Source organism: Geodermatophilus sp. SYSU D00703 (genome assembly GCF_054050155.1).
The window spans coordinates 1-56,692 of the sequence record NZ_JBJGYU010000019.1 but is presented as its reverse complement, the minus strand read 5'-3'; the positions used below and the strand labels follow the sequence as shown (position 1 = coordinate 56,692).

Annotated in this window: 54 protein-coding genes, 1 tRNA gene and 2 pseudogenes (1 of these 57 cut by a window edge); 27 read left to right on the top strand and 30 right to left on the bottom strand. The window is 73.8% G+C overall.

Annotation, left to right across the window (positions count from 1 at the left end):
- The 3 genes from ACI782_RS17400 to ACI782_RS17390 all read left to right on the top strand — a co-directional run.
- A protein-coding gene (locus ACI782_RS17400; protein WP_456911324.1) for an RNA polymerase sigma factor crosses the window boundary here: on the top strand, nucleotides 1–742 show its 3' portion. The gene continues 446 nt to the left of window position 1, outside the view; only the last 742 of its 1,188 coding nucleotides appear in the window; its start codon lies off the left edge, out of view; it ends in the stop codon at nucleotides 740–742.
- A 120-nt stretch (nucleotides 743–862) separates the two neighbouring features.
- Nucleotides 863–949, top strand: a tRNA-Ser gene (locus ACI782_RS17395).
- 39 nt (nucleotides 950–988) lie between these two features.
- Complete coding sequence (locus ACI782_RS17390; RefSeq protein WP_456911323.1) at nucleotides 989–1,228, top strand: hypothetical protein; 240 nt, start codon at nucleotides 989–991, stop codon at nucleotides 1,226–1,228.
- Between the two features lie 19 nt (nucleotides 1,229–1,247).
- Here the strand turns inward: ACI782_RS17390 and ACI782_RS17385 are convergent, their stop codons facing one another.
- The 4 genes from ACI782_RS17385 to ACI782_RS17370 all read right to left on the bottom strand — a co-directional run bounded on the left by ACI782_RS17385 (nucleotide 1,248) and on the right by ACI782_RS17370 (nucleotide 3,493).
- Nucleotides 1,248–1,445 (bottom strand): hypothetical protein, encoded by a 198-nt coding sequence (locus tag ACI782_RS17385; RefSeq protein WP_456911322.1) that lies wholly within the window; start codon nucleotides 1,443–1,445, stop codon nucleotides 1,248–1,250.
- Nucleotides 1,446–1,473: 28 nt separating this feature from the next.
- Nucleotides 1,474–2,790: an Nramp family divalent metal transporter gene (locus ACI782_RS17380; RefSeq protein ID WP_456911321.1), complete on the bottom strand. Its 1,317-nt coding sequence runs from the start codon at nucleotides 2,788–2,790 to the stop codon at nucleotides 1,474–1,476.
- A gap of 41 nt (nucleotides 2,791–2,831) precedes the next feature.
- On the bottom strand, nucleotides 2,832–3,083 hold the full coding sequence (locus ACI782_RS17375; protein WP_456911320.1) for an STAS domain-containing protein: 252 nt from the start codon (nucleotides 3,081–3,083) through the stop codon (nucleotides 2,832–2,834).
- Nucleotides 3,084–3,148: 65 nt separating this feature from the next.
- Complete coding sequence (locus ACI782_RS17370) at nucleotides 3,149–3,493, bottom strand: STAS domain-containing protein (RefSeq protein ID WP_456911319.1); 345 nt, start codon at nucleotides 3,491–3,493, stop codon at nucleotides 3,149–3,151.
- A gap of 137 nt (nucleotides 3,494–3,630) precedes the next feature.
- Here ACI782_RS17370 and ACI782_RS17365 point away from each other — a divergent pair, with 137 nt between their 5' ends.
- From ACI782_RS17365 to ACI782_RS17355, 3 genes are all read left to right on the top strand, one after another.
- Complete coding sequence (locus tag ACI782_RS17365) at nucleotides 3,631–4,344, top strand: response regulator (protein ID WP_456911318.1); 714 nt, start codon at nucleotides 3,631–3,633, stop codon at nucleotides 4,342–4,344.
- Nucleotides 4,345–4,423: 79 nt separating this feature from the next.
- Complete coding sequence (locus ACI782_RS17360) at nucleotides 4,424–5,797, top strand: sensor histidine kinase (protein WP_456911317.1); 1,374 nt, start codon at nucleotides 4,424–4,426, stop codon at nucleotides 5,795–5,797.
- Nucleotides 5,794–6,399, top strand: a complete 606-nt coding sequence (locus tag ACI782_RS17355) for a GerMN domain-containing protein (protein ID WP_456911316.1) — start codon at nucleotides 5,794–5,796, stop codon at nucleotides 6,397–6,399. The genes ACI782_RS17360 and ACI782_RS17355 overlap by 4 nt, the downstream gene beginning before the upstream one ends.
- 37 nt (nucleotides 6,400–6,436) lie before the next feature.
- On the opposite strand, the gene ACI782_RS17350 is transcribed toward ACI782_RS17355, so the two are convergent.
- Together ACI782_RS17350 and ACI782_RS17345 are read right to left on the bottom strand one after the other, a co-directional pair.
- A complete protein-coding gene (locus ACI782_RS17350) occupies nucleotides 6,437–7,558 on the bottom strand; it encodes an NAD(P)/FAD-dependent oxidoreductase (RefSeq protein WP_456911315.1) in 1,122 nt (373 codons plus the stop codon).
- A 61-nt stretch (nucleotides 7,559–7,619) separates the two neighbouring features.
- Nucleotides 7,620–8,189: an LOG family protein gene (locus ACI782_RS17345; protein ID WP_456911314.1), complete on the bottom strand. Its 570-nt coding sequence runs from the start codon at nucleotides 8,187–8,189 to the stop codon at nucleotides 7,620–7,622.
- A gap of 87 nt (nucleotides 8,190–8,276) precedes the next feature.
- Here ACI782_RS17345 and ACI782_RS17340 point away from each other — a divergent pair, with 87 nt between their 5' ends.
- Entirely contained in the window at nucleotides 8,277–8,741 is a 465-nt protein-coding gene (locus tag ACI782_RS17340) for an NUDIX domain-containing protein (protein WP_456911313.1), read from the top strand.
- Here the strand turns inward: ACI782_RS17340 and ACI782_RS17335 are convergent, their stop codons facing one another.
- The gene (locus ACI782_RS17335; RefSeq protein ID WP_456911312.1) at nucleotides 8,742–9,548 is read right to left on the bottom strand and encodes an endonuclease/exonuclease/phosphatase family protein; all 807 of its coding nucleotides are present in this window, start codon (nucleotides 9,546–9,548) and stop codon (nucleotides 8,742–8,744) included.
- A 1,143-nt stretch (nucleotides 9,549–10,691) separates the two neighbouring features.
- Here ACI782_RS17335 and ACI782_RS17330 point away from each other — a divergent pair.
- From ACI782_RS17330 to ACI782_RS17315, 4 genes are all read left to right on the top strand, one after another.
- Nucleotides 10,692–11,399 (top strand): hypothetical protein, encoded by a 708-nt coding sequence (locus ACI782_RS17330; RefSeq protein WP_456911311.1) that lies wholly within the window; start codon nucleotides 10,692–10,694, stop codon nucleotides 11,397–11,399.
- A 35-nt stretch (nucleotides 11,400–11,434) separates the two neighbouring features.
- Nucleotides 11,435–12,325, top strand: coding sequence for a 1,4-dihydroxy-2-naphthoyl-CoA synthase (locus ACI782_RS17325; RefSeq protein ID WP_456911310.1), 891 nt, complete (start codon nucleotides 11,435–11,437; stop codon nucleotides 12,323–12,325).
- 69 nt (nucleotides 12,326–12,394) lie between these two features.
- Complete coding sequence (locus tag ACI782_RS17320) at nucleotides 12,395–12,727, top strand: hypothetical protein (RefSeq protein ID WP_456911309.1); 333 nt, start codon at nucleotides 12,395–12,397, stop codon at nucleotides 12,725–12,727.
- A gap of 155 nt (nucleotides 12,728–12,882) precedes the next feature.
- Nucleotides 12,883–13,476, top strand: coding sequence for a TetR-like C-terminal domain-containing protein (locus ACI782_RS17315; RefSeq protein WP_456911308.1), 594 nt, complete (start codon nucleotides 12,883–12,885; stop codon nucleotides 13,474–13,476).
- Nucleotides 13,477–13,489: 13 nt separating this feature from the next.
- Here ACI782_RS17315 and ACI782_RS17310 read toward each other — a convergent pair whose 3' ends face one another.
- Nucleotides 13,490–13,879, bottom strand: a complete 390-nt coding sequence (locus tag ACI782_RS17310) for a hypothetical protein (protein WP_456911361.1) — start codon at nucleotides 13,877–13,879, stop codon at nucleotides 13,490–13,492.
- 68 nt (nucleotides 13,880–13,947) lie between these two features.
- Here ACI782_RS17310 and ACI782_RS17305 point away from each other — a divergent pair, with 68 nt between their 5' ends.
- A complete protein-coding gene (locus tag ACI782_RS17305; RefSeq protein ID WP_456911360.1) occupies nucleotides 13,948–14,082 on the top strand; it encodes a hypothetical protein in 135 nt (44 codons plus the stop codon).
- A 20-nt stretch (nucleotides 14,083–14,102) separates the two neighbouring features.
- On the opposite strand, the pseudogene ACI782_RS17300 reads toward ACI782_RS17305, so the two are convergent.
- A pseudogene (locus ACI782_RS17300) lies at nucleotides 14,103–14,378 on the bottom strand (hypothetical protein); the annotation flags it as partial.
- Between ACI782_RS17300 and ACI782_RS17295 the strand changes: the two are divergent.
- Nucleotides 14,377–15,339, top strand: a complete 963-nt coding sequence (locus ACI782_RS17295) for a Gfo/Idh/MocA family protein (protein WP_456911307.1) — start codon at nucleotides 14,377–14,379, stop codon at nucleotides 15,337–15,339. The pseudogene ACI782_RS17300 and the gene ACI782_RS17295 sit on opposite strands and share 2 nt — an antisense overlap.
- On the opposite strand, the gene ACI782_RS17290 is transcribed toward ACI782_RS17295, so the two are convergent.
- The 6 genes from ACI782_RS17290 to ACI782_RS17265 form a co-directional block, all read right to left on the bottom strand.
- Nucleotides 15,336–16,541: a glycosyltransferase gene (locus ACI782_RS17290; protein WP_456911306.1), complete on the bottom strand. Its 1,206-nt coding sequence runs from the start codon at nucleotides 16,539–16,541 to the stop codon at nucleotides 15,336–15,338. The two genes, ACI782_RS17295 and ACI782_RS17290, sit on opposite strands and share 4 nt — an antisense overlap.
- Nucleotides 16,538–17,500 carry a glucosyl-3-phosphoglycerate synthase gene (locus ACI782_RS17285; RefSeq protein WP_456911305.1) on the bottom strand — a complete coding sequence of 321 codons (963 nt, stop codon included), beginning with the start codon at nucleotides 17,498–17,500 and terminating at the stop codon, nucleotides 16,538–16,540. The genes ACI782_RS17290 and ACI782_RS17285 overlap by 4 nt, the downstream gene beginning before the upstream one ends.
- 253 nt (nucleotides 17,501–17,753) lie before the next feature.
- Complete coding sequence (locus tag ACI782_RS17280) at nucleotides 17,754–18,734, bottom strand: glucosyl-3-phosphoglycerate synthase (protein WP_456911304.1); 981 nt, start codon at nucleotides 18,732–18,734, stop codon at nucleotides 17,754–17,756.
- Nucleotides 18,735–18,819: 85 nt separating this feature from the next.
- Complete coding sequence (locus ACI782_RS17275) at nucleotides 18,820–20,970, bottom strand: phage holin family protein (protein ID WP_456911303.1); 2,151 nt, start codon at nucleotides 20,968–20,970, stop codon at nucleotides 18,820–18,822.
- Nucleotides 20,967–21,599, bottom strand: a complete 633-nt coding sequence (locus ACI782_RS17270; RefSeq protein WP_456911302.1) for a DedA family protein — start codon at nucleotides 21,597–21,599, stop codon at nucleotides 20,967–20,969. Before ACI782_RS17270 ends, ACI782_RS17275 begins: the two co-directional genes overlap by 4 nt.
- The gene (locus tag ACI782_RS17265) at nucleotides 21,596–22,417 is read right to left on the bottom strand and encodes an MBL fold metallo-hydrolase (RefSeq protein ID WP_456911301.1); all 822 of its coding nucleotides are present in this window, start codon (nucleotides 22,415–22,417) and stop codon (nucleotides 21,596–21,598) included. Before ACI782_RS17265 ends, ACI782_RS17270 begins: the two co-directional genes overlap by 4 nt.
- Nucleotides 22,418–22,999: 582 nt before the next feature.
- Here ACI782_RS17265 and fdh point away from each other — a divergent pair.
- The 7 genes and pseudogenes from fdh to ACI782_RS17230 all read left to right on the top strand — a co-directional run bounded on the left by fdh (nucleotide 23,000) and on the right by ACI782_RS17230 (nucleotide 34,590).
- A pseudogene (gene fdh / locus ACI782_RS17260) lies at nucleotides 23,000–26,290 on the top strand (formate dehydrogenase).
- A 157-nt stretch (nucleotides 26,291–26,447) separates the two neighbouring features.
- Nucleotides 26,448–27,512, top strand: a complete 1,065-nt coding sequence (locus ACI782_RS17255; protein WP_456911300.1) for a 4Fe-4S dicluster domain-containing protein — start codon at nucleotides 26,448–26,450, stop codon at nucleotides 27,510–27,512.
- 40 nt (nucleotides 27,513–27,552) lie between these two features.
- Nucleotides 27,553–28,593: an NrfD/PsrC family molybdoenzyme membrane anchor subunit gene (gene nrfD / locus ACI782_RS17250; protein WP_456911299.1), complete on the top strand. Its 1,041-nt coding sequence runs from the start codon at nucleotides 27,553–27,555 to the stop codon at nucleotides 28,591–28,593.
- Between the two features lie 769 nt (nucleotides 28,594–29,362).
- Nucleotides 29,363–30,880 (top strand): polysaccharide deacetylase family protein, encoded by a 1,518-nt coding sequence (locus ACI782_RS17245; protein WP_456911298.1) that lies wholly within the window; start codon nucleotides 29,363–29,365, stop codon nucleotides 30,878–30,880.
- Between the two features lie 52 nt (nucleotides 30,881–30,932).
- Nucleotides 30,933–32,117 (top strand): glycoside hydrolase family 5 protein, encoded by a 1,185-nt coding sequence (locus ACI782_RS17240; RefSeq protein ID WP_456911297.1) that lies wholly within the window; start codon nucleotides 30,933–30,935, stop codon nucleotides 32,115–32,117.
- A gap of 370 nt (nucleotides 32,118–32,487) precedes the next feature.
- Nucleotides 32,488–33,228: a hypothetical protein gene (locus tag ACI782_RS17235; RefSeq protein WP_456911296.1), complete on the top strand. Its 741-nt coding sequence runs from the start codon at nucleotides 32,488–32,490 to the stop codon at nucleotides 33,226–33,228.
- A 111-nt stretch (nucleotides 33,229–33,339) separates the two neighbouring features.
- On the top strand, nucleotides 33,340–34,590 hold the full coding sequence (locus ACI782_RS17230) for a glycosyltransferase (RefSeq protein WP_456911295.1): 1,251 nt from the start codon (nucleotides 33,340–33,342) through the stop codon (nucleotides 34,588–34,590).
- Between the two features lie 32 nt (nucleotides 34,591–34,622).
- Here the strand turns inward: ACI782_RS17230 and ACI782_RS17225 are convergent, their stop codons facing one another.
- The 10 genes from ACI782_RS17225 to ACI782_RS17180 form a co-directional block, all read right to left on the bottom strand.
- Entirely contained in the window at nucleotides 34,623–35,276 is a 654-nt protein-coding gene (locus ACI782_RS17225; protein ID WP_456911294.1) for a phosphatidylserine decarboxylase, read from the bottom strand.
- Nucleotides 35,277–35,425: 149 nt separating this feature from the next.
- Nucleotides 35,426–36,664: a carboxylate--amine ligase gene (locus ACI782_RS17220; RefSeq protein ID WP_456911293.1), complete on the bottom strand. Its 1,239-nt coding sequence runs from the start codon at nucleotides 36,662–36,664 to the stop codon at nucleotides 35,426–35,428.
- Complete coding sequence (locus ACI782_RS17215; protein ID WP_456911292.1) at nucleotides 36,657–38,222, bottom strand: hypothetical protein; 1,566 nt, start codon at nucleotides 38,220–38,222, stop codon at nucleotides 36,657–36,659. The genes ACI782_RS17220 and ACI782_RS17215 overlap by 8 nt, the downstream gene beginning before the upstream one ends.
- Before the next feature lie 105 nt (nucleotides 38,223–38,327).
- Nucleotides 38,328–39,773, bottom strand: coding sequence for a hypothetical protein (locus ACI782_RS17210; protein ID WP_456911291.1), 1,446 nt, complete (start codon nucleotides 39,771–39,773; stop codon nucleotides 38,328–38,330).
- A gap of 8 nt (nucleotides 39,774–39,781) precedes the next feature.
- Nucleotides 39,782–41,209: a hypothetical protein gene (locus tag ACI782_RS17205; RefSeq protein WP_456911290.1), complete on the bottom strand. Its 1,428-nt coding sequence runs from the start codon at nucleotides 41,207–41,209 to the stop codon at nucleotides 39,782–39,784.
- A 92-nt stretch (nucleotides 41,210–41,301) separates the two neighbouring features.
- The gene (gene murJ, locus ACI782_RS17200) at nucleotides 41,302–42,897 is read right to left on the bottom strand and encodes a murein biosynthesis integral membrane protein MurJ (RefSeq protein ID WP_456911289.1); all 1,596 of its coding nucleotides are present in this window, start codon (nucleotides 42,895–42,897) and stop codon (nucleotides 41,302–41,304) included.
- A gap of 80 nt (nucleotides 42,898–42,977) precedes the next feature.
- Nucleotides 42,978–43,634, bottom strand: a complete 657-nt coding sequence (locus ACI782_RS17195) for a sugar transferase (protein WP_456911288.1) — start codon at nucleotides 43,632–43,634, stop codon at nucleotides 42,978–42,980.
- A 77-nt stretch (nucleotides 43,635–43,711) separates the two neighbouring features.
- The gene (locus ACI782_RS17190) at nucleotides 43,712–44,287 is read right to left on the bottom strand and encodes an acyltransferase (protein ID WP_456911287.1); all 576 of its coding nucleotides are present in this window, start codon (nucleotides 44,285–44,287) and stop codon (nucleotides 43,712–43,714) included.
- A 67-nt stretch (nucleotides 44,288–44,354) separates the two neighbouring features.
- Nucleotides 44,355–45,497 carry a DegT/DnrJ/EryC1/StrS family aminotransferase gene (locus tag ACI782_RS17185; protein WP_456911286.1) on the bottom strand — a complete coding sequence of 381 codons (1,143 nt, stop codon included), beginning with the start codon at nucleotides 45,495–45,497 and terminating at the stop codon, nucleotides 44,355–44,357.
- Nucleotides 45,498–46,116: 619 nt separating this feature from the next.
- On the bottom strand, nucleotides 46,117–46,782 hold the full coding sequence (locus ACI782_RS17180) for a histidine phosphatase family protein (RefSeq protein WP_456911285.1): 666 nt from the start codon (nucleotides 46,780–46,782) through the stop codon (nucleotides 46,117–46,119).
- Between the two features lie 307 nt (nucleotides 46,783–47,089).
- Between ACI782_RS17180 and ACI782_RS17175 the strand changes: the two genes are divergently transcribed.
- From ACI782_RS17175 to ACI782_RS17165, 3 genes are all read left to right on the top strand, one after another.
- A complete protein-coding gene (locus tag ACI782_RS17175) occupies nucleotides 47,090–48,421 on the top strand; it encodes a cation:proton antiporter (RefSeq protein WP_456911284.1) in 1,332 nt (443 codons plus the stop codon).
- Between the two features lie 49 nt (nucleotides 48,422–48,470).
- Nucleotides 48,471–50,081, top strand: coding sequence for a sulfate adenylyltransferase (sat, locus tag ACI782_RS17170; protein WP_456911283.1), 1,611 nt, complete (start codon nucleotides 48,471–48,473; stop codon nucleotides 50,079–50,081).
- A gap of 149 nt (nucleotides 50,082–50,230) precedes the next feature.
- Complete coding sequence (locus ACI782_RS17165; RefSeq protein WP_456911282.1) at nucleotides 50,231–50,419, top strand: hypothetical protein; 189 nt, start codon at nucleotides 50,231–50,233, stop codon at nucleotides 50,417–50,419.
- Here the strand turns inward: ACI782_RS17165 and ACI782_RS17160 are convergent.
- On the bottom strand, nucleotides 50,349–50,975 hold the full coding sequence (locus ACI782_RS17160; RefSeq protein WP_456911281.1) for a hypothetical protein: 627 nt from the start codon (nucleotides 50,973–50,975) through the stop codon (nucleotides 50,349–50,351). The genes ACI782_RS17165 and ACI782_RS17160 overlap by 71 nt on opposite strands.
- A 136-nt stretch (nucleotides 50,976–51,111) precedes the next feature.
- On the opposite strand from ACI782_RS17160, the gene ACI782_RS17155 reads away from it, so the two are divergent.
- A complete protein-coding gene (locus ACI782_RS17155; protein ID WP_456911280.1) occupies nucleotides 51,112–51,603 on the top strand; it encodes a hypothetical protein in 492 nt (163 codons plus the stop codon).
- Between the two features lie 227 nt (nucleotides 51,604–51,830).
- Nucleotides 51,831–52,907 (top strand): NAD-dependent epimerase/dehydratase family protein, encoded by a 1,077-nt coding sequence (locus tag ACI782_RS17150; protein WP_456911279.1) that lies wholly within the window; start codon nucleotides 51,831–51,833, stop codon nucleotides 52,905–52,907.
- Nucleotides 52,908–52,914: 7 nt separating this feature from the next.
- Here the strand turns inward: ACI782_RS17150 and ACI782_RS17145 are convergent, their stop codons facing one another.
- Both ACI782_RS17145 and ACI782_RS17140 read right to left on the bottom strand, forming a co-directional pair.
- Nucleotides 52,915–53,133 carry a hypothetical protein gene (locus tag ACI782_RS17145; RefSeq protein WP_456911278.1) on the bottom strand — a complete coding sequence of 73 codons (219 nt, stop codon included), beginning with the start codon at nucleotides 53,131–53,133 and terminating at the stop codon, nucleotides 52,915–52,917.
- A gap of 66 nt (nucleotides 53,134–53,199) precedes the next feature.
- The gene (locus ACI782_RS17140) at nucleotides 53,200–54,255 is read right to left on the bottom strand and encodes a glycoside hydrolase family 3 N-terminal domain-containing protein (protein WP_456911277.1); all 1,056 of its coding nucleotides are present in this window, start codon (nucleotides 54,253–54,255) and stop codon (nucleotides 53,200–53,202) included.
- A 277-nt stretch (nucleotides 54,256–54,532) separates the two neighbouring features.
- Between ACI782_RS17140 and ACI782_RS17135 the strand changes: the two genes are divergently transcribed.
- Nucleotides 54,533–55,309, top strand: coding sequence for a PP2C family protein-serine/threonine phosphatase (locus tag ACI782_RS17135; RefSeq protein WP_456911276.1), 777 nt, complete (start codon nucleotides 54,533–54,535; stop codon nucleotides 55,307–55,309).
- Between the two features lie 172 nt (nucleotides 55,310–55,481).
- Here the strand turns inward: ACI782_RS17135 and ACI782_RS17130 are convergent, their stop codons facing one another.
- Together ACI782_RS17130 and ACI782_RS17125 are read right to left on the bottom strand one after the other, a co-directional pair.
- On the bottom strand, nucleotides 55,482–55,607 hold the full coding sequence (locus tag ACI782_RS17130; protein WP_456911275.1) for a hypothetical protein: 126 nt from the start codon (nucleotides 55,605–55,607) through the stop codon (nucleotides 55,482–55,484).
- A gap of 9 nt (nucleotides 55,608–55,616) precedes the next feature.
- Nucleotides 55,617–55,871, bottom strand: a complete 255-nt coding sequence (locus ACI782_RS17125; protein ID WP_456911274.1) for a hypothetical protein — start codon at nucleotides 55,869–55,871, stop codon at nucleotides 55,617–55,619.
- Nucleotides 55,872–56,151: 280 nt separating this feature from the next.
- Here ACI782_RS17125 and ACI782_RS17120 point away from each other — a divergent pair.
- A partial coding sequence (locus ACI782_RS17120) for an NAD(P)-binding domain-containing protein (protein WP_456911273.1) occupies nucleotides 56,152–56,692 on the top strand: 541 nt, incomplete at its 3' end.

The window sequence follows — 56,692 nt, the reverse complement described above, 5'->3', positions numbered from 1 at the left end:
GGCGACGATGGCCCAGCGGATCAGCCGGGCCAAGCGGCGCGTCGCGGAGGTGTCGCTGGACCAGCCGGGCGACGTCGCGACGGTGCTGCGGGTGCTCTACCTGATCTACAACGAGGGGCACTCCGGCGAGGTCGATCTCGCCACCGAGGCGATCCGGGTGACCCGGCAGCTGGCCGCGGTGGTGGACGAGCCGGAGGTGGCCGGCCTGCTCGCGCTGATGCTGCTGCACCACGCGCGCCGCGCCGCGCGAACCGACTCCGCCGGTCGGCTGGTCCCGCTCGCCGAGCAGGACCGGTCCCTGTGGGACACCGCGCTGATCGCCGAGGGGGTGGCTGTCCTGCAGGCCGCGCTCGCCCGGGACCGGCTCGGTGAGTACCAGGCCCAGGCGGCGATCGCCGCCCTGCACGCCGACGCGCGGCGGTTCGAGGAGACGGACTGGGTGCAGATCGTGGAGTGGTACGACGAGCTCGTGGCCCTCACCGGCTCCGCCGTGGCCCGGCTCAACCGCGCCGTGGCGGTCGGGGAGGCGGACGGCGCGCCGGCGGGGCTGGCCGCCCTGGCCGAGGTCGACCCGGGCCTGCCGCGCCACACCGCGGCCGAGGCGTACCTCCGCGAGAAGGCCGGCCAGCCCGTGGACGCGGCCGACCTCTACGCTGCGGCGGCGCGGGCCGCGACGAACACGGCCGAGCGCGACCACCTCACCCGGCGGGCCGCACGGCTCAGGCAGGCCGCCTCCGGCTGAGCCGCTCGACGGGGCGTCCGGGCCTGGTCCGCGCGCCGGTGTCCGCGCGGGTCGGCGACAGGCTCCGTAGCATGGCCTTGGCGCGGTAGCGGTGCTGGTCGACCGGCATCGGTGCCGCTGGGAGGGCTCGCCTAGTGGCCGATGGCGGCGGTCTTGAAAACCGCTATGGGGTTACACCCATCGTGGGTTCGAATCCCACGCCCTCCGCTCAGCGGACGCACGGTCCGGCTCGGCTAGCGTCGTGCCGTGGCCGCCGCTCCCTTCCGCCCGCCCTGGTTCGGCAACCGGGGCGTACAGGTGCTCGCGGCCGGTGCGCTCGCGTACAGCCTCGTCCAGCTGGTGCTGCACGTCGTCGACGCCGAGTGGGGCGAGGCGTTCCTCAGCTTCGCCTGGAGCGTCCTGTTCGGCTACGTGCTGGTCGAGTCGCTCCGCTTCCGGCGGGAGCAGGACGGCGCGCGCGACGAGCCGGCCGGGCCCGGCGACTGACCGGGGCCGATCGGAGGCGTCAGTCGGCCGGTGGACCGTCGGGCTGGTCGGGGGGTGCCGGCTCGCCGGGTTCCCCGGGCGTGGTCTGCCCGGGCGCGGGCTTGCCGGGAGCCGGGGGGTCGGGAGCGGGATCGGCCGGCATCGGGTCGTCCTCCCGCGCCACCGCGCCGGGCGGGACGTCGTCCCTCGTCTCCGCGACCTCCGGGGTCAGGGTCATCGTCGACTCCTCTCCGGTCCCGGGCCGTTCAGGAGCCCAGGTTCAGCAGCTCGTTCACGCACAGGACGACGAACAGCAGCGCCGCCGCGGTGAGCAGCGTGTTCGACAGCCAGCCGTTGCGCCACCGCTCCGGCGCCCGCCGGCTGTTGAGCAGCCACAGCAGGGTCAGCGCCAGGAACGGCATGAAGAAGGCACCCAGCGCGCCGTAGGCGACGACGAGTGCGAACGGCTGACCGAGGAAGAGCAACAGCATCGGCGGGAAGGTCAGCCACAGCAGGTACCCGCGGTATGGCCAGCTGCGCTCGGCCGGCCCCTCCGCCAGCTGCCCCGACGCCCGCTTCGACGTCCGGACGAAGTCGGTGAACAGCAGGCTGACCCCCTGCCAGACGCCGAGCAGCGACGAGAACGACGTCGCGAAGAAGCCGACGAGGAACAGCGTGCCGACGACGTCGCCGAACCGGTCGCGGAGGATCTCGTCGAGGTCGAGCAGCCCGCGGTCGCCCTCGGTCAGGGCGATGCCGCTGGCGTACAGCAGCTCGGCACCGACGATCAGCATCGCCACCACGAAGACGCCGGTGGTGGTGTAGGCGACCCGGTTGTCCAGCCGCATGACCTTCATCCACGAGGCGTCCCGCCAGCCCTTGGCGTTGACCCAGTAGCCGTAGGCGGCCATCGTGATCGTCCCGCCGACGCCGCCGACCAGCCCCAGCGTGTAGACCGCCGACCCCTCCGGTAGACGGGGGACGAGGCCGCTCAGCGTCGCGCCGACGTCCGGGACGACGAGCACCGCGACCCCGACGACCACCACGAACATGACCCCGATGAGGACGGTCATCGCCTTCTCGAACAGGCGGTAGTTGCCGAACCAGACGAAGGCCAGCCCGACGAGGCCGCAGACGATCCCCCACCCGGGGATGCCCAGCGCCGGGAACAGCGCCGCCAGCGGGAGGGCGGACGACGTCATCGCGGTGGCGCCGTAGACGTACCCCCAGACCACCACGTAGACGACGAAGTAGACCGAGGTCCACGCGCCCAGCGAGCGCCAGCCGGCGAAGATCGTCGAGCCGGTGGCCAGGTGCCAGCGGCCGGTCGCCTCGGCCAGCGCGATCTTCACGACGACGCCGAGCACCACCGCCCACAGCAGCGCGTAGCCGAACCGCGAGCCGGCGATGAGGGTGGCGACGAGGTCCCCCGCGCCCACGCCGGTCGCGGCGACGACGATCCCCGGGCCGACGATGCTCCACCGTCGGGTCCGCTGCTGCTGCGCCTCGGGGGAGGCGGTCACGTCCTGGCTGAGGCGCTCGTTGTCCGGCACGGCTGGGCCCTCCGCGGTGTCGACGGCCACCGCTCAGTGCAGCGGAGGGCGGGCCGCGCGGCAACCGCGGGTCAGGCCCGGATCAGCAGCTCACCGCCGTCGGCGGCGAAGTCGCGACGCATCTCGCGCAGGATGTCGAGGCCGTCGGCGTCCGCGGCGCGCACGCCGCGCAGGTCGAGCACCACGCGCGCGTGCCCACTGCCGCGCAGCCCGTCGGCGGTCCCGCGCAGCAGGTCGGCGCCGAGCGAGGTGAGCGTCCCGCTCGCCCGGATCAGCCCCGCCCGCCGGTCGACCACCTCGGTGAGGGACGGTGCGCTGCTCACGAATCCTCCGCGCCGGCGCTCGTCGGCCGCGGTCGCGGCGCTGCTGCGCCCGCACGTGAGCTCGCTCACGCGACGGCCGCCGGCTCGACCGCCATCACGTGCCACAGTCCGGTGCGGCGCAGGAGGTCCTCGGTCCGCCGGTTGGCGCCGCGCAGCACCACCGCGCCGCCGCGGGCCCGGCAGGTGCGGTGCGCCCAGAGGAAGCTCGCGACCGCGGGGCTGGACAGGTGCGCCACCGCGGACAGGTCGACCACCACGTGCCGCGCGCCGGCCAGCAGGGCGTCGTGCAGCAGCCAGCGGACGTCGGCCAGGCCGTCGGCGAGCAGGGCGTCGTCGAGGTGGATGGTCACCACGTCCGTCCGCGCGTCGACGTCGGGACGGGGGAGTGCTCTCGCCGGGGCCAGGGTCATGTGCGGTCCTCCTCCGTGCAGTGAGCGCGATCCTGCGTGCGCCTGCTGACAGAGTCGTGGGAGGAGTTTGCGATCCCGCCGGGAGTTGGTTTGCGATCCGGTGACGACCGGCCGAACCCCGGGGAACCGGTGGCAGCATGGCCCGAGTGGCGCCCCGTCTCCTGGTCGTCGAGGACGACGACCCGATCCGGACCGCCCTGCGCTGGGCCCTGGAGGACGAGGGGTACGACGTCGCGGAGGCCGTGAGCGGGGAGGATGCGGTCGCCGTCGTCGCGACCGCCGCGCCGGACGTCATGGTGGTCGACCTGATGCTCGGCCCGATGGACGGCTTCGACGTCATCCGCGAGGTCCGCCGCGACCACGACCTGCCGATCATCGTCGTCAGCGCCCGCGCCGACACCGCCGACATCGTCACGGCGCTGGAGGCCGGCGCCGACGACTACGTGACCAAGCCGTTCCAGGTCAAGGAGATCACCGCGCGGCTGCGGGCCCTGCGCCGGCGGGCGGGCAGCGCCCACGACGCCGCCCGCCCGACCGAGGTCGTCCTGGACCGGCACCCGGATGCTCCGCTGGTGCTGCGGGAGCTGCGGGGCACCGTCCACCGCGGGGACCAGCAGGTGCCGCTCACCCTCACCGAGTTCCGGCTGCTCTGCGAGCTCGCCGGCGCGCCCGGCCGCGTCTTCAGCCGGCAGGCGCTGCTCGAGCGGGTGTGGTCGCACGGTTTCTTCGGCGACGAGCGGATCGTCGACGTCCACATCCGGCGGCTGCGCACCAAGGTCGAGATCGACCCCGGCGCGCCGCGGATCGTGGTCACCGTGCGGGGGCTGGGGTACCGGCTGGACCGCCAGTGAGCGGACAGGGGCGGGAGCCCGGCAGGGAGCGCCGGCCAGCGAGGAGCGGAGCGCCCCGCGGAAGCGAACCGAGGGCACGGTGAGGCGGGCCCTCGGGGGGCGGGGGCTGCGGGCGCGGATCGTGCTGGGCTTCGCCGCGGGGGCGCTGCTGGTCTCGGCGGTGCTCGTGACGACGACGTGGCTGCTCGCCCGCGGGTACCTGGTCGACCAGCGGGAGGCGTCGCTGACCCGGCAGGCCCTCGCCGACGCCAACGTGCTCAGCAGCCGGCTGGCGACCGCCGGCACCGACGTCGACGAGGCGGTGGCTGAGCTGGTGCCCTCGGGCGGGGCCGACGTCGTCGTCCGCAGCGGGGACTCCTGGTACTCCTCGAGCCTGGACGTCGGTGCGCGGGACGTGCCGGCGCGGCTGCGGGCCCTCGTCGAGGGAGGCGAGGCCGGCACGGTCCGCGTGGACACCGCGTCCGGCCCGGCGCTGCTCGTGGGTGTCCCGGTCACCGCCACCGGGGTGGAGTTCTACGAGCTCTCCCCGCTCATCGAGCTGCAGCAGGCGCTTCGGACGCTGGCCGCCGTCCTGGGCGCCGGGGCGCTGGCCGCCACCGCCGCGGGCGCGGCCTTCGGCATGTGGGCCAGCCGGCGGGCGGTCGCGCCGCTGGAGCAGGTCGCCGCCGCCGCGACCCGGATCGCCGGCGGCGAGCTGGCCACCCGGCTGCCGCCGACCGACGACCCCGACCTGGTGGCGATCGTGGCCAGCTTCAACAGCATGGTCGACGCGCTGGCCGCGCGGATCGAGCGGGACGCCCGGTTCGTCGGTGACGTCAGCCACGAGCTGCGCAGCCCGCTCACCGGCGTCGTGACGGCCGTGGAGGTGCTGGCCGCCCGCCGGTCGGAGCTCTCCCCGCGGGCCGACCAGGCGCTGACGCTCGTCGAGGGGGAGCTGGACCGCTTCCGGCAGATGCTCGACGACCTGCTCGAGCTCGCCCGGCTCGACGGCGCCCCGCCCTGCGACCGGTCCGCGCCGGTGTCGATGACCGCGCTGGTCCGCGAGGTGCTGGCCACCGGCGGGCGGGACGCGCGCCTGCTGGCCGCCGACCCCGACGAGGAGACGACCGTGGTCGGTGACAAGACCGGGCTGGAACGGGCGGTGCGCAACCTCCTGGACAACGCCGACCGGCACGCCGGCGGGCCGTGCGCGGTGCACGTCCGGCGGTGCGACGGCAGCGTGGTGGTCAGCGTGGACGACGCGGGCCCGGGGGTGCCGGCGGGGGAGCGCGAGCGGGTGTTCGAGCGGTTCGCCCGGGGCCCGAGGGCGGCCCGCCGGTCGCTTCCCGGCGCCGGACTCGGGCTGGCGATCGTCGCCGAGACCGCCGCCCGGCACGGCGGCGCCGCCTGGTGCAGCGCCGCGCCCGAGGGCGGGGCCCGGTTCAGCCTGTCGGTGCCCGGGGGGTCCCGGTGACCGGCCGGCGCGGGCTGGTCGCCGCCGCGCTGGTCGCGCTCCTGGCCGGCTGCGGCGTCCCGACCGGCGGGCCGGTGGAGACGATCCCGGAGTCCGAGGTCCCCCGCGGCCTGACCTCCCCGAGCCCGACCGCGACGGCGCCCGCCGAGCCCGAGCCGCTCGCCGAGACCGCGCGCATCCACCTCGTGGCTCGCGACGACACCCTCGTCCCGCGGCCGCGGGAGGTGACCGGTCCGTCACTGCCGGACCGGCTCGACGACCTGCTCGGAGAGCTCGCCACCGGGCCCACGGCCGACGAGCGGGAGCTGCAGCTGTCGACCGCGCTGCCCCCGGACGTCGAGCTCGCCGTCACCGACGTCTCGGCCGGGACGGCGACGATCGACCTCACCGGGCCGGCGGAGGTGCCCACCGGGCTGGCCAGCCGCCGGGCGGTGGGCCAGGTGGTGCTCTCCGCCACCACCGTGCCGGGCGTGGACGCGGTCGTCCTCACCATCGACGGCGAGCGGGTCGAGGCGCCGCTGCCGTCCGGGGAGCTCACCGCCGATCCGCTGTCGGCCGCCGACTACGCCGCGCTGCTCTCCGCGGCCGCGCCGCCGTCCTGAGGCGGGGCCGCCGCTGCACGACCCCGCGTCGCGGCGCTCAGGCGCGCCGGACCACCAGCCGCCGGGCCGTGGCGGCCAACGTGCGGACGGGGAGCCGGCCGTCGGCCAGGCCCAGGGCCACCACGTCGTCGAAGGCGCGCTGGTCGGCGGAGGCCGCGCGGAAGGCCGCGTCCATCACCGCCGGCCACCGGCTCAGCGACGACGCCAGCGCCGACGCTCGCAGGTGCGCGGTCAGCCTCCGGTCGAGCAGCGCCCGGTGCCGTGCCCCCGCTCCGGGCCCGGCCCCGGCCGCCACCCCGGCCAGGGCCCCGGAGAGCACCGCGTAGAAGATCCCCTCGCCGGTGAGCGGGTTGACCAGGCCTGCCGCGTCGCCGGCCAGCAGCACCCGGCCGTCGGGCAGCCGCGGCCGGCCGGTCGACAGCGGCAGCCGGTGCGCCCGCAGCGGCCCCGGCGCCACGCCGGGCAGCAGCCGGTGCAGCCCCTCGACCAGCGTGGCCCGCGTGGCCCCGCCGGACACCAGCTCCCCGTAGCCGACGTTGGCCCGCCCGTCGCCGAGCGGGAAGGACCACGCGTAGGCCGGCCACCGCTGCTCGGTGGTGACCAGGTGCAGCGTGCCGGACCGGCCCGGCAGCTCGGGCGCGTAGCCGCGGATCGCCACGGCCAGCCGGTCCGGCCGGTGGGTGCGCAGCCCCAGGGCCCTGCGGACGACGGACTCCGCGCCGTCCGCCCCGACCACCACCGATGCGCGCAGCGTCCCGTCGACGGTCACGCCGTCGGGGTCGGGCCGCAGGGTCCGGACGACGTGCCGCCGGAAGGCCGCCCCGCGGGCGCAGGCCTGCGCGAGCAGCCGGCCGTCGAGGACCGCGCGCGGGACCACGTGCGAGGGGCGGGCCGTGGCCCGGTCCACCGTCGCCCCGCCCGGCGAGCGCAGCGCCAGCCGGGGCACCGGGGGGGAGCCGGCCACCAACTCCGCGGGATCGACGCCGAGGGCCGCCAGCACGTCGAGTGCCTCGGGAGCGACGCCGTCGCCGCAGACCTTGTCGCGGGGGAACTCGGCCCGGTCGACGACCAGCACCGAGGCGCCGGTGCGCAGCGCCGCCAGCGCGGCCGCCGACCCCGCCGGGCCCCCGCCGACGACGACGACGTCCCAGCGCTCCACGAGCGCCGACGCTAGGCGGTCGGCGCGCCGGAGGCCCGCCGAGGCGTGGTGGCCGACCTGGTCACGGCGGGGTGGGCGTCCACTTCCGCGCCGGGTGCTCGTAGCCCGAGACGAACGCGAGCAGTTCATCGGCGTCGGTCACCACGCCGAGCGCGTCCAGCCGGCGGACGTCGAGGTAGCCGTCGTCCACCATGCGGCGCAGCTGGGTGAGCAGCGGCTGCCAGAACCCCTCGACGTCCACCAGCAGCGTGGGCTTCGCGTGCAGGCCGAGCATCCCCCAGGTCCAGGCCTCGAACAGCTCCTCCAGCGTGCCGGCCGCGCCGGGGAGGGCGACGAAGGCGTCGGCGAGCTCCGCCATCCGCGCCTTGCGCTCGTGCATCGAGTCGACGACCTCCAGCTGCGGCAGGCCGGGGTGGGCCAGCTCGTCGTCCACCAGGTGCTGGGGGATGACGCCGACCACCTCGCCGCCGGCGGCCAGGGCGGCGTCCGCGACGACGCCCATGAGGCCGACGTGGCCCCCGCCGTAGACGATGCCGACGCCGGCCCGGGCCAGGCCCGAGGCGAGGTCGGCGGCGGCCTGCCGGTGGGACGGCGGCCCGCTCTGGGACCCGGTGAAGACGGCGACGCGCACGCCGCCGAGCCTGTCACGCGGCGCCCGGTGGGGTGGCAGGGGCGCGGGGTCCGCGCCGTCGTACTCCGCTCGGGGTTCACTGGGGGCGTGTTCTCCTCCACCGACGGCTGGGTGACGTGCTCGGTCGGCCACCGGCACTGGGGACTGCTCGGTGCGGCCGGGCTGCTCGTGCACCGCCACGGAGCCGACGGCACCGAGCTGTTGCTGCAGCACCGGGCCACGTGGTCGCACCACGGCGGCACGTGGGGCACGCCCGGCGGCGCGCTGCACACCGGCGAGACGCCGCAGCACGGCGCGCTGCGGGAGGTGCGCGAGGAGCTGGGGCTGCTGCCCGACGACCTCGAGCTGGGCGCCTGCTCGGTCGACGACCACGGCGGCTGGTCCTACACCACGGTGCTGGCCCGCCCCCTGCGCAGCATCGAGCCCGGCGACCTGCGGCTGGACGGCGAGAGCGACGGGGTGGCCTGGATCGCGCTGGACGACCTCGCGTCGGTACCCCTGCACCCGGGCTTCGAGGCCTCCCTGACCCGGCTGCACGACCTGCTGGTCTGATCAGGCCGGCGACACCGTGACGGTCAGCGCGCGGTGGTCGCCGACCGGCAGCACCCGCGTGCCGCCGTCCCGCGCCCGCAGGCCGTTCCCGAGCGCCAGCAGGTGGTCGAGCTGCACCCGCGGCTCGTCGGCGGGGAAGCTCGGCGCCCGCACCAGCGGGGTGGCCCGGAGCAGCCGGGCGGGCACGGACCCGGGCAGGTTGAGGTCGCCGGCCACCACCACCGGGCCGGGGAGCCCGGCCGCCCACCGGCGTAGCCGCAGCAGCTGCCGGACGGCGGTGTGCGGGGCGAACGACAGGTGGGTGGTGACCACGGTGAGGTGCGCCAGCCGCGCGGCCAGCGCGATCCGCGGCTCGTCGGGCACCCACCACCACCGCCGGCCGCCGACGCGCGGGTCGGGGCCCTGGACCGGCAGCCGGGCCCGCCCGGTGCCCAGCCCCAGCACCGACCAGTCGAGCACCGGCAACCGGCTGACCAGCGCGATGCCGTAGACGGGTCCGGCGCCGTCCGGGTGCGGCCCGCGCACCGCGGGCTCGGCCGCCGCCCAGGTGCGGAACGGGTCGGGGGTGCCGGTGAGGGTGACCGCGCTCCGCCAGTGCGCGGCGCCGAGCCCCTCGGCCAGGACGGCGGCCTGGTCCGTGCGGTGCGAGCGCGGCTGACCGGCGTCGACCTCCTGGACGGCGAGCACGTCGACGTCCAGCCCGCCGACCGCGGCCCGGAGCTCGGCCGGGGTGAGGACCGCGCCCGCCGAGCTCCGGCCCGAGGCGATGTTCGCGGTGCCGATCCGCACGGCGGGCGGCTCGGTCACGGCCCGACGCTACCCGGCGGTCCCGCGCTCGACCTGCCGCTGCGTGCAGTCCCGCTTACGGTGAGCGCGATCTCGTGCGCAATGAGGAGCCGTCCCTGTCTCGCAGACCGCGTCACCTGGCCGCCGCCGGCGCACGCCTCGGCCGCTCGGGCGCGCGCCACCTGCGCCGACGGGCGGGCACGCGCGGCCCCCTGGCGCTGCTCTTGCTGGCCGGGTTCCTGTGCGCCGCCGCCCTGGTCATGATCGCGGTCGCGCCGTCCCCGGCCGTCTCCGACGGGAGGGGCACCCTCGGGGGTGCCGAGGAGCCCGCCGAGGCGCCCCGGCAGGGCGGCGGGACGGTGGCCCCCGAGACGGCAACCTCGACGGCGGCCCGCGGGACGGCGACCGCGACGGCGGGCTCCACCGCCGCGCGGCGGTCGGCGGACCCGAGCCGTGCGGCCGACCTCCCGGCGGTGTCGGGCGCGCCGGTGGTCGCGGGTCCCCCGACCGTGCCCGGAGCCGCGGCGGGGTCCTCGCCGGAGGGGACCGTGGAGGCCGGAGCACCCGCACCACAGGGCTCCGTAGCGGGTGGGTCGGCGTCCGGGGCATCGGGGTCGCGAGGGTCGGCGTCCGGAGGATCGTCGGTGAGCGGGTCGGGGTCGGACGGGACGGCGTCCGGGCGCGCCGCCGGCCGGACCTCCGGCGGTTCCCGGAGCACGACGCCCGGGACGTCGACCGGAGGCGGCTCGGCGAGCCGGCCCGACCGCGACCCGGGTGGGAGCTCGCCGGGCGGGGGCTCGAGCGGCGGGTCCTCGACCAGTGGCGGCGGGTCGACCGGCGGCGGGGGCTCGACCGGCGGCTCGACCGGCGGCGGCGGAGGCAGCCCGCCCGAGGACGGGAGCTGCGTGTGCGAGGGCGTCGGCGACCTGCTCGACGGCGTCACCGAGGGCGCGGGCGAGGTCGTGGACGGCGTGACCGAGGGTGCGGACGGACTGGTCGACGGCCTCCTGCCGTGAGATGCAGCGCACTCTCGCAAGCGGGGGTGCCCCCAGCGTGACCGAACCGTTACTTTGTGGTGCGCGTCGTCACCGATCTGAGGAGCCCGCCCTGTCCACTCGCCCTCGTCACCGCGCGTCCGGAAGTGGGCCCGGCTACCGCGCGCGGGTGCGGCTCGTGCTGGTGTTCCTCGTCGGGTTCGTCGGTGCCGCCGTCCTCCTGGTCCTCGGCCAGGACCCCGACCCGGCACGCGACGGCGCGTCCCCCCGGCTCGAGAGTGCCGCCGACGGCATCGGGACGGCGGTCCGCGCCGGCACCACCCCGGCGGCCCCGGTCGAGACCGAGGCCTCGTCGACGGTGGAGCGCAGCCCCGCTGCGGGCACCACGACTCCCCCCGACACCGGCGTGACCCCCGGCGAGGACGCCGGCGCCCCGGGGGCGACCCCGTCATCCCCGTCGGCCGTCCCGGCCCCCGCCCCCGCGACGGCCTCGACGCCCGGGACGACCCCCGGCGCGGCGCCGGCCCCCCGGACCGCCGACGGGACGAGCGCAGCACCGCCGCCGTCCCGCACGGAGCCGGGCGGGACGGCGGCGGCCGACGCGGCCGCGGCACCGGCTCCGACCCCGTCGTCCGGCAGGGAGGCGGCTCCGTCCTCTGCGAGCGAGGCCGCGGACCGGGACCGGTCGCGGGCTCCGCGGGAGCGCGACAACGACGGTGACCGGGACGGCGACCGGGAGCGGCGGGAGCGGTCCGCGGAGCGGGACCGCGGCGCAGGGCGGGGCTCCGCCGGCGACGCGTCTCCCGAGGAACCGCAGGCGGCGCTCGGCGAGCTCGTCGAGGGAGCGACCGCGACGGCCGACAGCGTCGCTCCCTGAGAGGCCGTCGCGGCGAGCCCACTAGGTTCGACCGCATGACCGCCCGCGACGACGTCTCCGAGATCTTCGACAGCGCGGCGTGGCAGCCGGTGGAGGGCTTCGACTTCGCCGATCTCACCTACCACCGCGCGGTCGACGCCGGGGTCGTGCGCATCGCGTTCGACCGGCCGGAGGTGCGCAACGCCTTCCGCCCGCAGACCGTCGACGAGCTGATCACGGCGCTCGAGCACGCGCGGCTGTCGACCGACGTCGGCTGCGTGCTCCTCACCGGCAACGGCCCCAGCCCGACGGACGGCGGGTGGGCGTTCTGCTCGGGCGGTGACCAGCGGGTGCGCGGCAGGTACGGGTACGAGCACGACAAGGGCCGCAGCAGCGGCCGGCTGCACGTGCTCGAGGCCCAGCGGCTGATCCGGTTCATGCCCAAGGTGGTCGTCTGCGTCGTCCCGGGGTGGGCGGCCGGGGGCGGACACAGCCTGCACGTCGTGTCCGACCTGACCCTGGCCTCCGCCGAGCACGCCCGGTTCAAGCAGACCGACGCCGACGTCGGCAGCTTCGACGGCGGCTTCGGCTCGGCCTACCTCGCCCGCCAGGTGGGGCAGAAGTTCGCCCGCGAGATCTTCTTCCTGGGCGACGAGTACTCCGCCGAGGACGCGCACCGCATGGGCATGGTCAACCGGGTCGTGCCGCACGCCGAGCTGGAGGCGACCGCGCTCGACTGGGGACGGCGGATCGTGGCCAAGAGCCCCACCGCGCAGCGGATGCTCAAGTACTCGTTCAACCTGATCGACGACGGGCTGGTCGGCCAGCAGCTGTTCGCCGGCGAGACCACCCGGCTGGCCTACATGGCCGAGGAGGCCGTGGAGGGCCGGGACGCGTTCCTGGAGAAGCGGGACCCGGACTTCTCCCGTTTCCCCTGGCACGTTTAGGCAGCTCGCTCGACGCCAACGGTACCGGCGTCGTGGCCCCCGTCCGGGTCCCGACTCGAGGAGGGCGACGTGATCGTCGAGGTGGTGGGCGGCACCGACGAGGTGCCCGAGGTGAAGGTCGTGGACGTCGACGACCTGACGAGGCTGCACCTGGCGCTCGGGGCGGTGACCGACGAGGAGGCCGACAGCGCGCTGCGCGAGGCGGGGCTGGGCCGGTTGCAGGACGCCGAGACCGGGTTCCTCGACGTGGCCGCCCTGCGGTCCGCCGCTGAGCCGCAGGCCGGGGCCGCCGACTGGGCCCGGCAGTGGGACGGGATGGTCGAGTACGCCCGCGGCAAGGGCTGGCTGGCCGACGACGGGGCGAGTCTGCAGGTCCACGTGGAGAGCGCCGCCGGCGCCTGACGTCCACACGATCGGGTGGCGCCCGTCCGAGCGCGGTGCCCGCTTGGGTGGAGGGACTAAAGAAACTTCCTGTGGATGTGGGTCCCGGTCATTGTGGTCGGTCAGATATTTGTCCACGATGTCGCGGTGAGGTCCACGTACGTTCGGGCGACGGCGTGACAGGAACGCCGGGTCGTCCCCTCAGCGCCGAGCTCTCCGACCAGCTGCTCTCCGTGGCGGTCGACATCCTCGCGGAGGAGGGCTGGGGACGGCTGAACAGTGATCGCGTCGCCGCGCGGGCCCGCGCCGGGAAGGCCGGCATCTACCGGCGCTGGCCGACCATGGCGGCGATGGCCCGCTCGGCCATCGGCCGCTTCACGCTGGTGCGCGTCCCACCCGACACGGGGTCCCTCCGGGACGACCTCGCCGCGCTCGTCGACCGCTGGCGCCGTCCCCTCGACCGTGAGGAGCGGGCGACCGCCAGCCTGGTCGGCGCCGCGCGGCACGACGAGGACCTGCGGGCCGGCCTCGACGCGGCCCTCGTCGCGCCCCTCGCCGCGGCGGTCGCCGAGATCGGTGCCCGCCACGCCGACCGCGGACACGAGGCGCCCGAGTCGCGGCTGGCGCTCCTCGGGTCGGTGCTCGAGGCCTTCTGGTGGCAGCGGTTCACGTCGGCCAACGGCGTCATGACCGCCGAGCAGGTGCGCCACGTCGTCGACGAGGTGCTGGTGCCGATCCTGCAGCCGGCCCGCGAGGGCGCCGCCGTCTGAGGTGCCGCGCGGGTCACCCCGCGCGGCGCAGGCCGGCGAACACGTGGCCGGCCACCGTGTGCGCGACCGCGGCGCCCTGCTCCGGGTCGCCGGAGCCGGCGTCCCGGCGCTGCTCGCAGATGAGCGACCGGACGGCGGCCAGCCAGACCGCCGCGGTCACCGAGGCCGCCGTCCGCGGGTCGCCGGGCAGCGGCGGCGCGGAGCCCTCCTCGGTGTACGCCTCGAGCAGGGCGTCGGTCAGCAGGGCGATCGACCCGTGGTGCAGCTCCCGCTCATACGCGCGCAGCGCGGGGGAGGCCTCGACGGTCGTGACGTAGTCGCGGCCCTCCGGCGTGGCCAGCCTGCGGACCTGCAGGGCCACCCGGGAGGTCAGGTAGTCCTGCAGGGCGTCCAGCGCGGTCACGTCCGCAGGGCGGGAGCGCACGGCGTCCGCCGCCGCCCGCCCATGCCGCCACCAGCACGGTCAGGTCGATGACGTCGAGGTCGGCGGCGACGTCCGCGACGGTGGTGCGCCACACCGGGGAGGCCCGCCGGGAGCTGCTCGCCGAGCCGGGCGGCCAGGCGGCCAGCCGCTGCGGGCCGCCGTCACCGTGCTGCACCGCGTAGGCGTCGTCGGCCAGCGCCACGGCCGCTGCGGCCTGCGGGTCGGCGACCGCCTCCTCGCGCAGCCCGCGCAGTGTCTCCTCGAACAGCCGTGCGCACGCGCCGGTGGGGGACGAGCCGTCCCCGGGAGCCGGTGCCAGGACCGATCCGCAGCCGGGGCAGCGGACGGGAGCGCGCTCCGCGGCGGGCGGCGGGGAGGGCGTCGCGGGCCGGGGGGAGGGTACCCGCCGATCGTGCCGCACCGGGCGGTCCCGCGCTGGGCGGTTCCCGGCCGGTCGGGGTGGGCAGAGGCCGGTCATGGGAGCGGTGCGGATCGGTCTGGTGGGAGCCGGGGGAGTGGGCGCGCGGCACGCCCGCACGCTGGCGGGGTTCCCCGACATCGAGTTCGTCGGCGTCACCGACGTCGTCCCCGGGGTCGCCGGGGCGCTCGGCGCGGACCTCGGCGTCCCGGTGGTGGACGACGTCCCGACGCTGCTGCGGCAGGGCCTCGACGGGGTCTGGCTGTGTGTGCCGCCCTTCGCCCACGGGGAGCTGGAGCTCGCCGCCGTCCGTGCCGGGATCCCGTTCCTCGTCGAGAAGCCGCTGGCCACCGGTCTGGCGGTGGCCGAGGAGGTGGCCGCCGCGGTCGCCGCCGCCGGGCTGCCCACCGCGACCGGCTACCACTGGCGGCACCTGGACACGGTGGCCGCCGCCCGCGCCGTCTGCGCCGCCCACCGGCCCCGGCTGGTCGACGCCACGTGGCTGGACAAGGTGCCGCCGCCGGCGTGGTGGGCGCGGGCGGAGTCCTCGGGCGGGCAGGTGGTCGAGCAGCTCACCCACGTGCTCGACCTCGCCCGGCTGCTCGCCGGGGAGGTGGTCGAGGTCCGGGCGGCGGCGGCGCCGTCCAGCGCGACCGGGCGGGACGTCGACGACGCCACCGCCGCGCTGCTCACGTTCGCCTCGGGCGCGGTGGGCACGGTGAGCGCCGCCTGCTCGCTGCCGTCCAAGATCCGCGCCGGCCTGGACGTCGTCTGCGACGGGGCGGCGGTCGAGCTCACCGAGACGGCGCTGACCGTCACCACGGCCGCAGGGACCGAGCGCACGGAGCCGACCGTCGACGCGCGCACCGCGGTCGACCGCGCGTTCGTCGACCTGCTCGCCGGGGGCCCACCGTCCGGGGACCTCGTCGACTACGCCGAGGCGCTGCGCACCCACCGGGTGGCGGTGGCGATCGCGGAGTCCGCGCGTGGCGGTGGCGCCGTCCAGGTGACGGGGGTCTAGCCGACGACGGCGTCCTGCCCGGCCGGCGGGATCCGCGGCGCAGGGAGCGTCGAGCGGGCCCGCCGCAGCGCCTCGGCGTACAGCCGCTCGTAGCCGTCGGCCATCACCGGCGGCGCGAACCGCCGGCGGGCCTCCGTGGCACACCGCTCGGGGTCGATCTCGTCGAGCCGCCCCAGCGCGGCGGTGAAGCCGTCCTCGTCGGTGGCGAGGAAGCCGGTGCGGCCGTGCTCGACCAGCGAGGGCAGGCAGCCGCGGGCCATGGCGACGACCGGGGTGCCCGCGGCCAGCGCCTCGCAGACCGCGGTGCCGCCGGGCTCCTCCCACCGGATCGGGAACAGCACCGCGCGGGACGTGCGCAGCAGCTCGGTCTTCTGCTCCCCGCCCACGCTGCCGATCCACCGCGCCGCGACGCCGTCGAGGTGCGGGTCGACGTGCTCGAGGAACCAGGCCACGTCGGGGTGCGCGCGGGCCGGGTGCCCGGGGGTGGCCAGCGCGGCCGCCAGCGCGTTGCGGTCGGGCAGCCCGCCGACCGGACCGGCCAGCACCAGGGGCACCCCCGCGGCCCGGCAGGCCCGCAGCGCGGTGTCGATGCCCTTGGACTCGCACAGTCGGGCCAGCACCAGCACCGAGTCGGTCCGTTCCGTGCGGGGCACCGGGGGCACGTCGTCCACCGGGACGGCGAGCGGCACCGCGCCCAGGACCTGCGTGCGCAGCAGCTCCGGCGCCCGCGCCACCTGGCTGTCGGAGACGCCGGCGAAGAAGACCCGGCCGCGGCCGTCGAAGCCGGCGTAGAACTCGGCGTTGCGGTGCAGGTCCCAGTGCAGCGTGGCCAGCACCGGGGGAGCGGCGTCGCCCAGGCTGCCGAGCAGCGCCGGGCCGACGACCTCGACGTGGGTGTGCACCAGGTCGAAGGGCTCGCCGGTGAGCGCGTGCTCGGCGATCGCCGCCTGCACCACGTGCTCGTGCGCGTGCGCCGTCCCCACCACCTGCGGGTACGGCCCGCCCAGCAGCTCGAACCGGCCGCTCGGGAAGGCGCTGACCAGGCCGTCGACCGGCAGTGTGGAGTCCCCCACCGAGGCCAGGACGACGGTGTGCCCGCGGGCCCGGAGCTCGGCGGTCAGCGTGGCGACGACGTTCTCCAGGCCCCCGTAGCCCGGCGGCGGCACGGGCAGCCACGGCCCGGCGTCCATCAGGATCTTCACGCGCCCGGCTCCGCGCTGCCGTCCGCCGCCCGCACCGAGCGCATCGGCGGCCGCTCGACGACGCCGACGTCCCAGCTGACGCCCTCCAGCCCGTCCGCGGTGCGCATGAACTGCAGCAGCTCCCGCGACGGCCACCCGGCCCCGGGCCGCCGGGCGAGCGCGGTCTGCAGGATCTGCCCGGCCATGCGGCCCAGCGCCGCGTCGGCCTGGTGGGTGTGCTGGCGGGTGCCGAGGTCGACCTGGGCGAGGGCGTCGAGGCCGGCCAGCCGCACGAGGTCCACCAGGAGGCCGAACTCCACGCCGTAGCCGGAGACGAACGGCACCTGCTCGAGCAGCTCCCGGCGGCCGGCGTACTCGCCGGAGAGCGGCTGCACGAAACCGGACAGCTCGGGCCAGAACGCGTTGAGCAGCGGCCGCGCGACCAGCTCGGTGACCCGGCCACCACCAGAGGGGACGATCCCGTCGGTGGTGGTCAGCGGGCGGTCGTAGAGGGCCTTGACGTAGCCGATCGTGGGGTCGGACAGCAGCGGGCCGAGCAGGCCGACGACGAACCGCGGGTCGAAGCCGATCAGGTCGGCGTCGACGAAGACCACGAGGTCACCGCTGGTCGCGTGCAGCGACTTCCACAGCGCCTCACCCTTGCCCGGGCGGCTGCCGTGCCCGGGCAGGACCGTGTCGACGTGGACGACGCGGGCGCCGGCGCGGGCCGCGACCTCCGCCGTCCGGTCGGTGGACCCGCTGTCGACCACGACCAGCTCGTCCACCAGCGGCGTTCGCTCCACCAGCGTCTCGCGGATGGTCCCGACGATCTGGCCGACGGTGCGTTCCTCGTCGAGGGCGGGCAGGACGACGCTGACCGTCGTCCCCCACTCCTGCTTCTCGGCGACCAGCCCGTCGGGCTGCCACGTGTCAGCGGTGAAGGTGCGGTGGCGCAGCCAGCGCCGGACGTCAGGGTGCACGCGTCTCCCCCTGCCGGGTGCCGACTCCGTTGTCGGCACGGGACCCCCGTCGCGACAGGATGCCGGGCGATCGGTGATCGGCACAGGGGTCAGCCGGGCCGATTCCCTGGTCGGGCGTGTCCGTCCCTTCCCCAGCGTGATCGCGGACGGGCTCACCGCCGCGTCAGCCGACGACGACACAGTCGGCTTCCCGCAGCCGGTCCGCTCCTCGCTCGCTGTCGGTTCGGTCGCTCGCTGCGATGCTGCCGGCGCGTCAGCCGACGTCCTCCGCGCGGAGGGCGCGGTACTCCGGCACGGTGGCCATCGGCGGCCGCTCGTCGACGGTGACCGGCGTGCTCTGCGGCACGAAGCCCAGCCCGTCGTGGCGGAACTGCGTGAGCAGTCCGCCGGCCTCCGCCTGCAGCGCTGCTCCCGCGCGGGACAGCACCGTGGACACCACCTGCCCGGCCATCCGGCCCAGCGCCTCCTGGCTCTGCGAGGTGTGCCGGCGGACGCCGAGGTCGACCTGGGCCAGGCCGCCGAGCCCGGTCAGCCGCAGCAGGTCCACGAGCAGGCCCACCTCGACCCCGTAGCCGGAGACGAACGGCACCTGCTCCAGCACCGCGCGCCGGCCGGCGTACTCGCCGCCCAGCGGCTGCACGAACCCCGCCAGCTCCGGCCACAGCGCGTTGAGCAGCGGCCGTGCGGTCAGCTCGGTGACCCGGCCGCCGCCGGCGGGGACGCTCATGCCGTCCACCTGCAGCGGCCGCGTGTAGCAGCCCTTGACGTAGTCGACCTGCGGCTCGGTGAGCAGCGGCGCGAGCAGCCCGGGTACGTAGTGGGTGACGTCGCCGATCAGGTCGGCGTCGAGGAAGACGACGAGGTCGCCGGTGGTGGCGGCCAGGGACTTCCACAGTGCCTCCCCCTTGCCGGGGCGGGTGCCGTGGGCGGGCAGCACGTCCGAGGTGGCGACGACGTCGGCGCCGGCGGCGCGGGCCACCCGGGCGGTGGCGTCGGTGGAGTCCGAGTCGACGACGAGCAGTTCGTCGACCAGCGGCGTGCGCAGCACCCAGTGCTCGCGCAGCCCGGCGACCACCCCGCCGACGGTGTCCTGCTCGTCGCGGGCCGGCAGGACGACGCTGACCCGGTGCTGACCGCGGCGCTTGGCCCTCAGCAGGGCGCCGAGGTCGAGGGCGGCCAGCGAGGGTGCGGAGGTCGTGCGGTGCTCGAACCAGGCGCGCGCATCGGGTCGCATCGGCCCACCTTCGGGGACGACCTCGTCCGGACGCCAGCGGGCGCGACCGAGTTCACGTGACCGTCACCGGGCGTCTCGCCGTCCGTCACACCCCCACGCCGGACCCGTGCAGCGCCGTCGCACTGAGCGCGCCGACGGCCGCGCCCGCGCCGGTCGGCTCGGGGTGGCCGAGGTCGGTGAGCCAGCCGCGGAATACCCGGTGCAGCTGCTCGGCGCCGACGACCTCGCCCGGCGGCCGGAAGGAGCGGGGGTGGAGCAGGAACCCGTGCTGCTGCGGCCCACCCAGGCCGCCGTGCGAGCCGACGTGCGGCTCGAACGCCGACGCCTCGTCGGTGGCGGGGTCGTAGCGGCTGTTGATGACGACGTCGGGGCAGTGCGGGAACGTGGACGCGCGGGCCACCAGCGCCGCCGCGTGCTCGCCGTACGGCGCGAGGGGGTCCTCGCCGATCACCATCCCCGCGGCCAGCCGGTGCACCCCGTCGCGGCCGAGCACCACCGGCCCGTACTCCTCCGAGTGCACCAGCAGGAAGCCGACGCCGTCGTGGTCGACGAGCCCGGGCAGCAGCCGGGGCCAGTGCCGCTCGATCTCCTCCAGGGAGACCCGGCCCGGGATGTCGGCGAAGGACACCAGCGCGGTGTGGCCGGAGACGGCGACGACCACGCCGGGCGCCACCCGCGGTCCGCGGCCCTCCCGGTCTGTGGGCAGCTCGTGCGAGTGCGGCACGCCCTCCGCGCGCTCCACCCGCTCGCGCAGCCGGCGGGCGATCACGCCGCCCTCGGCCAGCGCGGCCCCGACCTGCCAGCCCTCGGTGAGCCGGCGGCTGTCCCGCGGACCGGTGAGGTGCTTCTCCGGCAACTCGTCCGGCCCGCCGCACAGCCGGCCGACCAGCTCCTCGACCGACTCGCCGAACCGGCTGACGAACGACTCGCCCTGGGTCTGCCCGTGGTCGGACAGGCAGACCAGGTGGTACCCGCGCGGCGCGAGCTGGGCGGCGCGGTGCAGCCGGCCGATCTGCTGGTCGATGCTGCGCAGCACCGCCAGGCTGTCGGCCCGCTCCAGCCCGGCGTGGTGCGCGGCCTCGTCGTAGCCGAGGAAGTCCGCGTAGGCGACCGGCCGGCCCGCCATCACGTCCTCGAGCAGCGCGAAGACGACGACGTCCCGCGCGATGACCGTCGTCCCCGGCCGGGCCAGCGGGTAGAAGCCCCCGCGGGACACCCGCGGCCGGACGTCGGCGCGCCGCTCCCGGGCCGCCGCGACCAGCTCGCGGTAGACGTCGACGGCCGAGACCGCGATGGTGCGCAGCGCGTTCGCCGGGTTGGCGAAGTAGGCGTAGTACCCGGAGCCGACCCGCTCCCGGGCCTGCCGGGGCCGCCGGCTGGACGCCGGGACGACGTGGGCCAGCGAGCTCATCGTGAGGCTGACGTGGGTCGCGTCGCCGGTGAACAGGTTGCCCCGGCTGGCGCCTCCGCCGGACAGCAGGCCGCGGCCGTCGGAGTGGGCGCGCTCGAGCTCCGCGGCGTCGACCGGGGAGGAGACCCGGACGATCCGGTCGCGCTCCTTGTCGTACCAGCGGAACCCCGGGATGTCGGAGTTGGACCCGTGCAGGATGCCCATCACCGATGCGCCGGTCTGCGAGCTCCAGTCGGTGTGCCAGGAGGTCAGCGTGTGGCTGCCCGCGCGCAGCCACGCGGCGAGGTTGGGCATCGAGCCGTCCCGCACGGCGCGGCGGGCGGTGTCGTACGAGAGCGCGTCGATCTGCAGGAACAGCACGCCCGGCGGCCGCGGTTCGCCGTCCGCCACCGCCCGGGCCCGGCGGCGCGCGCGGCGGAAGAACAGCTCGTCCTCGTCGATGGCCAGCACGCTGCTGACCAGCCCGGACACGGCGGCCATGCCGACGCCGACGGCCACGCCCGTGCGCAGGTTCTCGATGACGACCCCGGGGATGAGGAACGACAGCCCGAGCACCGCCGCGCCGAGCAGCAGGAAGCTGCCCAGGCCGAGGGTGAAGAACGCCAGCGGCAGGGCGACCCGCATGACCAGCGGCCACACCAGGGCGGTCAGCGCGCCCAGCAGCAGCGCGATCACCGGCGGCTGCCACCAGCCGTCCATCGTGAACTCGTCGAGCCAGGCGTCGAGGGCCGACAGTGCCGCGGTGGTCGCCGCCCAGGTGAGCAGCAGCCGGGCCGGCGTCCGGCCGCGCTGCAGGACCCGGCCGGGCGCAGCGGGTGGGCTCATGCCGGTCCGCAGGTCGAGTGGTCGGGCTCGCGGTCGGGCTCGGGCGCCTTCCGGCGCCGCCCGCTCACCAGGTTGAGCACCGCGCCGACCACCAGGACGAGCACGGTGGCCAGGAGGACGGCGGTCAGCGGGGAGTCGAAGATGCCGCCGCTGACCACGCCGAGCAGCGCGTAGGCCAGCGCCCACAGGGCCGCGGCCAGCAGGGACGCGGGCAGCAGCCGCCGCCAGGGGTAGGCCAGTGCACCGGCGGCGAGCAGCACCGGGATCCGACCCGCGGGCAGCAGCCGGCCGACGACGATGATCTGCCAGCCGTGCCGGACGAACTGCTCGCGGACCTCCTCGATCCGCTCGGCGTGCTGGCCGCGGGCCACCCAGCGCACCGCGGCGGGCCCGCCGAACCGGCAGATGCCGAACGTGACCACGTCACCGATCCACGCCGCGAGGGTGGCGACGAGGAGCACCAGCGGCAGGTTGAGCCCGGAGGCGGTCATCGCGAACGCCGCGCCGGCGCCGACGATCGCGCCGGTCGGGACGACGGGCACGATCGAGCCGAGCAGCACCCCGCCGAACAGGACTGGGTAGCCGATCGACCCGTCGGTCCAGGCCGAGGCGAGTGCGCCCGCGCTCATGCCGCCACCTCCCCGCTGTCCGGCGGGGGAGGCAGGAGCACCGGCTGCCCCGGCTCGGTGACCGCCACGTGCGTGTCGAGACCGAGCGTGGCCACGGCGGCGGCGAACGTGTGCGGCGGCTCGACCAGCAACGGGCGCACCCGGCCGCGCAGGCCCGGCAGCACGGTGCCGCCGGGGACGGTGAGGGTGCCCCAGTGCACGGGGACGGCGATCCGCGGGCGCAGGCGGGCGGTGGCCTCGGCGGCGGCGTGCGGGTCGAGGTGCCCGGGCCCGAGCGTCGGCCCCCAGCCCCACACCGGCAGCAGCGCGACGTCGACACCGCGGTCGCCCAGCAGGTGCATCTCGTCGAACAGGTCGGTGTCGCCGCTGACGTAGACCGTGCGCCCGCCGCCTTCGACCAGGTGCCCGACCGCGGTGGTGTCGGGGCCGTGGGTGAGCCGGGGGCCCCAGCGGTGGCCGGTGTGGTCGGCGGGGACGGCGGTCACCCGCAGCGCGCCGTGGGTGAACGACTCACCGGGCAGGACCTCGACGACGTGCCGGAAGCCCTTCGCGCGCAGCCACGCGCCCGCGCCCTGGGGGACGACGACGCGGACGTCGGGCCCCAGCAGGCGCAGCGACGGCAGGTGCAGGTGGTCGCCGTGCAGGTGGCTGACGAGCACCAGGTCGACCCCGGCCCACGCCTCCGGCGTCGGCGGTGGGACCACCCGCCGCAGCGGCCCGACGCGGCCTGTGAGCAGGGGATCGGTCAGCACGGTGTGCCCGGCCAGCTCGACGCGCACCGTCGAGTGGCCGAGGAAGTGCAGGTCCAGGTCCCCCACGCGCTCAGTATCGACCTCCCCGGTGACGATCCGGCACCGGTTTGACCCTTACGGGGAGCCCCTGACGACCCGCGTCCCTGTCGTCCGGCCGTCACGCTCCGCCCTCCGAGCGGCCGGACCGGAGCCCTCCGAGCGGCCGGACCGGGGCCCTCCGAGCGGCCGGACCGGGCCCTCCGGCCCCTGACACCTCACTCCTCCATCCCTGGCCCGGGGCCACACGCCGGCCCCATCGTCACAGGACGTCGAACACCAGGAGCAGGACCAGGGTCAACGCGGCCGAGACGAGCAGCGAGCCCAGGCAACCGAGCCGGCTCGAGAAGAGGAAGAACACCGCGCCCTCATGCCCCTGGCGGCGCGGGGGCGAACGTCGGCCCGGTGAGGCGTCCGGCGCCGTGGAGGGAGCCGTCCGCACGATCTCCACGGGGTGGGGGCGACGGGAGGGCACGCCCCCGGGCGGGGCGACGAGCCCGTGATCGACACGGCACCCCGCCCCGGCCGTCGAGCCGGCGCAACCCCCGGTGACCTGCAGGATCCGCGTCCCCCGATGCGCCGGATCGGCGCCGAGGTGGCAGAGTCGACCGGGTGAAGACCTGGCTCGATGCGTGGCCGGTGTTCCGGCAGCTGACCGGCCCCGATCCCCTGGGACGCGGCAGGGCCGCCCGCAGCAAGGCGACCGAGAACGTGGTGAGCCGCACCGCGACGGCCGACCGCGTCGTGCAGAGCGTCTGCCCCTACTGCGCCGTCGGCTGCGGGCAGCGGATCTTCGTGGAGGACGAGCGGATCGTCCAGATCGAGGGCGATCCGGACTCGCCGATCAGCCGCGGCCGGCTGTGCCCCAAGGGCAGCGCGAGCAAGCAGCTGGTCACCAGCCCCACCCGGGTGACGAAGGTCCGCTACCGCCGTCCGTACGGCACGGAGTGGGAGGACCTCGACCTCGACACGGCGATGGAGATGATCGCCGACCGCGTGCTGGAGGCCCGTCGCAAGGGCTGGCAGGACGACAACCAGGGCAAGCGCGTCAACCGGACCATGGGAGTAGCCAGCCTCGGAGGGGCGACCCTCGACAACGAGGAGAACTACCTCATGAAGAAGCTGTACAGCGCCCTGGGCGCGATCCAGATCGAGAACCAGGCGCGCATATAGCACTCCGCCACGGTCCCCGGTCTGGGGACCTCGTTCGGACGTGGCGGTGCCACCAACACCCTCGAGGACCTGGCGAACTCCGACTGCATCGTCATCGAGGGTTCGAACATGGCCGAGTGCCACCCGGTGGGCTTCCAGTGGGTGTCGGAGGCCAAGGCGCGCGGCGCGAAGATCGTGCACATCGACCCGCGGTTCACGCGGACCAGCGCGATCGCCGACCTGCACGTGCCGATCCGCGTCGGCACCGACATCGCGTTCCTCGGCGGGCTGATCAAGTACGTCCTCGACAACGACCTGTACTTCAGGGAGTACGTGGTCGCCTACACCAACGCCGCGGCGCTGGTCGGCGAGGAGTTCGTCGACGTCGAGGACCTCGACGGCCTCTTCTCCGGGTTCGACCCGGAGAAGAGCACCTACGACGAGGCCAGCTGGCAGTACGAGCCGGAGGAGCCGCCGCACTCGGGGTCGGACCACCCAGGGAAGGCGTCCGAGCAGGAGGCCGCCGAGCAGCACCCCGACGTCAGGAAGGCCGACCGCGCGCAGGCCGCCGGCAGCGGCGGCCCGCCGATCCCGAGCAAGCCGAAGCGGGACGAGACGCTGCAGCACCCGCGCTGCGTCTTCCAGGTGCTCAAGCGGCACTTCGACCGCTACACGCCCGAGATGGTCGCCGAGGTCTGCGGCATCGAGCCGCAGGTCTTCCTTCAGGTCGCCCGCTGGATCACCGAGAACAGCGGCCGTGACCGGACGACGGCCTGGGTGTACTCGGTCGGCTGGACGCAGCACAGCGTCGGCGCCCAGTACATCCGCACCGCGTCGATCCTCCAGCTGCTGCTGGGCAACATCGGCCGGCCCGGTGGCGGGATCATGGCGCTGCGCGGGCACGCCAGCATCCAGGGGTCGACCGACGTCCCGACGCTGTTCAACCTGCTGCCGGGCTACCTGCCCATGCCGCACGCCCTCCAGCACCAGACGCTGGAGGACTACGTCGCCGATGCCGCCGGCAAGGCCGGCTTCTGGGGCAACAAGCGCACCTACACGGTCAGCCTGCTCAAGGCCTGGTTCGGGGATGCCGCGCAGCCGGAGAACGACTTCTGCTTCGACCACCTGCCCAAGATCGACGGCGACCACAGCTCCTACCGGACGATCGCCGACATGATCGAGGGGAAGGTCTCCGGGTACTTCCTCGTCGGGGAGAACCCGTCGGTCGGCCACCCGAACGGCCGGATGAACCGCTTCGGCCTGGCCAACCTCGACTGGCTGGTCGTGCGCGACCTGCAGTTGATCGAGTCGGCGACCTTCTGGAACGAGTCCCCGGAGATCGAGACCGGCGAGCTGGCGCCGGAGTCGATCGCCACCGAGGTCTTCTTCCTGCCCGCGGCCTCGCACGCGGAGAAGGAGGGGACCTTCACCCAGACCGAGCGGCTGCTGCAGTGGCGGCACAAGGCCGTGGACCCACCGGGCGACGCCCGCAGCGACCTGTGGTTCTACTTCCACCTGGGCCGCATCCTGCGGGAACGGCTGAGGGACTCCACCGACCCGCGGGACCGCCCGCTGCTCGACCTCACCTGGGACTACCCGACGCACGGGCCGGAGGCCGAGCCCAGCGCCGAGGCGGTGCTGCGCGAGATCAACGGGGTGGGCCCGGATGGCCGCGCCGTCTCCGGGTACATGGAGCTCGCGGACGACGGGTCGACGTCCTGCGGCTGCTGGATCTACTCGGGCGTCTACGCCGACGAGGTCAACCAGGCCGCCCGCCGCAAGCCCGGCCGCGAGCAGGGGCCGGTCGCCTCCGAGTGGGGCTGGGCCTGGCCGTACAACCGGCGCGTGCTCTACAACCGGGCCTCGGCCGACCCCGAGGGGCGGCCGTGGAGCGAGCGGAAGAAGTACGTCTGGTGGGACGCCGAGGCCGGCCGCTGGGTCGGTGAGGACGTCCCGGACTTCGAGGCGCAGAAGCCGCCGTCCTACGTGCCGCCGGAGGGCGCGCGGGCGCAGGACGCGCTCGCCGGGACCGACCCGTTCGTCATGCAGGGTGACGGCAAGGCCTGGCTGTACGCGCCCGCGGGGCTGGTCGACGGCCCGCTGCCGACGCACTACGAGCCAGCCGAGTCCGTCGTCGAGAACGCGTTCTACAAGCAGCAGGCCAACCCGACGATCGAGCGGATCGAGGGGCCGTGGAACCGGGAGAACCCGCCGCGTAGCGAGGTCTTCCCGTTCCAGGTGACCACCTACCGGCTCACCGAGCACCACACCGCCGGGGCGATGAGCCGCACGCTGCCGTACCTGGCCGAGCTCCAGCCGGAGTTCTTCGTCGAGGTGAGCCCGGAGCTCGCCGAGCTGCGCGGGCTGCGCAACGGCGAGTACGCCACGCTGGTCAGCACGCGGACCGCGATCGAGGCGAAGGTGCTGGTCACCGAGAGGATGCGGCCGATCCGGCTGCGCGACGGCACGGTCGTGCACCAGATCGGCATGCCGTACCACTGGTCCTACAGCGGCATCGCCACCGGTGACTCCGCCAACGACCTGCTGGGCATCGTGCTCGACCCGAACACGCACATCCAGGAGGACAAGGTCAGCACCGCAGACATCCGGCCCGGACGGCGGCCGCGCGGGCCGGCCCTGGTGGAGTTCGTGGAGGACTACCGGCGGCGGGCCGGGGTGGCGTCCGGACGGGTCGGCCGCAACGGCCGTGACCCGGTCGAGGCGAACGCCGGGGAAGGGTCGACGCTGTGAGAACGACGGGCGAGCGAGCATCGCAGGGAGATGCCCGGAGCCGACGGGGAGTGAGCATCGCAGGGAGCGCCAGCGACCGAGGAGCGGAGCGACCGCGGAGGCGACTGATGGCGTCGACCGAGGAGCGGAACGAGTCCGGAGTCGAACGGGGTGCACTGTGACCTCGATCAGCTCGGCGAGCCCCGCCTTCACCGGCCGGGACCCGGAGAACCGGCTGTTCGGGCCGCTGCCCGACGTCCAGGCGGAGGCCGGGTACGGCGCCGACCACCCGGCGCGCGTGGGCTTCTTCACCGACACCTCGGTGTGCATCGGCTGCAAGGCCTGCGAGGTGGCGTGCAAGGAGTGGAACCTCCTGCCGATGGACGACTCGCACGGCACGCGGGACGTCATCGGGCTGTCCGGGATGTCCTACGACAACACCGGTCAGCTCGGCGCCAACAGCTGGCGGCACGTGGCGTTCATCGAGCAGAGCCGCCCGGTGGACCTGCCGATGCCGACCTTCGGCCGGCCCGGCGACGACCGGCAGGGCGGCGGGCCATCCCCGTCGAACGCGACCGGTGACAGCCTGGCCGAGGCGCAGGCCAGCGTGCTCAACGCCGAGGCTCTGAGCGAGTACGACCCGCAGACGGGGCAGTCGGGCACCGACAAGCAGGTCCGCTGGCTGATGAGCTCCGACGTCTGCAAGCACTGCACGCACGCCGGCTGCCTGGACGTGTGCCCGACCGGGGCGCTGTTCCGCACCGAGTTCGGCACGGTCGTCGTCCAGGGCGACATCTGCAACGGCTGCGGCTACTGCGTGCCGTCCTGCCCGTACGGCGTCATCAACCAGCGCAAGGGCGACGGCCGGGTGTTCAAGTGCACCCTCTGCTACGACCGGTTGACCGACGGGCTGATGCCGGCGTGCGCCACGGCGTGCCCGACCCAGTCGATCCAGTTCGGCAACCTCGACGAGTTGCAGGCCCGCGCCGACGCGCGGCTGGCCACGCTCAAGGCGCAGGGCGTGGAGACCGCCCGGCTCTACGGGCGGGACGAGAACGACGGCGTCGGCGGCAACGGCGCGTTCTTCCTGCTGCTCGACGAGCCGGAGGTCTACGGCCTGCCGCCGGACCCGGTGGTCACCACGCGCGACCTGCCGTCGATGTGGAAGGCGGCCGGGGCGGCCGCGGCGATGATCGTCGGCGTGGCGCTGTCGGCCGTGCTCGGCTCGCGGAGGCCACTGTGACCCGGCCAAAGTGGCCACAAAGGCCGTCGGAGGTGGGTGCGTGACCGAGGGGATCACGACCCCGGGGGCGGGCTGGCGGCGGGCCGGGGGCTCGGACGTCACGGCGAACGGCAAGCGCCGCCGGCGGCGGGGCGGAGGCCGTCCCGGTGGCGAGGTGCCGATGGTCGAGGAGGCCGAGTTCACCTCGTACTACGGCCGCCCGATCATCAAGCCGCCGGTCTGGAAGAGCCCCGACGTCCCGCTGTACCTGTTCCTCGGCGGCGCGGCCGGCTCGTCGTCGATCCTCGCCGCCTTCGCCGACCTCACCGACCGGCCGCAGCTGACCCGGGTGACCCGGCTGGTCTCGGGCGGCGGGGCGATCGCCTCGGTGGTGTTCCTCGTCCACGACCTCGGGCGGCCGGAGCGGTTCCTGCACATGCTCCGCGTGCTCAAGCCGACCTCCCCTCTGTCGGTGGGCACCTACATCCTGTCGCCGTTCAGCGCAGCGGCCGGCGCGACGGCGGCTGTCGAGCTGCTCGGCTGGTTGCCCGGGCTCAAGCGGTTCGGCGGCGCGGTGGCGGCGCTGTTCGGTGGGCCCCTGGCCACCTACACGGGCGTGCTGCTGGCCAACACCGCCGTCCCGTCGTGGCATGCCGCGCACACCCAGCTGCCGTTCGTCTTCGGCGCGTCCGGGATGGCGGCCGGTGGCGGTCTGGCGATGGCGCTGGTGCCTGTGGCGGAGGCCGGCCCGGCGCGGAAGATGGCCGTCGCCGGCGCGGCGGTCGAGCTGGCCGCGATGCACCGGGTGGAGACCGACCACGGCATCGTCAGCGAGCCGTACCACGAGGGCCGGCCGGGGGCGCTGCTGCGCGCGGCGAGGGCCTGCACCGCGGCCGGCGCGACGCTGACCGTGGTCGCCGGACGGCGGAAGCTGGGTGCGGTGGCGTCGGGCGTGCTGCTGGCCGCGGGCTCGCTGCTGACCCGGTTCGGCGTGTTCGAGGCGGGTCTCGTCAGCGCCCGGGACCCGAAGTACACGGTGGTGCCGCAGCGGGAACGGCTCAACGCACGGCAGAACGGGCACGCCCCGACGATCACCCGCTGAGCCGGGACAGCACGAGGAGAGGGGGTGCAGCCCGACCCGTCACCCGTCAGCTCGTTTCGGTGAGCCGTCCCAAATGACCTGCCCCGCCTGGTTGTCGTCTCGGTCGGCAGGTACCTGGCCGTGGTCTACCGGCGGCCTCCTTCGGGATGGATCTTGGAGCGGGTCAGCCCGACGGGACGCCGAGGTGGGGTGCACGAGGCGTAGCTGGCTTCTCCGGTGGACCGGTCGCGCATACCGGTCGGTTCGGTCCAGTACGCGGTGCTCGCCACCGTCTGGGATGATCCCGAGCTGGTCCACGTGTAGCGGGTCCCCGGGAACTGGCTGCTCGTAGCGAGCGCCGCCAGCGCTTGTCGCCCCCTGCGGTGTAGGTGTCGCCGGAGCATGCCTTGCCTCGGGGCCTTCCTCGGTGGCGCGGTGCGCAGGTATGGTGCACGGTCCACGGGGACCCGCCCATGACGAACCAGTCGGTTGCTGACGGCCCGCCGGGCGACCTGGACCGGCGTGCAGCCACCAGCTCTCCGGTGATCCGCCAGGAGACAGCGGTATGAGCTCTTCCGGACGTCCCGGCCGTTCCGCGCCCCGCTCCCAGCCCCATGATCGGCGTCGGGTGCTGAGCCACGTGCCCGTGTGGCTACGGTGGACGATCCTGGTCGTCCTCGTCCCCAGCGTCGTGGCAGCCTCCGTGTGGGCCCTCACCCGGACGTCGGGACCTGCCGCGGACGGCAGGGGCAACGCGTCGGGATCACCCCCGGGCGGTCTGCAGGGCACCGTGGTCTCCCTGACCTTCGACGGCGGGAAGGCGAGCCAGTATCGCAACGCCAGACCCCTGCTACGCCAGTACGACGTGCACGGCACCTTCTACGTGCCCACCGGCCCGATCGATGCCAACGGCCCCTGCTGCATGACCTGGCAGCAGGTCCAGCAGATGTACCGCGAGGGGGACGAGATCGGGGGCTCCGCCAAGGACGCTCTCGACCTCACCGTCCCCTCCCCCGATCCCGCCCGGGACTTCGCCGACAAGCAGGAGCAGGTCTGCGGGGCTCGCGACAGACTCGCCGGACTTGGCCTGGACCCGCGCAGCTTCGCCTACCCGGCCGGCAAGCACACGTACGAGTTCCCTGCCGGCCAGGGCTCGCTGGCCGACCTCGTCGCCTCGTGCGGGTACTCATCCGGACGCGTCATCGGCGGGTTGTTCGACGACCAGGGCCCGGCCGCGGCAGCCATCCCGCTCCCGCCGGACGAGCCCTTCGTCGTGCGCAACCCCGATCGGCCCCAGCCGTCCCCGATCACCCTGGAGGAGCTGCAGCGCTCGGTGACGGCGGGCGCGGGTGACCGCCACTGGATCCCGCTGGTCTTCAACGAGGTGTGCCACTCCACGGACTCGTCGTACGAGTCCTGCATGTCCAGCGTGAAGCCCGTCGATGACGCCGTGCTGTCGGCCTTCCTGCGGTGGCTGCACGACGCCGGCGCCGCGGACGGCGCCCCGGCGGACACGACCGTGCGGACAGTGCGCGAGGTGATGGGGGCGCCGCCGCAGCCTCCGCTCCCCGCACCGAGTACGGTTGTGTCGCTCACGTTCGACGGCGGCCAGGCCAGCCAGAAGCTGGCGGCTGACGCGCTGCGCGCGCACGGGATGCACGGGACCTTCTTCGTCAACACCGGGCTGATCGACGGGGACAACCCTTACCTCGGGAGCAACCCGAACCACCTGAACTGGGAGGAGCTCTTCCGCCTGCTCATGCAGGGCCACGAGATCGGCGGCCAGACGTCGGCTTACGTCGACCTCACTGATCCCCGGATCCCGGAATCCGTCAAACGTGACGAGATCTGCCGGGATCGGACCCGCCTGTGGCAGATGGGGTTCGACCCGCAGAGCTTCGCCTACCCGTTCGGGAAGGTGGACGAGGCGGCCCAGCAGTTGGTGGAGTCCTGCGGCTATCGGTCGGCCCGGTCGACCCAGAGCGCCTCCCCGGAGGAGGCGGTCGTCCCCGACACCATCCCGCCGGTCGACCCGTTCTCCACGCGAGCGGTCCGTGTCTCCGGCAGCGGTTCCTTCTCTCTCGACGACCTCCGGCGGACCATCGTCACGGCAGCCGACGCCGGTGGCGGCTGGGTGCAGGTCGCGCTCCACCGCCTCTGCAGGTCGGGCGATCCGGGGTTCGTGGACTGCATGGCCGACGGGGTGGACGAGGGCGCCTTCACCGCCTTCCTGGACTGGCTGGAGCACCATGCGCCCCCGGGGACGACGGTGAGGACGGTCCGGGACGTCGTGGTCGACGGCCCCTGAGCCGCTGTGCTCTCCCACGTCGTGGCCGTCGTCCAGGCGAGAGGAACAGCCGATGTCCCACCGCACGCACCGGATGGCCGCGGTCGTCGGGGTGCTGATGCTCGTGGTCGTCGGCGCAGCGTCCGGGACGAGGTGGTTCGTCGACTCCACACCGTCCCCGGGCTCGTCGCCGGCGGCCGTGACAAGCGCCCGGGGCCACATCACCGCCCTCAGCGTTCACGGCAACCAGCTCGTCGACCAGGACGGCGCTCCTGTCCGCCTGCTCGGCTTCAATCACTCCGGCGCCGAGTACGCCTGCGTCGAGGGGTGGGGCATCTTCGACGGCCATGCAGCGCAACGCACCCGCATGTCGGCGTCGACGGTGGCCCGGATGGCGACCTGGAGGGGCGCGAACACCGTGCGCGTGCCCCTCAACGAGCAGTGCTGGCTCGGGCTGGGGGTGCAGCCGGCCTACGGAGGAGCCACGTACCAGGAGGCCATCCGCCACTACGTGCGTCTCCTTCGTGACCACGGCTTCGTCGTGGTCCTGGACCTGCACCGCTCGGCGCCAGGTCGAGCGCGCTCGCTCGAGCAGGAGCAGATGCCGAGCCGGGAGCACAGCCTGGACTTCTGGAGCGAGGTCGCGGCCACCTTCGAGGACGACACTGCGGTGGTGTTCGATGTGTTCAACGAACCGTTCCCGTTCGACGAGGTGAACAGCCGCCGTGCGTGGTCGTGCTGGCGCGACGGCGGCTGCGAGCTGCCGTCGCGGAACGCCTCCCGGACCTACGTCGCTGCGGGCATGAACGAGCTCATCGCAGCCATCCGCGCGGCTGGAGCGCGCAACGTGATCGCCGTTGGCGGCATCGACTGGGCCTCCGCTCTCGACCGGTGGCTGGACTACCAGCCCGCCGACCCCCTCCACAACCTCGTCGCCTCGTTCCACGCCTACCCGCACAACCGGTGCGCGGACGTCCGGTGCTTCGACACGGTGCTGGCCAAGGTCGCATCGGTGGTGCCGCTCTACGCGGGGGAGGTGGGCCCCGAACTGGACGAGAACTGCAGACCGACGCACACGGCCGGGGCCGGGTTCTCCGAGCAGGCCTTCGACTGGCTGGACGCTCATGGCGCCAGTTACACGGCGTGGACGTGGAACGTCTGGGACGACTGCGCCTCGCTCATCTCAGACGACGACGGGACGCCCACCCCGGTCTGGGGCAGAGAGGTTCGGGAGAGGCTGGCCCGGAACAGCGAGTGACGGTTGCAGCGGACATGACCGCCTCACGAATGGTGATCGTCCAGGTGTCTTGCGTGCGGGCCTCACCGGGGAACGCGATCCCGGGAGAAAGCAATACCGAATCAGCTCTCATTCTGTGCCGGGCCCCTTAGTGTCCCCGAACCACCAGACGGCCGACGTCGCCATCCACCGCCGGCTCAGTGAAGGAGCCGTGGCATGGCGCCTCCGAACCCAGGAGGAATTCGTGAGCACCCACGCCGGGAAGGGTTCCGAGATGTCCGGGCTCCACCTGCCTCGGAGCCACGTCGAGAGTGTGCCGCGCCGGCCCAGGACTCCGCTGTCCCGACGTCCCAGTGCACTGGGGCGGGCTCGGCACCTCACGCGCACCTGGGTGAGCGCCCAGCCAGCGCTGTACCTGCCGCTCGCCCGCAGGCGCTATCCCGGGCCGACGCCGGAGGTCATCGCGCCGGACACCGAACTGGTCATCGACGGGTACACCCGTGCGGCGAGCACCTACCTGGTCTACGCCTTCCAGCTCGCCCAGGAGCGTCCGGTCCGGCTGGCCCATCACCTGCACGCTCCCGCGCAGATCATCGAAGCCGTTCGACGGGCTCTGCCGACGCTCGTGCTGGTGCGGGAGCCTGTGGAGTCGGCTCTGTCGCAAGCGGTGCAGGAGCCGCACGTCACAGTGCGGGACGCGCTGTTCGCCTACGCCCGCTTCCACGAGCGGCTGCTCCCGTACCGGGACTCGTTCGTCGTGGCCGACTTCGAGGAGGTGACCCGGGACGCCAAGCCTGCGGTGCAACGGCTGAACGACCGCTTCGGGACGGCGTTCCGGCTGCCGGCCGTCGAGGACGACGAGCTGGTGACGGAACTGGTCCGGCTTCGTCCGACGGACTGGCCGATGATCGCCTTCGAGTCAGGCAGGGTCTCCAGGGCAGAGGTCCTCGCGGTGCTGGCCGATCCCGAGAGGCGGCCCCCACCGGCTGCGGAGCCCGATGAGTGGGTGCCGTCGGAACGCCGGCGGCTGGCCAAGGACGCCCTACGCGCCGAGCTGGAAAGGCCGCAGCTGAGGGGGGTGCGCCGGCGCGCGGAGGAGGCGTACACGGCGATCCTCGGCATGGCCGGCTAGCGGATCCGGAGGCAGGTCGTGAGTCGCTTCACGCTCAGCCGCAAGGACGCCCTGCACGTGAGGCGATCGCGGAGGAGGGCGGTTGCCGATGTCCGTGATCGCCCGGAGGTGGTGGCGCGGGGGACGTCCCCGGTCGGCCGCGTCTGCCTGGTGCGCCATTGCGCCTACTACGAGCTGGACATCCGCCGGGAGGCCGAGGCGTTGCGGGACGCGGGGTTCGACGTCGACATCGTGTGCCTGCGAGAGCCGGGCAAGCCGGCTGTCGAGACAGACAACGGCGTCACCCTCCACCGGTTGCCCCTGGCCCGCAGACGGGGCGGTCCGCTGGCCTACGTGCGGGACTATCTCGCGTTCTTCGTAGGGGCGTCGGCCGCGGTCACGCGGCTGCATCGGCAACGTCCCTTCCAGGTGGTGCAGACCCATTCCATGCCGGATTTCCTGGTCTTCGCCGCGCTGGTCCCGCGCCTGCGCGGAGCCAAGGTCGTCGCGTTCATGCAGGAACCCACCCCCGAGCTCGGGGAGACGAAGTACGGGTCTGCCCTGCTGGTACGGCTCCTGCGGCTCATCGAGCAGGCCGCGATCCGCTTCGCGGACCTCGTCGTCACGGTGACCGACGACCTCAAGGAGGCGTACGTGGCGCGGGGCGCGGACCCGGACAAGATCGTCGTCGTGCTGAACGGCCCGGACGCCCGGCACCTCCTCGAGCACAGCACCGGTGCGGCTCCCGATCGCGAGTGGTTCACCGCCGTGTGCCACGGCTTCGTGGACGAGCGGTACGGCCACGACACGATGGTGCGCGCGGTGCGGCTGGCACGGGATCGCATCCCGACCCTCCGCCTCCGCATCACGGGAGCCGGGGAGTACGTGCCCGAGCTGGAGCGGCTCATCGAGGAGGAGGGGGTGCAGGACCGCGTCCAGTACCTCGGCTGGCTGGAGCTACCCGCTCTGGTGGCGGAACTGTGCGCGGCCGACGTCGGGATCGTCGCCCAGAAGTCGTCCCCGTACTCGAACCTGGTCCACACCAACAAGATGTACGAGTACATGCTCCTGGACATCCCGGTGGTGGCCAGCCGGTTGCGGTCGACGGCGCGGTACTTCGGGGACGACGCCGTGCAGTACTTCGAGCCGAGTTCCGCGGAGAGCCTCGCCGACGCGCTCGTCGGTCTCCACGAGGACCCGGATCGCCGGCGGGCCCTGGTGGCTGCGGCCCGCGAGCGCTGCCGCGCCTTCGGCTGGACGGCGCAACGGGAGATCTACCTGTCCGCCTACGCCGCTCTGCTCGGCGGCGAACTGCCGGGCCGGCGGGGGACGGCGTCGGAAGACGAGGCCGCCAGCCGGCCGTCGCGTGCCGGCGCGGGCTGACCGGGCTTGAGGGCCGCCGCCACCGCCGCCGCTCAGGGCTCCGGTGTCGACAGTCGCGCGACGATCGTCTCGCCCGCTCGGACCCTCTGCCCCGGCTCGACCAGCACGTCGACGTCTCCGCGGGCCGGGAGGACGAGGTCGACCTGCGAGCCGAAACGGATGACGCCGATGCGCTGGCCTATCGCGACGTCGTCACCCTCTCGGACGAAGGCAACGATGCGACGCACGAGCCGCGAGGCGATGAGTACGACCGCCATCTGCGTACCGCGGTGCTCGAAGAGCATCGTCGCCCGCTCGTTGACGAAGACGGCGGCTGGGTCCTTCAGAGACCTGAACGGGCCGGGGAACTTCCGCTGCGCGAGGACCCGGGCGCCCACCGGCGCCCGGTTGACGTGGACGTCGAGGAAGCTCAGTGCGATCCCGATGATGATCGCCTCGTCGACGTCGAGAGGCGTGCGGACGAGCTCGTCAAGCCGGTACGAGCGTCCCTGCTTCTCGGACACCGGGACCTGCCCGTCTGCTGAGCGCTTGACGTAGATGATCTGGCCCTCGGCGGGGCTGACCACGATGTCCTCGCCCTCGGGCGCCGTGCGCTCGGGGTCGCGGAAGAAACGCCAGAGGACCACCGCCGCGGCGAGTGCCAACGTCACCGCCGCAACGAGCGCTCCGCCGAGCAGGCCGGCCACACCCGCAAGGTGCATGAGTGCCCCGGAGAGGACCGTCAACCCGACGAGTGTGACGGCCGCTCGCACGACCCCCAGCTCCCACTTCCAGGCGAGCGGCAGTCCGGCGGCGAGGGCGACGAGCCCTCCGATCAGCGTGATCTCGATCATGGTCAGTAACCCCGCGTTGCAGACAGGTACGGCAGGACCGCCAGCTCCGCGATCGCGGGCAGCGGATCGTCGCGGCTGAAGGCCGCCTCTGCGGAGAGGCGGCGGAGCGAGCGCAGATAGTCCCGCGGCGCCAGGTCGCCGTGCATGATCTCGCGCATCGCCGTCGGCGTGTCGGTCAGCAGGCGGATCCAGCGCACTCCCGGCCGTCCCCGACCTGCCTCCACTGGACGGCCGACCTGGTCGGCGTACAGGATCCAGGGGAAGTCCACACCCGCTGCCCGGCCGATCGAGTGGTAGCCCCAGGTCCGCGCGTTGACGTCCAGGAGCTTGTGGCGCCCGTCGCGCTCGTCGAGCATGAACTCGGCCTCCACCAGGCCGTAGAAGTCCAGCGACGCGAGGAAGCGCGTCGCGTGCTCCTCCACCTCAGGCGCCTCGACCGTCTCGACGTAGGTGCTGTGCCGGCCGAAGTCCGGTGGGTGCTGGCGCCAACGCCTCGACACGAGCGCCGCGGGTGCCTGGCCGTCCTTGAAGAACGCGCAGAAGGCCAGGCGGTGGCGTCCGTCGCCAGGTAGCAGCTCCTGGACCATGACCTCACCCGCGCCGACGATGGCCGTGGCGGCCTGCCAGCGGCTGACGAGCTCCTCGCGGGTGTCGGCCCGCCAAGCCTTGTCGCCGGTCGCGTAGATGAAGTGCTCTTTGATGGAGGGCTTGAGGACCACGGGGAGGTCCGCGCGGTCGGCGACCTCGTCGAGCTCCGCCCGGTCGCGCGGCCACCAGGTCCGGGCGGTCGGGACGCCGACGCGCTCAGCATGCTCCTGCATGAGGCGCTTGTCCCACGCCCAGCGGACGACGTCCCACGGCGGCGTGGGCACGCGGAACACCTTGCCGAGCTCGTCCCGGTGGCGCGAGCAGGCGGCGACCGTCTCCTCGCGCGTGGGGAAGACCACCCACCCGTCGAGGCCGTGCGACCGGCCGATGTCCAGCAGCGCATCCACCGTCCGGCCCTCGTCGCGCAGATCCGCCGTCCGCACGGCCGCGGTCGTGTAGCGCGACAGCGGGGCGATCGAGAGTTCGCTGTCGACGACGCACACCGGCACGCCGCGCCGGCCCAGGCTCCGCACGATCCCGAGCCCCTGGTAGTCCCCGCCGATGACCAGGGCGCCCGGAACACCGGAGGGGAGTCCGCGTTGCCGGGCGGTCCAGCGCGACGGACGGCGGTGTACGCGTGCCACGTCAGCCATTGCGTGCCCCTCCTCGTGTCGTCCCCACCGGATCCGCGGTCGGCCGCACGGAGGGGGCGGCCTGCACGGATGCGTGCCGGCCGGGCTGGGACGCCGTCGGTCCGGCCAGCGGAGCCGTGAAGCAGATCGCCGCCTCACCTGCAGCGGCACCCACCACCCGCCACGCGCTCCCGTCCCAGTCCACGGACGACTCAGCCCTCCTGCGCCACCAACCGCTCACCTCGGCCGGCAGGGGCCGCCACACGCTGGGGTCGGTCGCGAAGTGCGCGAGGAGTTGCTCGTAGGCCGCCAGCACGGGCCCCTGGAACGCGTAGTCCGGATGGGTGATCAGCAGCGCCAGCCCCCCACGCGCTCGGATGAGCTCGGCCTTGTCGATCCACGGCTGCCCGTCGCGGGCGCGGAGGATCACGAACAGCGTGTGGTCCTGCGGCAGTGTGATGGGCAGTTCGACGACGGGCCCGTTGGAGAACGGCAGCCAGCTGCAACACCCCCCGGCTTGTGGCTCGAAGGGATCGCTGTCCGGGGAGGACGAGTCGTACTCGAACGGCAGCGTGGACATGACGTCCCAGTCGCGATGGGTCGCCGGGGAACGGAAGCCCACGGCGCCCCAGCGCTCCGCCCATCGGCGCATCTCGGGCAGCCGGCCCGGGAGCTCTCGGGGGTCGAGGTCCCGTCCGTCGTGGAGGAGCCCGTGGATTCCCACCTCCTGCCCACTGCGCTGGAGGTCGGCGACGAGCGCGTCGTCGACCGTGTAGCGCCCCGGCACGAGGTTCCACGACGCTCGGTGAGCCGCCCGCCGGTCGACGTCCCGCAGGACCGGGATCTGGCGCACGCCCACCTCGGTCTCCACGTCATGGGTCAGCACCAGCGCCCACGACCGCCCCTCCGGCCAGGGGGCGAGCCACGGCACCGGTCGCCCAGCGAGCGTCGCGGCCCACTGCAGGACCAGGTCGAAAAAGCCGTGCAACGACTCCTCGACCGGCCACCGGGGGAAGGTCCTGCGTCGCTGTATCCGGCTGGCCGCGCGTCGCAGCGCGATCTGCAGCGGCCGCGGCAGCACGGGCCGCACGATGTAGTAGGCGCGCACCGCGACCGCCATCGCCCCGGATCCAGTGCCGGTGTCGGCGGGATCGACGTACCGCTCGCTCCAGAAGCGGGTGATGATCTCGTCCGGGTCGAAGGGCAGGGCGATGTCCCCCCCGGAGGAACGCCGGACCGACGCGAGCACCCCTCCGTCCTCGGCCCGCAGCTCCTCGGCTCGCCGCCACGACCGGTCGGACCCGGTCAGCGCCGCGTCCAAGAGGTGGTCGGGGAGCACGTGCCCGTGCAGCACCAGGTCACCCATCCGGAACCGCACGACCCGCCCGGCGACCGCCGGCTGCGCTCCTTCGAGGACCGGCCAGACCAGGACGGGGCGGCCGGCGCCCGCGGAAGGGGTGAGCCGTGCCCAGCGGATCCCCGTCATGTCCGGACCAGGGGAGATCTCCAGGCCGGGATCGACGTCGTAGGGAACGCGGAAGTAGTCGAAGGCGAGAAGGGGCTGCGTGGACCTGAACACTTCCAGACCTCTCACTCGGGTGGGGCGGGAGAACGGGCGCTGCGCGACCGGATCCGCAGCGCCGGGTGCAGCGGCGTCCCGGGGGTGGAGGCGGTGTGCATCGGGCTACCCCGCCTCGGGGATCCGGGTGTGCTCCTCCGGCCGGAGGGCGCCGGGCCGTTCTGCTCTGGACGCCCCGCCGTTCGGGACGGCGCCTGCCGAGGGGGCCGGCCCCGGCGCGCGGAGGTCCCCGGAGCGTCGGGGGGCGCGGCCCGAGCGGCGGGTCAACTCGCAGAGGACCCCTCCGAGGAGGCGCGCCGGGAGTTCGGCCAGCTCTGTCATCGCCGCGCGGACGTCCTGGCGCCTGGTGCCACCCGTGCTCACCACGAGGACGAGCAGCTGGGAGTGGGCGGCGAGGGCGGAGGTCTCAGCAGCGCGGAGCACCGGTGGCGCCGCGACGACGACATCGTCCACGTCAGCAGGAACCGCGCTGATGAACCTCTGCACGGCTCCCTCGTCGAAGAGCTCCCCCGGGGTCGAGGGGATGTCGGCGCTCGCCGGGAGCACCAGCAGGTTCGGGACGGGGGTGGCCCGTACCGCATCGGTCAAGGGCACGCGACCGGCCAGGACCCCGCCGAGGCCCCCGTCGTCCGGGACGGCGAACATCTCGCTCAACCGCGGACTGCGCAGGTCCGCCTCGACGAGGAGGACCTTGTCGCCGGCGAGCGCGAGCGCTGCCGCGGTGTTGGCCGCCACGTGGGCGGCGCCGTTGTCCCGAGCCGGGCTGGTCATCAGGACGATGGCAGTGCCGGCGTTGCCACCCCGAGCGGCACGGTGGACCTTGCCGCCCAAGATGCGGCAGGCCTCCGCGGCCCCGGACCGGGGGGCCGCGAGGACCACGGGCTGGGCGCCGGCGTAGGCGGCTTCAGTCGCGGTCAGCGGGACGGTGGCCAGCAGCGGCAGACCGGTGCGCTCGACGAGGTCGCGCGGCCCCCGGACGCGATCGTCCAGCCGATCTCTGAGCAGAGCGCTGCCGATCCCCAGCAGCAACCCGACGGTGAGCCCGGCCGCACCGTTGAGCAGGTAGTTCGGCTGGCTCGCAGAGGGGGGAGTCGGGGCGGTGGAGATGATGGCCGCCTGTGGGGCCCGGTACGCGGCATAGGCCTCCGCGAGCGCCTGGGCACAGTCTCGCGCCGCGGAGGCCGTCGTGCTCGTGTGGTCGATGACCAGCACCGTGCTGTCCGGGGGGACCGTGACGGTCGTATCCCGCTGCAGCTGCTCCACGGGCGTCCCGGTCACAACCGCAGCGGACGAGGTGACCACGCTCGAGAGGACGACTTCCTGCTCAGTCTCCATGTTGGGCGTCACCGGCGTTCCGCCACTGGTCACTGACGGGTTCACCAGGACGTGGGCCTGCGACCGGTAGACGGGGTGGTGGAGGGCCCAGGAGAGGATGCACGCGCTCGCCGTCGCCAGGAGAGTGATCGTCAGGATCCAGCCCAGGTGAACCGTGATCAGCGGGCCGTCGCGTCGGGCGCCCACGGAGAGCCGGCCTGTTGGTCTGTCGGTCATCGGAGTCCTCACACCCCTGCCTGCTGCCCTCGACGATCGCGCCCCCGAAGGCGCTCGTCGTGCTGGTCGACGTCCAGCGGTCGATCGGTCGCGGGGGATCGGCGGCGTCCGGCCGCGACCGTGAGCGCGAGCAGCGCGAACAGCTCCTCCGCCGAGCCTCGATAGGTGACGTGCGGGTCGAAGACCATGAGGACCGTGACGACCACGACGCCGACGAAGGCAGCGGTGGCCGCGGCACCAACCGCGTCAGGGCGGCTCCGAGCCACGACCCAGGCGCGCGCCGCCGCCACATACGTGAAGAAGACGTAGGAGGCCAGGAGGGGGATGCCGCCACCCCACAGCAGCCAGGTGTGGCCGCTCTCGATCCACACCCATCCACTGAACTGCGTGGGTGCCGGCACGCGGGCGCTCGGCCGGACCCCGAGCAGGACGTTGCCGTGCGAGAACAGCTCCGGCCAGAAGTAGGTGCGCAGGTTGTGTAGCCGGGCCAGCCAGCTCTCCGGCATCCCCGAGGCGAGGGAGAAGCCCTCGAGGCGGACGGCGATCACCGGCCAGACCGCCACCGCCCCGCCCGCAGCGAACACGCCGAAGATGCCCAGAAGCGCGAACCGGGCGGTCGCCAGAGCCAGCGCGACCATGCCCACGACCAGGCCGAGGATGCTCGCGAACTGGCCGGCCGCCAGGGTCCCGAAGACGAACAGGCCGGCGGCGGCGCCGGAGAGGACCGTGAACCGCCGGTCGCGGAGCCACAGCGCGGTGACGATCGCGAGATTCATGATCATCAGGTCGGCGGTCGCTGCCGGCAGCGTCAGCGTCGAGCCGCCCCGGGCCTCGCTCGACACACCGACCTCGCTGTAGTAAGTCGCCAGGAAGCCGCGCACGCCGAACAGGCCGAGGCTCTGCAGGATCCCGATGAGGGCGACGACGCAGCCCGCGGCCACGGCCACGACCAGGCAGGTGCGGACCTCCCGGTCGCTGCGGACGCTCGCCCTGACGACGAGGTAGAAGGCGGCGAGCTTCCACAGGACCAGGCTGTAGGACAGGTCGTCACCGCTGATCTCTCGTCCCCGCACGACCATCATCGCCAGCGGGAGGACCGAGTTGGTGACCGCCATCAGCAGGATGGCGACCTCCACGGCATCCATCCGCAGCCGCTGGACCTGGCCGGACCGGAGCCGGAGCAGCCAGCGGGCGGCCAAGGTGGCCCCGAAGACCGCCAGGAGCCCTTCGTGCGGCCGGAGCAAGGGGAGCACCACGCCGCGGTCGATCCCCACGACGAGCGGGGTCACGCCGATCAGTAGGTAGGCGGCCGTCGCCGGTCGCACCCACACCAGCGTCGCGAGCCCGGCCACGGCGCAGGCGCCCAGGGCCAGCAGTGGCTGGTAGGCCACGGCCAAGCCCGCGGCGCAGGCGGCGACGAGAACGGTGGGCTCCACCGCGGCCCGGAGCCACGGACGAGGGGCGGCTGCCGCGGCCCTCGCAGTGGCCGTCCGCTCTGTGCTCCACGGCGGGACCAGGATCCGGGCCGTCAACCGAGGTCACCTCCGGCTGCGCCCGCCCTGCTCCGCAAGCGGCCGAGACCACCGGTGACCCATGCCAGTTCCGGGGCCCGCCACCACGCCTGCACGAGGAAGAACACCGCCGCGCCCACGAGCGCCGCTGTGACGGCAGTGATCAGCCAGCCGGGGCGACTGTCGATCCAGCGCGGCACGAGGAGGCTGACCGCCCACGCCGGCGGGACCATCAGCACCGTCCCGGCAGCCACCCGGCGCACGCAGGGCACGAGCCGGTCGGCGACCTTCCCCGTGTCCCTGCTCAGGCGGACGCCCAGGTGCGCGGCGCCGGCGAGCGTCGCTGCGCTGAAGGACAGGCCCACGACGGTCAGCACGTTGGCCGGGGCGACGAAGAACGTGCAGCTCGCCAGGGGCCCGAACACACCGGCCTGCACCGCCATCGACCGCAACGGCGTACGGGTGTCCTGGCGGGCGTAGCACGCGTACGAGAGGACCTGGAAGAGCCCCTGGCCGACGACCGCCGGCGCGAAGGCGGCGATGGCCGTGGCGACGAGGTGCACGCCCGCGGTCGAGCCCATCCGGCCAACCGAGACCACCTCGGCCAGCGGCCGGGCGAGGAGGACGTAGCCGACGGCTGCCGGCACGGCCACGAAGAGGATCAGCGCGACGCCCCTGGTGAAGGCGTCCTGGAACTGTCGGCGGTTCCCGTCGGCGTGCAGTCGCGCCAACTGCGGCAGGAGGGACAACGCCACCGGGGCCGCTCCCAGGGCGACCACGAGCTGGTAGAAGGTCATGCCCATCTCGGCGGCGACCACCCCCCCGGGCACCCGGTTGGCGAGGAGGAGCACGGCGAGCATCTGCAGGGCGGCCAGTGCCGCGACCCCCATGGCTGGCATCGCCCGCCGTACGAGCGCCCTCACCTCGGGGTCCCGCCAGCCCGCCCGGGGACGGAGCGTCACGCCGGCCCGTCTGGCTCCCCACCACTGGACCGCAGCGTGCACGAGCACCGCCGCCGTCGCGCCGCAGCCCAGGAGCACCAGTTGCCCGCTGGGGACGCGGTCGATCGGGTCGGTCGAGCCGTACAGCACGGCCGTCACGCCGAGGATTGCGAGGAGCACGAGGTTCTCCAGCGCCGGGGCGGCGGCGCCCAGCGCGAAACGTCGGCGGGCGTTCATCACCGCCACCGCAGTCCCGGCCACTGCGTAGAGCAGGACCTGGGGCATCAACAGCAGGAGCAGCAGGCGGCCGACGCGCTCCTGGGCAGCGCCCGCGTTCTGCATCCCGAGAGCGCTGAGCCGGAGCAGCAGCGGGGCCACCAGGACCGCGGTGCAGGCGGCCAGTGCCAGGCCTGTCAGGGCCACTCCGAGGAACCCCCCGGCGATCCGCTCGGCCGCGCGACGGTCGCCGCGTTCCAGGGTGGCGATCAGGGGCGGCACCAGCAGGGACGAGAACAACGAGCCGGCGAGGAACCCGTAGTAGACCAGGTTCGGCAGGGAGTTGGCGAACTGGAAGGTGTTGCCGAGGACAGTCGGCCCCAGTACGGCACCGATGGCGGCGATGCGCAGGAACCCAGTGAGGCGGCTGACCAGGGTCCACCCGGCGATCGTCACGGAATCGCCGGCGGTGGCGACCGCGGCTGCTTCGCCGTCCCTCTCGCTCGCCTCCGGGGGACCGGGCCGGCCCGGGAGGTTCACTCGACGCCCTCGCGTGCCAGGACGACAGGGATCGTGCGGACGAGGATCGCGAGATCGAGACGGAGGGACTGCCGCCGCACGTACTCGACATCGAGGTCGAGAGCCTGGGTCATGGTCAGGCGGTTGCGGCCGCTCGTCTGCCACAGTCCGGTGATCCCCGGGGGGACCGCGAAGCGCTCTCCGTGCCGGGGGTCGAACAGCGCGGCCTCCCACGGCAGCACCGGACGCGGTCCCACCAGGGCCATCTCGCCGCGGAGCACGTTGATGAGCTGGGGCAGCTCGTCCAGGCTCGTGCGGCGCAGCCAACGGCCGAGCGGGGTGATCCGAGGATCGTTGACGAGCTTGAAGACGCCGTCGGCGCCCCCAGGGGCCACGGCCGGGTCGGTCAGCAGCGCACGGACGTACTCGCGGTGCGGACTGTCGTCACAGTCGACGTACATCGTGCGGAACTTCAACATCACGAACGGCCGGCATCCCTGGCCGAGTCGTGTCTGTCGGAAGAGGACCGGCCCTCGAGAGGTGAGCGCCACGAGGACCGCGATCCCGGCCATGACCGGTGACAGGAGCACGAGGCCCATGCCGGCGATGGCGAGGTCGAGCAGGCGCGAGGTGGGAGAACGCCGCGGCGGCGCGCCGGTGCGCGGGGCCGGCATGGGCCGGTGTCGTTCCCCCCGGGTCGGGACGCTGGTGCTGCTGGGGGCCGGGCGTGACGGCGAGAAGCGCTGGGGGTTCAAGACCACGATGTGCTCCGCGCCAGCCGGTAGGGGGACGCTGACCCGTCGGTGGCCTGCACTCTGAGGTCGATGTCCGTCAGCTCGTCGATCGAGCCTCGCACCACGGCGGGGTTGCCGTAGGCGACGCAGCGCTCCGGGAGGTCACGGGTCACGGTCGCCCCGGCGCCGACGAGGGCGCCGGCACCGATGCGGACGAAGGGCAGGATGGTCGCGTTGACCCCGATGCGCGCGCCCGCGCCGATCGAGGGCCCGGACATGACGCGCTCCGAGGCCGCGTCGCCTGGATACAGGTCGTTCGCGATGGTCACCCCGGGGGCCAGGAAGGCGCCGTCGCCGATCTCGGTGAACTGCGCGACGTAGCAGTTGCAGTGGATCTTCACGCCGTCGCCGAGGCGGCAACCGTAGTCGATCACCGAGCCGGTCCAGATGCTGACGTCGTCCCCGATCCGGCACTGCTCCCGGATGACGACGTGGTGCCCGGTCTCGAGGTGCGCTCCGATCCGGGATCCCCGGTAGAGGACGGTCCCACTGCGCAGTCGCGCGTCCGAACCCAGTACGAGGGGCTCTTCCACCAGGCGTCCGGAGGGATAGTCGAGCGTCACGTCCGGGTCGGCGGACAACCTCGGACCGACCTGCGGCTCAGGCGACATCGGAGCTCGCCTCCGCAGGGATCAGGTCACGCAGCCGCGCGCAGACCTCGCCGACCTGGTCGACGGTCATGTGGGGGAACATGGGGAGGGAGAGGATCTGCCCGGCCGAGTGCTCCGCGACCGGGAGCGGTTCTCCGCCGTATCTCCGGTAGGGCGTCATGAGGTGGCACGGGGTCGGGTAGTGGAGGCCGGTCTCGACACCCGCCCGCGCCAGGTCTCGACGGACCCGGTCTCGGTCCGGCACCCGGGCCACCAGGAGGTGGTAGGCGTGGCCGGCGCCGGGGGCCTTGCTCACGAGCCGCACCGGCCCTCCGGCGAGAAGGGCCTCATAGCGGGCAGCGGCGGCCCGCCGGGCGGTGATCCAGGCGTCCAGTCGCGGCAGCTTCGCGGAGAGCACGAGGGCCTGCAGCGCGTCCATGCGACTGTTGGTGCCGACGATCGGGTGGTCGTGGTGCGATCCGTCCGACCGCCCGTGATTGCGCATGGACCGGATGTGGCGCGCCAGGTCTGCGTCATCGGTGACCACCGCACCGGCGTCGCCGAAGGCCCCGAGGTTCTTGCCGGGGTAGAAGCTGAAGCACCCGGCTCGTCCCCATGATCCGGCCTGCCTGCCCTCCCAGGTCCCACCGTGTGCCTGGGCGGCGTCCTCGATGAGGGCGAGTCCCGCCGAGGAGGTGACCCGCGTGATGGCCCGCATGTCCGCCATCTGCCCGTACAGGTGGACGACGATCACGGCCCGGGTCCGCGGGGTGATGGCGGCCTCGAGAGTGGCCGGGGTCAGCAGGAGGGTGTCCGGGCTGACGTCGGCGAAGCGGGGTACGGCGCCGGCGAGCACGACGGCTTCGGCGGTGGCGACGAACGTGTTGGTCGGGACGACCACCTCGTCCCCGGGGCCGATCCCCATGGCACGCAGGACGAGTTCGATGGCGTCCGTGCCGTTGGCCACGGCGACCGCGTGGGTGGTGCCGCAGTAGGCGGCCCACTCGTCCTCGAACCGCTCCACGGCCGCGCCGCCGATGAAGCACCCCGTGTCCAGCACCTCTGCGAACGAAGTATCGACCTCGGCGCGGATCTCTCGGGTCATCGCGCCGAGGTCGGCGAACGGGATCGCCCCGGTCACGGTGCTGCTCATCCTGACCTCACCTCTGGGGACGGTCCCGGGGGAGGAGTGAGCGGGCACCGGATCACGCCCCTGCGCAGCGCCGGCCAAGGGTCAGCGTTCGCAACGGTGGACGCCTGTGCCGTCGTCCTCGGGAGGGGGGCCCGCGCTGCGGCTTGGCCAGCTGCGTCTCCTCGCAGACCGGAATGGCGGTTCTCCATCACACCGGTTCTAGGTGTTCTCGTTCCCATCACTGCCCCTGGGGCTGGCCATTTCGGAGTCGGTCCATCGACCGTTGTCGTGTCCGATCTGCGGGTGAGCAGGACAACTCAGGCGTGCACGGATCCCGCCGTCCGCGAATGACGGTCTCGGGGCTTCGGACGGCCCCATGTCTTTGGGTGACCTGCGCTCTGCTGGTACCAGTGAGCGTCAGACTGTTGCTCGTCGGAGTGGCGATGTCCAGAGGTTTCGTGGTCATCTGCCGGACGAGCCGCGTTCATCTCCGGCCCACTTCGGCAGTCGTTCACGTACTACTACGTCGCGCGTTCAGGCAATTGCGCAGGGTTCACGCGTGAGTGCATCTCCGCCGTCGCGCTGCTCTGCTGTGCGGGCTGCTGACCGATCTGTCGATCGGGCGAGTCGCGAACCGCAGTCAGTCGACGTCATCACCCTCAGGGAGCTCGGCGATCGAGAGCTCACCGTCCTCGACCCTGAACTCGGTGAGGGAGCCGCGCCCCACCGGGATGCGCCACTCCTCGCCCTCGACGCCGGTCAGCCGGGCGACAGCGAGCCGGATCATGACCGCATGGCTGACCGCCGTGACGGTTTCCCCGGCGTGCCGGCTCCCGATGAGCCGGAGGGCATCCACCATGCGCGTCTGGGCGTCGCTGAGCCGTTCCCCCATGGGACACGCGGCGCGGCTGGGTGAGGTCCGGTACAGCTCGAACGCCTGCGGGTCGTACATGGCAGCCTCGGTGGAGGTCAGCCCCTCCCAGGCGCCGTAGTCCACGTTGTTCAAGCCGTGCAGGATCCGCAGGTCCGGGACCCTCGCCTCGTCCGCGATGATCTGAGCGGTTGCGATGGTGCGCCGAAGTGGCCCGCAATAGACGGCAGTGAGCCCCACCCCCGAGAGTTGGCGGGCTGCGTCCACGGCGTCCTGGTAGCCCTGCGCGTCCAACGGCACGTCGCAACGACCCCGGTACCGGTTCTCGACGTTCATCGTGGTCGTCCCATGGCGGACGACGAACAGCTGACATGTGCGAGAGGAAGGTGCAGCCCGTCGACGTTCTGCGGCTTGCGTCCCCTGTGGAGTGGCCATGACTCCTCATTCCTCGCCGCCGATGAGCACGGGATGTCACGGTTGGATTGCGTACGGTGCCCAGCGGCGATGGTGTGACGGATGGTGCGGCGACATTAGGTGGAAGAGCTTGATCAAGAAAGTGTCTGGAGCGCGCGGACCGCATCGCGGATCGATGACTCGTCGAATTCGGCGCGCCGAGATCCGGGCTGGGCGCCAATAAGACTTCCAGACCCCTGTCCGACAACTACGTGCGCCGCTATGTTGACGGACCCGCGTGCCCGGTGAGCGCGCTGCCGAAGAGTGTCACTGGCCCTGAGGGGGGCACATGACGACACAGGCGCTGGGAACTCTCACCCTGGCGCTCCTGCTGCTGGTGGCAGGGGCCAACCTCCTCGGGCAGTTGGCTGTTCGGCTTCGTCAGCCCAAGGTCGTGGGAGAGATCCTCGCCGGCATCCTGCTCGGACCATCGCTCCTCGGGTTCATGGCACCTGGAGCGGCCGCGCAGATCTTCGGTCATGGCGAGAAGGACCCGTCCACGGTGGTCCTCGGCTTCCTCTACCACCTGGGGTTGCTGCTGCTGATGTTCGTGGCCGGCGCGGGCGTGCGGAACGTCCTGGGCAGGGAGAACCGCAGACCCACCGCCTGGATCCTCGGTCTGGGCACCGCTCTGCCGTTCCTGCTGGCGTTGGGAGCGGCACCACTGCTGCCGCTGGACGCCTTCATGGGGGACGCGAGGAGCAGGACCGCGGTCGTCCTGGTGTTCGCGATCGCGGCGGCCGTGACCTCGATCCCTGTGATCACCAAGATCTTCCACGACCTGGGGATCCTGCACACCCGCTTCGCGAGTCTGATGCTCGGCGTCGCAGTCCTCGAGGACATCATCCTCTGGGGGTTCCTCGCGCTGGCGACCGCCATCGCGTCCGCCACCGCTGCCTCTGCGGGGGGAGGAGTGGCCGAGAGCGTGGCGGTGCACGTGGGGGTCAACGCCCTCTACGTCGTGCTGGCCATGACCGTGCTCCCGGTGCTCCTCCGGCGAGTGAGCCGAGCCCGATGGAACATCCTCGCCACTCATGCGCCGACTGCGTGGGTGGTCGTCGTCTTCCTGGGCTACGTCAGCGTGGCCGCCGCTCTCGACGTCACGTTGGCGTTCGCGGCCTTCCTCGCGGGGTTCGGGGTCATCGGCGGCATCAGGAGCAGCGAGGAGGACCGCTTCCGCGGTCCCATAGAAGCCATCAGCCACGTGTCCTCGGCCGTTTTCATCCCCATCTACTTCGCCCTCGTGGGCTATCGACTCGACTTCACCCGCGGGTTCTCGCCGGTGATGTTGGTCGCGTTCCTGCTCGGGTCGACCCTGGTCGTCCTCGTCTCGGTCGGACTCGCCGCCCGCTTGGCCGGGTTCCGCGGGTTGGACGTCGTCAACCTGGCCCTCACCCACAACGCCCGGGGTGGTCCGGGGATCGTGTTGGCCAGCGTGGCCTTCGACGCCGGCATCATCAGCGCCCCCTTCTTCACGACGCTGGTGCTCACCGCCGTGCTCACCTCCCAGGCATGCGGCGTCTGGTTGGACTTCGTTCTGCGCAGGGGATGGCCGCTGCTGTCGAGCGAAGGACCCGTGCAGCCGCGGACGACGGTCCTGCAGTCGTCGTCAGGCCCTTGACCGGGCCTGACGGGACCGGCCGTATCACCAACCGGGAGAGGTGAGAGAGATGGGACCGCCTCCGCACGGCGGCGCACTCGTCGACCTCCGCGTCGAGGAGGACCGGGCAGTCGCCCTCTCCGCGGCCGCGAAGGACCTGCCTGCCTGGGAACTGACTCGCCGCCAGCGATGCGACCTGGAACTCGTCGCCACGGGCGGTTTCTCCCCGCTGCGGACCTTCCTCGACCGGGACGACTACGAGTCGGTCTGCACGTCGATGCGCCTCACGACGGGCGAGCTGTGGCCTGTCCCGGTCGTGTTGGACCTGCCGGAGACCGTGGTGGAGGCCGCGAGTGCCGCGGGCGGCCTCGCCCTGCGCGCGCGGGGCGAGGACCTGGCGGTCGTGTGGTTCCGGTCGGCCTGGCGGCCGGATCGGACGGCAGAGGCACTGTCCGTCCTGGGCACCACGGATCCGACGCACCCGGGCGTACACGCGCTGCTGTACGAGACCCATCCCTGGTACGTCAGCGGACCGCTCGAGGTCCTCGGGTTGCCTCGTCACCACGCGTTCGGTCCCCTGCGTCACACCCCCGCTGGAGTGCGTTCCCTGCTGGTGCAGCGAGGGTGGGGCCGAGTGGTCGCCTTCCAGACGCGCAACCCCATGCACCGTGCTCACCAGGAGCTCACGATCCGTGCCGCCCGCGACCTCGACGCGAACCTGCTCCTGCACCCGGTCGTCGGGGTGACCAAGCCGGGCGACGTCGACCCGTACGTGCGGGTGCGCTGTTACCGTGCTCTGCTCCCGACGTACCCGCCTGGGACGGCACTGTTGTCCCTGCTCCCGCTCGCGATGCGGATGGCCGGACCGCGCGAGGCGCTGTGGCACGCCATCGTCCGCAAGAACCACGGGGCCACCCACTTCATCGTCGGCCGCGACCACGCGGGTCCGGGGATGGACCTGCAGGGCCGGCCGTTCTACGAGCCCTACGCCGCGCAAGAACTGGTCCGGGAGCACGAGCGTGAGCTCGGCATCGGGGTCGTCCCGTTCCGGCAGATGGTCTACGTCGACGAACTGAGGCAGTACGTGCCCGAGGACGAGGTCCAGCCCGGCCACCACTGCCTGCGCATCTCGGGGACCGAGCAACGGCGGCGCCTCGCCGAGGGTGAGGAGCTGCCCTCGTGGTTCACACCTCCGGAGGTGGCTGCAGAACTGCGCCGGGCCTTTCCTGCCCGCTCCCGACGTGGGGTGTGCGTGCTCATCCGGGCGACGCTGCCCGAACCCCGCCGCGCGGCGGCCGCCGTGGGCGCACGTCTGCGCGAGGCCGGGCGGACGGTCACGGTCATCGACGACGCCGTCCCGGCTGACGCAGCCTCTTCGTCGCTGGTCATCGGCCTCGTCGGGGACGTGATGAGGAACGGGGGCGCGGTCGTGTGTTCCGGCGAGGCCGCCACGCATGTCGGCGAGCGAGGACCGGGACTGGCACGGTGCGGCCTCGTGCTGGACGTCGTCGACGCGGCGGAGGAGATCGGTCCGGGTGCCGTGCAGACGCGCGTCGGCGAGCGCGCGCGGGCGCACGTCGCGGCGGGGGCGACCGCCGAGGCGGTCGGCGAGATCGTGTGCCACCGCCTCGGTCAACTCGGCTACGTCAGTCCCGACCTGCGCGTGGCCGACGAGGTGTGACAGGAGGGCGCCACTGACGCCGATGCAGGGGTCGGGTCGGTGATCACCGGGCCCATCCGGTGGATCTCTCGAGCGGTGGGTTGCTTGAGACTCCCGACATCGTCTTCTAGGGGTGCGTCCGGAGGGGGCCCAGCCGGCGAAGGACGGGAGTGTCGGTCTTCGTCGTCGCGGTGCCCGCGCTGCTGGTCGTCGTCCTGGGCTACGTCGTCGGCCACGCGGTGTGGGAGGCGACCGGTCTCGGCGGCAACCCGGAGGTCGCCGGCTGGCTCACCGGCCTGGCGCTCCTGGCCGTCGTGACCTGGACGCTGGTCGCCTGGCGACGCCGGAAGCGCGGATGACCGGTCGTCTGGTGCCGGTGGAGCAGACCGCTCCCGCGCCGGCCGCGGTGGCGGCGGCGAGGGCGTCCGCGGCGCGGCGCAGGACCTCCCGCGGAGGGGTGCCGGCCTCGAGGAACGTGACGCCGGCGCACACGCCGAGCCCGGGGACGTCGAGGGCGCTGATACCGCCGACGACGCGGGCGGCGGCCGTCATTGCTCCCTGCAGGCCGCCGCTGAGCAGCAGCGCGTACTGCGCCGTGCCGGATCGGCCCAACCAGTCGTCGCCGCGGACCGAGCGGGCCATCACCACCGTGGTGCGGGCCAGGCTGCCGGGGGTGGCGGCCTCCGTGCCGTCCTCGCGCAGCAGCCCGACGAGGACGAGGGCGCCGGGAACCTCGGCGGCTGCGGCGAGCCGCTCGGCGAGTTGGGCGGTCACCGAGTTGGGGCCGGGCAGCAGGCTCGTCACGTCGTCCTCCGGCGGGAGCAGGAGGGAGACGGGCAGCGAGACGCCGAGCGGGTTGCGTGCGAGGGACATGACCTGGAGATCGGCCTGCCCGGAACCCGGGTACAGCGTCACTCCGGGTCGTCCACCCAGAGGGGTGACCGACACGAGACCTCCTCCAGAACGAGACGGCCCCGTTCCGTCGTCCCCACCCCGTACGCTGCGCCGCGCGGGCACGGTGGGATGCTCCACGGGGGCGACGGGGGAACAGGTGGCAGTCGACGACGTGGCGGCCGTGGCGTTCACGGTCGAGACGCGGCTGGGTCCAGCCGAGATCCGTGCGGCCGGACGGCGCGCCGCGCAGGCCGGCCGGACGTACATGGAGACGACCATCACCGAGACGCAGGCGGTCGGCTCGGTGGTCCGGTACGTGGCCCACGGCCCGGGTGGGTTCGTGCGGCAGATGGCGTTGCAGGTCCGGTGGGAGGAGACCCGCCCGGGGCGGCGTCGGGTGCACCTGACCGTCGGTGACCACCTGGTCGAGCGCCCGCGGTTCCTGGGCATCCCGGTCGGCCGGGCGACGGTGCCGGCCCTGCCCTCGGCACGCCGGTTCGCCGACGCGCTGCGGGCCGCGCTGACCGAGCCCGCGCCGGGACGGGGAGTCGAGGTGCCGCCGGCGACGGGCCGCTGGCCGGTCCCGCCGCCGGCGCAGCCGCCCCCACCGCGCGGTCGGCCCACCTCACACGCGGCGTCCGAGCGGTAGATCCGGCACGGGCGACGGTCGCCTCGTCGCACGCAACGTGATGGCACGCCGCGTGCTGCCTGTGCCCGGGCACAACGTCCCTCCTGCGCCGTGAGGGGTGCCACATAGCGTCCTGCGCCACGGACGGGGGTGTTCCGGATTGGTGCCGCGCCCGCTGGGGTCACGGCAGGGGGGAGGCCACCGTGCGCAGCGACGTCCGCCTGTCCGTCCCGATGTGATCCCTGGCCATGCCTCCGGCGGTGCGCGGCACCAACACCGTGCAGGAGCGCCTGGCCACCGAGGAGCTCGGTCCCGGCGTCGACCTGTTCGGCACGCCGGTCCTGGTCACCGGCGGCACAGGGTTCCTGGGCTCGTACGTCGTCCCGCGGCTGGTCGCCGCCGGCTGCCGGGTGACCGTCGTGGCGCCGGACCCGGGCTGGCGTGAGCCGGTGCGGCAGGCGGTGCGGGACGGCGTCGTGCGGCTGCTGCCCGAGGCCGAGTGGTGGCGGCCGGAGGTCGCGGCGCGCGTCGCCCGCGGCGCGGTCGGCACCGAGCACCTCGTGCACCTCGCGTACGCGCCGGTGCCGCCGGGACAGGGGACGCCGGTGCGGCGGGCGGAGCACGAGCTCGGGGTCAACGTCTGCGGGCTGCTCGAGCTGGTGCTCGCGCTGGGGGACCAGGTCGGGCACGTCGTCCTGACCAGTTCCCTGGAGCTGTACGGCGGGACGCCGCCCTGCCCGCTGGACGAGGACGTCCGACCGGAACCCGCCGACGCCTACGGGGCGGCCAAGCTGGCCCTGGAGGACCAGCTGCGGATCTCCGCCGCGACGGGTGGCCCCGAGGCGACGGTGCTGCGCCTGAGCACCGTCTACGGGCCGGGGGAGCGCGTGCCGCGCGCCGTGCCCCGGTTCATCCGCGCCGGACTGGCGGGCCTGCCTGCGACGATCGCCGGCGACGGACTGGAGCGCCGCGACTACCTGCACGTCACCGACGCGGCGCGGTTGGTGATGCGCGCGGTAGCCCGACCGCCCCGCGGCGGGCCGGCGTTCCGGCTCGTGCACGGCGGCAGCGGAACGGCGGAGCGGACGGTCGCCCTCGCCCAGCGGGTGCGCCGACTGCTCGCCGCCCGCGGGGTCGAGGCGCCGGAGCCGCAGCACATCGAGGGGCCCTACGTCGCCGACGTCCTGAGCCGGATCGAGCGGGCGCGCGAGCAGCTGGGCTTCGAGCCGCTGGTGGACCTCGACGAGGGCCTGGCCGGGGAGATCGACTGGTTCGCCGCGCACCCGGAGCTGTGGCGGGACCTCGGCGTGGACACCGCTGTCTGAGGCGGTCTCAGGCTCGTGGACGGCGCGTCGCCTGGAGGAGACCCACCTCGGACAACAGCGCGGCTGTCCAGGCACCGACGACGAAGACGTCGCCGAGGTGGATGCCGTGGTCCTCGCCGAGTCGGACCAGCACCGGTCCCTGGCTGAAGTACTCGCCGGTCAACAGGAGGAACGCGAACCCCGTCAGGGTCACTGTCATGACAGCGGCGAGGAGCCAACGGCGCACCGGAGCACGGTAGACGTGTCCTGCGCGGGGCAGACGGTCTCCCGCCCCCCGTGTCCCCCGGTGGAGTCAGGCGGGCGGCAGCAGCCCGGCCCGCGCCTTGGCCGTCAGGGCGGTGCGGACGGCGGCGTCGACCTGCTCGGCGAAGGCGGGGTCGCTGTCGGCGCGGGCAAGGACCGCGTCGATCATCTCCGGCACCGTGCCGGCGTCCACGGTGAGCACCAGCGTGCCGCCGGCGGCGACGAAGCGGACGGCGCGCTCGCCGACCGGCACGTCCTGCACCGCCTGCGCCGCCCCGACGTCGTCGGAGATGACCACGCCGTCGAAGCCGAGCTGCTCGCGGAGGAGGTCGGTGACGACGGCAGGGGAGAACATGGCCGGCGCGGACGGGTCGATCTGCGGGTAGGTGGCGGAGGACGTCATCACGAACGGGTGCGCCCCGGACGCCGCGAGCGTGCCGAAGAGGGCGACCTGCGCGTCGTCCCGGGTGGTGACGGCGTCGGTGACGTCGGCGCTGTGGTCGGTGTTCTCCTGCACCCGGCCCAGGCCGGGGAAGTGCTTGAGGGTCGCGGTGACCCCGTGGGCGGCCAGGCCGTCGACGAAGGTGCCGGCCGCCGCCTCGACGGCCTCGGCCGTGCTGCCGTACTGGCGGCCGTAGGCGCCGATCGGGGCGTTGCCGGCCGCGGTCCCCTCCGGGACGACGTCGACGACCGGGGCCAGGTCGAGGTTGACGCCGGCGGCCGCCAGCGAACTGCCGAGCTGGTCGGCGAGGGTGGTCAGCTGATCCGCGGGCAGGCCTCCCTGCTCGACCGCGGGAGGCAGCTCGGGGAAGCCGGGGCCGGACAGGCTCTGCACCGAGCCGCCCTCCTGGTCGGCGGCGACCCAGGGGTCGATCTCCGCGCTGCTGTCGGCCCAGCGGGCCGTGGTGGCGGCCAGTTCCTCGGCCGGCGCCGTGCTGCGGCCCTGCAGGAAGACGCCCCCGACGCCGGTCTTGGCGACGAGCGCGTCGGCCGGTGAGAGGTCGGCCAGCGGGACGCCGACGACGACGAGCTGGGCGACCTGCTGGCGGCGGTCGAGCGCCACGAGGGCAGCGTCGACCTGTTCCTGGACAGGATCGCTCGTCACCGTCGGACTCCTGGTCGCCTCGGTGGTGGGGCGGCTGGTGGCCGTGCTCAGGCTCGACCCTCCATCCGCACAGGCGGGCAGGGTGAGGCTCACCAGCATGACGAAGGTGGCCAGGACAAAGCATCGGGGAGCCGGCGACCGCATCAGGGTCATTGTCCGCCCGTCGTCCGACAGGTGGCTCCGCGATGCGCCCTGCCGCTTCGGTTGAGACCTTCTACGCTCGGCGCACCTGCCTTCCCTGCGGGTTGTTGTCGTCGATGTGAGCAGTGGAGAGTGGATGCCGCCGGTCGAGCTCAGCTGGGGAGCGGCCACTGCGGTCGGCCAGCGCGAGGACAACCAGGACCGGTACCTCGCCGAGCCGCCGGTCTTCGCCGTCGCCGATGGCATGGGTGGCCACGCCGGCGGTGCCGCGGCCGCGGAGGCGGTCGTCGAGGCGCTCCGCGCGCTGACCGGCGGGGGGACGACGACCGTGGCGAAGATCCGCCTGGCGCTGCAGCGGGCGGACGGCGAGATCCGCGCCTTCCGCGGTCCGGACAAGGAGGGCGCCGGCACGACGGTCGCCGGCGTCGCCCTCGTCGACGAGGGGGACGGGCCGCAGTGGGCGGCGTTCCACGTGGGGGACTCGCGGGTGTACCGCTGGCACGAGGGGGCGCTCGAGCTGCTGACCACCGACCACTCGATGGTGCAGGAGCTGATCGACGCCGGCTACCTGTCGGGTGAGGGCGCCGCCACGCACCCGCAGCGGCACATCATCACGCGCGCGCTCGGCGTGGGCGCCCGCAACGAGCCGGACGTCGCGCTGCTCCCCGTCGTCCCCGGTGACCGCTTCCTCGCGTGCTCGGACGGGCTGACGGGTGAGCTGAGCGACGAGCGGATCGCCACCCGGTTGTCCGCGGACGCCGCTCCGGACGTCATCGTGGCCGACCTCGTGGCCGACGCCGAGGCGGTGGGGGCGCGCGACAACGTCACCGTGGTCCTCGCCTGCGGCGGTCAGGGCCCGGCTGAGGCGGTCGGCGGACTCCCGCGAGGACCAGCCCCAGGACGCCGAAGGTGACCAGCACCCGTCGCAGCCTCCGGCGCCGACGGGGCGGCCAGTACTCGTGCTCGTCCGGCGTGCGCGCACGAGTGCTCGAGAGGGCCCCCTTCGACAGGCGGAGCGTCGACAGATGGAAGCGCCTCGGGGGACTGGTGTCGCCACCAGCGAGGGTCGGGTGCCGTCCGGCCGGTCAGGGTGCGGGCCGCACCTGCCCGCAGCGGCAGGCGTACAGGGAGGCGCCGCTGAAGGGGTCGTCGCCGAGCCGGCGGAACCAGTGCACGTGCGGCCTCTGCAGCTGGCGGGGGCGCGCGGTCACCGTCGGCGTTCAGCGTTCCTTGGGCGAGGCGGCGCGGTGCGTGGCCACCACGCACCGCGAGACGGCGGGGGGAGTGCCGCGCGTCCGTCGACGCTTGAGCGGGCAGGGGTCGGCGGTTGCCGGGACGGGGCGCACGGCGGGCCCCGCCGGGACGACGTCGATCTCCTGTCGGTCGGCCAAGCGGATCGACCGGCCGATGACCAGAGCGCCGAGCGCGCCTAGCAGGACCCAGCCGCCTCCCACCACCCACAGCACCAACGTCATGGACCCCTCCCCGTGGCCTCCGGGCATGCCCTATGGCGTCAGCTAGAACGCTCCCAGACTGCCCGGGAACGCTCTTCGGTGCTCACTACACCGGAGTCCGTCCCACTTGGGGAGCCCCCCAATGAACGGGGTGGCCGACACGCGGAGACGAGTGTGACGGACCGGCACTCTCTCACCCCTCTGAGTGAGACCGCCAGCCGACCGCACGGCGGAGACGATGGCTGAGCCGCGCTGCCACCCGTACCTTTCGAGGACGGGGTGACAACCGGCAACGTCGCCAGTGGCCACGCAGAGTGAGGTGCTCATGAAGATCTCGGTCGTCGGTTGCGGCTACCTGGGCGCGGTGCACGCCGCCTCCATGGTGGAACTGGGGCACGAGGTGGTGGGCATCGACGTCGACGAGCGCAAGGTGGCGGCGCTGTGCGACGCCAGGGCGCCGTTCTACGAGCCGGGGTTCGAGGAGTTGCTGCGGAAGACGCTGGGCACCGGCCGGTTGCGGTTCAGCAGCGACATCGCCGAGGCGGCCGGGTCCTCGGTGCACTTCGTGTGCGTGGGGACGCCGCAGAAGCGGGGTGAGTACGCCGCGGACCTGCGCTACGTCGAGGCGGCGGCCGAGTCGCTGCTGGAGGTGCTGGCGGCCGGTCAGCTCGTCGTCGGCAAGTCCACCGTGCCGGTCGGTACCGCGGCGCGCCTCGCCGAGTTGGTGGCGAGCAAGGTGCCCGGGGCGCTGCTGGCGTGGAATCCGGAGTTCCTGCGGGAGGGGTTCGCGGTGGCCGACACGCTGCACCCGGACCGGCTGGTGTACGGGCTGCCCGAGGGCG

What these genes read in the sequence shown, in the direction of transcription:
- ACI782_RS17385 (WP_456911322.1), bottom strand. Translation starts at nt 1,445, where the DNA reads ATGACCCTGACCCCGGAGGTCGCGGAGACGAGGGACGACGTCCCGCCC.
- ACI782_RS17370 (WP_456911319.1), bottom strand. Translation starts at nt 3,493, where the DNA reads ATGACCCTGGCCCCGGCGAGAGCACTCCCCCGTCCCGACGTCGACGCG.
- ACI782_RS17365 (WP_456911318.1), top strand. Translation starts at nt 3,631, where the DNA reads ATGGCCCGAGTGGCGCCCCGTCTCCTGGTCGTCGAGGACGACGACCCG.
- ACI782_RS17325 (WP_456911310.1), top strand. Translation starts at nt 11,435, where the DNA reads ATGACCGCCCGCGACGACGTCTCCGAGATCTTCGACAGCGCGGCGTGG.
- ACI782_RS17305 (WP_456911360.1), top strand. Translation starts at nt 13,948, where the DNA reads ATGACGTCGAGGTCGGCGGCGACGTCCGCGACGGTGGTGCGCCACACC.
- ACI782_RS17295 (WP_456911307.1), top strand. Translation starts at nt 14,377, where the DNA reads ATGGGAGCGGTGCGGATCGGTCTGGTGGGAGCCGGGGGAGTGGGCGCG.
- ACI782_RS17280 (WP_456911304.1), bottom strand. Translation starts at nt 18,734, where the DNA reads ATGCGACCCGATGCGCGCGCCTGGTTCGAGCACCGCACGACCTCCGCA.
- ACI782_RS17275 (WP_456911303.1), bottom strand. Translation starts at nt 20,970, where the DNA reads ATGAGCCCACCCGCTGCGCCCGGCCGGGTCCTGCAGCGCGGCCGGACG.
- ACI782_RS17270 (WP_456911302.1), bottom strand. Translation starts at nt 21,599, where the DNA reads ATGAGCGCGGGCGCACTCGCCTCGGCCTGGACCGACGGGTCGATCGGC.
- ACI782_RS17240 (WP_456911297.1), top strand. Translation starts at nt 30,933, where the DNA reads ATGTCCCACCGCACGCACCGGATGGCCGCGGTCGTCGGGGTGCTGATG.
- ACI782_RS17220 (WP_456911293.1), bottom strand. Translation starts at nt 36,664, where the DNA reads ATGGCTGACGTGGCACGCGTACACCGCCGTCCGTCGCGCTGGACCGCC.
- ACI782_RS17210 (WP_456911291.1), bottom strand. Translation starts at nt 39,773, where the DNA reads ATGACCGACAGACCAACAGGCCGGCTCTCCGTGGGCGCCCGACGCGAC.
- ACI782_RS17195 (WP_456911288.1), bottom strand. Translation starts at nt 43,634, where the DNA reads ATGCCGGCCCCGCGCACCGGCGCGCCGCCGCGGCGTTCTCCCACCTCG.
- ACI782_RS17185 (WP_456911286.1), bottom strand. Translation starts at nt 45,497, where the DNA reads ATGAGCAGCACCGTGACCGGGGCGATCCCGTTCGCCGACCTCGGCGCG.
- ACI782_RS17180 (WP_456911285.1), bottom strand. Translation starts at nt 46,782, where the DNA reads ATGGCCACTCCACAGGGGACGCAAGCCGCAGAACGTCGACGGGCTGCA.
- ACI782_RS17175 (WP_456911284.1), top strand. Translation starts at nt 47,090, where the DNA reads ATGACGACACAGGCGCTGGGAACTCTCACCCTGGCGCTCCTGCTGCTG.
- sat (WP_456911283.1), top strand. Translation starts at nt 48,471, where the DNA reads ATGGGACCGCCTCCGCACGGCGGCGCACTCGTCGACCTCCGCGTCGAG.
- ACI782_RS17150 (WP_456911279.1), top strand. Translation starts at nt 51,831, where the DNA reads ATGCCTCCGGCGGTGCGCGGCACCAACACCGTGCAGGAGCGCCTGGCC.
- ACI782_RS17135 (WP_456911276.1), top strand. Translation starts at nt 54,533, where the DNA reads ATGCCGCCGGTCGAGCTCAGCTGGGGAGCGGCCACTGCGGTCGGCCAG.
- ACI782_RS17125 (WP_456911274.1), bottom strand. Translation starts at nt 55,871, where the DNA reads ATGACGTTGGTGCTGTGGGTGGTGGGAGGCGGCTGGGTCCTGCTAGGC.